The sequence below is a fragment of the Lacinutrix algicola genome, assembly GCF_001418085.1.
GTDB classification, from domain to species: domain Bacteria; phylum Bacteroidota; class Bacteroidia; order Flavobacteriales; family Flavobacteriaceae; genus Lacinutrix; species Lacinutrix algicola.
The window spans coordinates 57,672-115,342 of sequence record NZ_LIQH01000032.1 but is presented as its reverse complement, the minus strand read 5'-3'; the positions used below and the strand labels follow the sequence as shown (position 1 = coordinate 115,342).

40 protein-coding genes (2 of these 40 cut by a window edge) are annotated in these 57,671 nt (G+C 32.5%); 37 read left to right on the top strand and 3 right to left on the bottom strand.

Annotated features, from left to right (window positions below; all coding sequences use genetic code 11):
* From ASC41_RS07050 to tsaB, 29 genes are all read left to right on the top strand, one after another.
* Window positions 1-166: the final stretch of a c-type cytochrome gene (locus ASC41_RS07050; RefSeq protein WP_055435932.1), read on the top strand. Its footprint begins 392 nt before the window's first position; 166 of the gene's 558 nt are visible here — the last part of the coding sequence; its start codon lies beyond the left edge, outside the window; it ends in the stop codon at window positions 164-166.
* A 21-nt stretch (window positions 167-187) separates the two neighbouring features.
* The gene (locus ASC41_RS07045; RefSeq protein WP_055435931.1) at window positions 188-1,564 is read left to right on the top strand and encodes a hypothetical protein; all 1,377 of its coding nucleotides are present in this window, start codon (window positions 188-190) and stop codon (window positions 1,562-1,564) included.
* Between the two features lie 31 nt (window positions 1,565-1,595).
* On the top strand, window positions 1,596-2,672 hold the full coding sequence (locus ASC41_RS07040; protein WP_055435930.1) for a cytochrome c oxidase subunit II: 1,077 nt from the start codon (window positions 1,596-1,598) through the stop codon (window positions 2,670-2,672).
* A gap of 24 nt (window positions 2,673-2,696) precedes the next feature.
* Window positions 2,697-4,484: a cytochrome c oxidase subunit I gene (locus ASC41_RS07035; RefSeq protein WP_055435929.1), complete on the top strand. Its 1,788-nt coding sequence runs from the start codon at window positions 2,697-2,699 to the stop codon at window positions 4,482-4,484.
* A 193-nt stretch (window positions 4,485-4,677) separates the two neighbouring features.
* Window positions 4,678-5,700 (top strand): Holliday junction branch migration DNA helicase RuvB, encoded by a 1,023-nt coding sequence (gene ruvB / locus ASC41_RS07030; RefSeq protein WP_055435928.1) that lies wholly within the window; start codon window positions 4,678-4,680, stop codon window positions 5,698-5,700.
* 38 nt (window positions 5,701-5,738) lie between these two features.
* The gene (queG, locus tag ASC41_RS07025; RefSeq protein WP_055435927.1) at window positions 5,739-6,665 is read left to right on the top strand and encodes a tRNA epoxyqueuosine(34) reductase QueG; all 927 of its coding nucleotides are present in this window, start codon (window positions 5,739-5,741) and stop codon (window positions 6,663-6,665) included.
* A 70-nt stretch (window positions 6,666-6,735) separates the two neighbouring features.
* Window positions 6,736-7,638 (top strand): hypothetical protein, encoded by a 903-nt coding sequence (locus ASC41_RS07020; protein ID WP_055435926.1) that lies wholly within the window; start codon window positions 6,736-6,738, stop codon window positions 7,636-7,638.
* Window positions 7,639-7,878: 240 nt separating this feature from the next.
* Window positions 7,879-10,176, top strand: a complete 2,298-nt coding sequence (locus ASC41_RS07015; RefSeq protein ID WP_055435925.1) for an NADP-dependent malic enzyme — start codon at window positions 7,879-7,881, stop codon at window positions 10,174-10,176.
* 51 nt (window positions 10,177-10,227) lie between these two features.
* Complete coding sequence (gene ruvA / locus ASC41_RS07010) at window positions 10,228-10,809, top strand: Holliday junction branch migration protein RuvA (protein WP_055435924.1); 582 nt, start codon at window positions 10,228-10,230, stop codon at window positions 10,807-10,809.
* A gap of 6 nt (window positions 10,810-10,815) precedes the next feature.
* The gene (gene sov / locus ASC41_RS07005; RefSeq protein WP_055435923.1) at window positions 10,816-18,156 is read left to right on the top strand and encodes a T9SS outer membrane translocon Sov/SprA; all 7,341 of its coding nucleotides are present in this window, start codon (window positions 10,816-10,818) and stop codon (window positions 18,154-18,156) included.
* Between the two features lie 73 nt (window positions 18,157-18,229).
* The gene (gene gcvH / locus ASC41_RS07000) at window positions 18,230-18,610 is read left to right on the top strand and encodes a glycine cleavage system protein GcvH (RefSeq protein ID WP_055435922.1); all 381 of its coding nucleotides are present in this window, start codon (window positions 18,230-18,232) and stop codon (window positions 18,608-18,610) included.
* A gap of 16 nt (window positions 18,611-18,626) precedes the next feature.
* Window positions 18,627-18,995: a VanZ family protein gene (locus ASC41_RS06995; RefSeq protein ID WP_152971433.1), complete on the top strand. Its 369-nt coding sequence runs from the start codon at window positions 18,627-18,629 to the stop codon at window positions 18,993-18,995.
* 42 nt (window positions 18,996-19,037) lie between these two features.
* Window positions 19,038-19,763 (top strand): energy transducer TonB, encoded by a 726-nt coding sequence (locus ASC41_RS06990; RefSeq protein ID WP_055435920.1) that lies wholly within the window; start codon window positions 19,038-19,040, stop codon window positions 19,761-19,763.
* 117 nt (window positions 19,764-19,880) lie between these two features.
* On the top strand, window positions 19,881-20,678 hold the full coding sequence (locus tag ASC41_RS06985) for an energy transducer TonB (protein WP_055435919.1): 798 nt from the start codon (window positions 19,881-19,883) through the stop codon (window positions 20,676-20,678).
* Between the two features lie 176 nt (window positions 20,679-20,854).
* Entirely contained in the window at window positions 20,855-22,969 is a 2,115-nt protein-coding gene (locus tag ASC41_RS06980) for a hypothetical protein (protein ID WP_055435918.1), read from the top strand.
* A 72-nt stretch (window positions 22,970-23,041) separates the two neighbouring features.
* Entirely contained in the window at window positions 23,042-23,932 is an 891-nt protein-coding gene (gene cyoE / locus ASC41_RS06975; RefSeq protein ID WP_055436004.1) for a heme o synthase, read from the top strand.
* A gap of 2 nt (window positions 23,933-23,934) precedes the next feature.
* Window positions 23,935-24,516, top strand: a complete 582-nt coding sequence (locus ASC41_RS06970) for a cytochrome c oxidase subunit 3 (RefSeq protein ID WP_055435917.1) — start codon at window positions 23,935-23,937, stop codon at window positions 24,514-24,516.
* Between the two features lie 140 nt (window positions 24,517-24,656).
* Window positions 24,657-25,655, top strand: a complete 999-nt coding sequence (locus ASC41_RS06965; protein WP_055435916.1) for a cytochrome c oxidase subunit 3 — start codon at window positions 24,657-24,659, stop codon at window positions 25,653-25,655.
* 52 nt (window positions 25,656-25,707) lie between these two features.
* Window positions 25,708-26,088: a cytochrome C oxidase subunit IV family protein gene (locus tag ASC41_RS06960; RefSeq protein WP_055435915.1), complete on the top strand. Its 381-nt coding sequence runs from the start codon at window positions 25,708-25,710 to the stop codon at window positions 26,086-26,088.
* An 88-nt stretch (window positions 26,089-26,176) separates the two neighbouring features.
* Window positions 26,177-26,893 (top strand): hypothetical protein, encoded by a 717-nt coding sequence (locus tag ASC41_RS06955; protein ID WP_055435914.1) that lies wholly within the window; start codon window positions 26,177-26,179, stop codon window positions 26,891-26,893.
* 41 nt (window positions 26,894-26,934) lie between these two features.
* Window positions 26,935-27,678 (top strand): SCO family protein, encoded by a 744-nt coding sequence (locus tag ASC41_RS06950; protein ID WP_055435913.1) that lies wholly within the window; start codon window positions 26,935-26,937, stop codon window positions 27,676-27,678.
* 52 nt (window positions 27,679-27,730) lie between these two features.
* Window positions 27,731-28,279: a DUF420 domain-containing protein gene (locus ASC41_RS06945; protein ID WP_055435912.1), complete on the top strand. Its 549-nt coding sequence runs from the start codon at window positions 27,731-27,733 to the stop codon at window positions 28,277-28,279.
* A gap of 53 nt (window positions 28,280-28,332) precedes the next feature.
* Window positions 28,333-28,557 (top strand): hypothetical protein, encoded by a 225-nt coding sequence (locus ASC41_RS06940; protein ID WP_055435911.1) that lies wholly within the window; start codon window positions 28,333-28,335, stop codon window positions 28,555-28,557.
* Between the two features lie 145 nt (window positions 28,558-28,702).
* Window positions 28,703-29,404, top strand: coding sequence for an ABC transporter ATP-binding protein (locus ASC41_RS06935; RefSeq protein ID WP_055435910.1), 702 nt, complete (start codon window positions 28,703-28,705; stop codon window positions 29,402-29,404).
* Window positions 29,397-30,626 carry an ABC transporter permease gene (locus ASC41_RS06930; protein WP_055435909.1) on the top strand — a complete coding sequence of 410 codons (1,230 nt, stop codon included), beginning with the start codon at window positions 29,397-29,399 and terminating at the stop codon, window positions 30,624-30,626. The genes ASC41_RS06935 and ASC41_RS06930 overlap by 8 nt, the downstream gene beginning before the upstream one ends.
* 58 nt (window positions 30,627-30,684) lie before the next feature.
* The gene (locus tag ASC41_RS06925) at window positions 30,685-31,926 is read left to right on the top strand and encodes an ABC transporter permease (protein ID WP_055435908.1); all 1,242 of its coding nucleotides are present in this window, start codon (window positions 30,685-30,687) and stop codon (window positions 31,924-31,926) included.
* A 69-nt stretch (window positions 31,927-31,995) separates the two neighbouring features.
* Window positions 31,996-33,111 carry an efflux RND transporter periplasmic adaptor subunit gene (locus tag ASC41_RS06920; protein WP_055435907.1) on the top strand — a complete coding sequence of 372 codons (1,116 nt, stop codon included), beginning with the start codon at window positions 31,996-31,998 and terminating at the stop codon, window positions 33,109-33,111.
* Entirely contained in the window at window positions 33,098-34,435 is a 1,338-nt protein-coding gene (locus tag ASC41_RS06915; protein ID WP_160318797.1) for a TolC family protein, read from the top strand. The genes ASC41_RS06920 and ASC41_RS06915 overlap by 14 nt, the downstream gene beginning before the upstream one ends.
* Window positions 34,436-34,544: 109 nt before the next feature.
* Complete coding sequence (gene tsaB, locus ASC41_RS06910) at window positions 34,545-35,222, top strand: tRNA (adenosine(37)-N6)-threonylcarbamoyltransferase complex dimerization subunit type 1 TsaB (protein ID WP_152971432.1); 678 nt, start codon at window positions 34,545-34,547, stop codon at window positions 35,220-35,222.
* Here tsaB and ASC41_RS06905 read toward each other — a convergent pair whose 3' ends face one another.
* Window positions 35,223-36,035, bottom strand: a complete 813-nt coding sequence (locus ASC41_RS06905; RefSeq protein WP_055435904.1) for a mechanosensitive ion channel family protein — start codon at window positions 36,033-36,035, stop codon at window positions 35,223-35,225.
* Window positions 36,036-36,155: 120 nt separating this feature from the next.
* Window positions 36,156-36,530: a DUF1304 domain-containing protein gene (locus ASC41_RS06900; protein ID WP_055435903.1), complete on the bottom strand. Its 375-nt coding sequence runs from the start codon at window positions 36,528-36,530 to the stop codon at window positions 36,156-36,158.
* A gap of 276 nt (window positions 36,531-36,806) precedes the next feature.
* Between ASC41_RS06900 and ASC41_RS06895 the strand changes: the two genes are divergently transcribed.
* The 7 genes from ASC41_RS06895 to uvrB all read left to right on the top strand — a co-directional run bounded on the left by ASC41_RS06895 (window position 36,807) and on the right by uvrB (window position 56,798).
* On the top strand, window positions 36,807-44,195 hold the full coding sequence (locus tag ASC41_RS06895) for a choice-of-anchor L domain-containing protein (RefSeq protein WP_083477157.1): 7,389 nt from the start codon (window positions 36,807-36,809) through the stop codon (window positions 44,193-44,195).
* A 107-nt stretch (window positions 44,196-44,302) separates the two neighbouring features.
* Window positions 44,303-46,147, top strand: a complete 1,845-nt coding sequence (locus ASC41_RS06890) for a T9SS type B sorting domain-containing protein (RefSeq protein WP_055435901.1) — start codon at window positions 44,303-44,305, stop codon at window positions 46,145-46,147.
* Window positions 46,148-46,266: 119 nt separating this feature from the next.
* Entirely contained in the window at window positions 46,267-51,066 is a 4,800-nt protein-coding gene (locus ASC41_RS06885) for a T9SS type B sorting domain-containing protein (RefSeq protein WP_055435900.1), read from the top strand.
* A gap of 75 nt (window positions 51,067-51,141) precedes the next feature.
* Window positions 51,142-53,484: a T9SS type B sorting domain-containing protein gene (locus ASC41_RS06880; protein WP_055435899.1), complete on the top strand. Its 2,343-nt coding sequence runs from the start codon at window positions 51,142-51,144 to the stop codon at window positions 53,482-53,484.
* Between the two features lie 77 nt (window positions 53,485-53,561).
* A complete protein-coding gene (locus tag ASC41_RS06875) occupies window positions 53,562-54,311 on the top strand; it encodes a YoaK family protein (RefSeq protein ID WP_055435898.1) in 750 nt (249 codons plus the stop codon).
* A 99-nt stretch (window positions 54,312-54,410) separates the two neighbouring features.
* Window positions 54,411-54,710 carry a hypothetical protein gene (locus tag ASC41_RS06870; protein ID WP_055435897.1) on the top strand — a complete coding sequence of 100 codons (300 nt, stop codon included), beginning with the start codon at window positions 54,411-54,413 and terminating at the stop codon, window positions 54,708-54,710.
* Between the two features lie 84 nt (window positions 54,711-54,794).
* A complete protein-coding gene (gene uvrB, locus ASC41_RS06865) occupies window positions 54,795-56,798 on the top strand; it encodes an excinuclease ABC subunit UvrB (RefSeq protein WP_055435896.1) in 2,004 nt (667 codons plus the stop codon).
* Between the two features lie 22 nt (window positions 56,799-56,820).
* Here the strand turns inward: uvrB and ASC41_RS06860 are convergent, their stop codons facing one another.
* Window positions 56,821-57,222, bottom strand: a complete 402-nt coding sequence (locus tag ASC41_RS06860; protein ID WP_055435895.1) for a hypothetical protein — start codon at window positions 57,220-57,222, stop codon at window positions 56,821-56,823.
* A 190-nt stretch (window positions 57,223-57,412) separates the two neighbouring features.
* Here ASC41_RS06860 and ASC41_RS06855 point away from each other — a divergent pair, with 190 nt between their 5' ends.
* Window positions 57,413-57,671, top strand: partial view of a DUF1456 family protein gene (locus ASC41_RS06855; protein WP_055435894.1) — the 5' portion only. Its footprint extends 74 nt past the window's final position; only the first 259 of its 333 coding nucleotides appear in the window; it begins with the start codon at window positions 57,413-57,415; its stop codon lies off the right edge, out of view.

The following is a 57,671-nucleotide window of genomic DNA, read 5'->3' as shown; positions in this document are numbered from 1 at the left end:
ACCAAGATACGATGATGCTGGAAGAGCTATTACAGAAGGTAGTATTTATCATACTATTTACTATGGTAAAAATACTATGGGTTCTTACGCAAATCAATTAAATTACGAAGAGCGCTGGCAAGTAGTTTCATATGTTATGAAATTGAAGGCAGATTTAGAAAAATAAGATTTAGTTAAAGATTATATAATGGAATACAAAATTTCAAATAGACTAAGATTAACTGCAATCATTTTAATGGTCGTTGGACTGTTAGGTGTTGGCTATGGCTTTATAACTTCAAATAAATCATTTGCTGAAGTAGAGACTATGTTGGCAAATGAATCGCATCATGGAGATGGTCATGGTGAAACTGCAGCTCATGGAGAAGAAACACATCAAGTAGAAACTGTTGGTCATGATGCTCATGCATCAGACGTTTCTCATGATGAAGGTCATGAAGTAGTAGATGAACATACAAAACATGTAAACCATGTAATGCATGCAATGCATAATAGACCATGGTCTGCTTTTTATGTTGCAGCATTCTTTTTCATGATGATAGCATTAGGAGCATTAGCGTTTTACGCAATTCAATATGTATCTCAATCAGGATGGTCACCTCTTGTATTAAGAGTAATGGAAGGTATAACTGCTTATTTATTACCTGGAGCTCTAATAGTTTTAGCTATTGCAGTTGCATCAGGAACTATTGGACATTACAATATTTTTGTTTGGATGGATCCAGAAGTTGTGGCTCACGACAAACTTATACAAGGTAAAACTGGATGGTTAAACATTTGGGGATTCTTGATTAGAGGTTTAATCTTTATTGGCGGGTGGTCATTATACAGACACTTTTCTAGAAAATTCTCTATTGCTCAAGATAAAGCAAATGATAACAAAAATTTTAAGAAGACATTTCGTATTTCTGCAGCATTTTTAGTATTCTTTATTTATACAGAATCTATGATGTCTTGGGATTGGATTATGAGTGTAGATCCTCACTGGTTCTCTACATTATTTGGTTGGTACGTTTTCGCAGGTATGATGGTTTGCGGTATTACTGTAATCGCATTTATAACAATATACTTAAAAACTAAAGGCTTATTACCACAAGTTAACGACAGCCATATACATGATTTAGCAAAGTTTATGTTTGCTTTCAGTATTTTCTGGACATATTTATGGTTCTCTCAATTCATGTTAATCTGGTATTCAAATATTCCAGAAGAAGTAACATATTTTGTAACTCGAATAGAAGATTATAAATTACCATTCTTTGGCATGTTAGCCATGAACTTTATTTTTCCTTTATTACTATTAATGAACAGTGATTATAAGCGTGTTCCTTGGTTTGTTGTAATGGCAGGTATTGTGATATTAGCAGGTCATTATATTGATATTTTCAATATGATAATGCCAGCGACAGTTGGTGATCAATGGTATATTGGAATTCCTGAAATTGCATCTTTACTATTCTTTGCTGGATTATTTATCTTCATTGTATTTACTGCGCTTACAAAAGCACCATTAGCACAAACAAGAAATCCATTTATTAAAGAAAGTGAACATTTTCATTATTAATAACACAATTAAATAAAGAAGAACGACAACAATGACGGCTTTATTATCAATTTTAGTATTAGTATTTATTTTAGTTGCCATCTGGCAGATGGTCAAGATATTCGATTTAACCCAAAGCGATTCAGCCGATGGAAATAATCAAATAGCAAACGACAAAGACAATAAATTAAATGGTTATTTAATGATTGGTTTTTTAGCCTTCATTTATATCATTACAATTTGGAGTTTTGTTGAGCTTGGTGATTTACCATTAATGTCTAACTCAGCTTCTGAGCATGGACCAGGAGTAGATAGTTTAATGATTATCTCAATGATAGTTATTTTCATCGTGCAAACAATAACTCAGTTTTTATTACACTATTTTGCTTTTAAATATAGAGGAGAAAAAGGTAAAAAAGCTTTGTTCTACGCAGACAATAATAAGTTAGAAGCTATTTGGACAATTATTCCAGTAATAGTGTTAGCAGTATTGATTATCCAAGGTTTATTTACTTGGACAACAATCATGAATGTTAATGAAGACAATGATCCTTTAATTGTAGAGTTATATGCTCAACAATTTAATTGGAAAGCACGTTATGGTGGTGCAGACAATACTCTAGGTAAAGCTAATGTCAGATTAATTGATATTGATCGTGCAAATATTTTAGGTGTAGACGAGGCAGATCCTAATGCTCAAGATGATATTATTACTTCAGAGTTACATTTACCTGTAGGTCGTCCAGTATTATTCAAAATGCGTTCTCAAGATGTTTTACACTCTGCTTACATGCCTCACTTTAGAGCACAAATGAACTGTGTTCCTGGAATGATAACTCAATTTGGTTTTACACCTACAGTTACTACTGCTGATATGCGTGATACTCCAGAGATGAAGGATAAAGTTTCTAATATTAATGATATTAGAGTACAGAAGTCTAAAGAGTTAGTAGCAGAAGGCGAGGAAGCTTTAGAGCCTTATACATTCGATTATTTATTATTATGTAATAAAATTTGTGGTAAATCTCACTACAATATGCAAATGAAAATAATAGTTGAAACTCAAGAAGAGTACGATGCTTGGATTAAAACCCAAAAGTTATTCAAGAATTCTCTAGTAAATAATTAATAAAAGATTATAAAGATATAGATTATGTCAGCACACGCAGATACTCACGACGCTCACGACGATCACCATCATAAAGAAACTTTCATAACTAAATATATATTTAGTATTGATCACAAAATGATAGCCAAGCAGTACCTTATTACTGGTACTATAATGGGTGTTATAGGTGTAATAATGTCTTTAATGATGCGTATGCAAATTGCATGGCCAGAAGAGCCAAATGTGATTTTTGAAGCTTTATTAGGTAAATGGGCACCAGATGGTGTTATGGATGCTGATATTTATTTAGCATTAGTAACTATACATGGTACCATAATGGTATTCTTTGTACTTACTGCCGGTTTAAGTGGTACGTTTAGTAACCTACTTATTCCGTTGCAAATTGGTGCACGAGATATGGCCTCTGGATTTTTAAACATGGTTTCTTACTGGTTGTTTTTCATATCTAGTGTTATCATGGTATCTTCTTTCTTTGTCGAAGCTGGACCAGCTGCAGCAGGTTGGACAATTTATCCTCCATTAAGTGCTTTACCTATGGCACAAGGTGGTTCGGGAATGGGAATGACTTTATGGTTAGTAGCTATGGCTATATTTATTGCTTCTTCATTATTAGGGTCTTTAAACTATGTAGTAACTGTTATAAACTTAAGAACAAAAGGAATGTCTATGACTAGACTTCCATTAACAATTTGGGCTTTCTTTGTAACAGCAATAATTGGTATAGTTTCTTTCCCAGTATTATTATCTGCAGCATTATTATTAATAATGGATAGAAGTTTTGGTACATCGTTCTTCTTATCAGATATTTTTATACAAGGAGAAGTATTACATTATCAAGGTGGTTCACCTGTATTATTCGAACACTTATTCTGGTTCTTAGGACACCCAGAAGTATATATTGTAATTTTACCAGCAATGGGATTAGTGTCAGAAATTATGGCCACTAATTCACGTAAACCAATTTTTGGTTACCGTGCGATGATTACTTCAATTTTAGCTATTGCATTTTTATCAACAATAGTTTGGGGACACCATATGTTTATATCAGGAATGAACCCATTCTTAGGTTCAGTGTTTACATTCACAACGTTATTAATAGCAATACCATCAGCAGTAAAAGCATTTAATTGGATAACGACAATATGGAAAGGTAATATTCAAATGAATACTGCCATGTTATTCTCAATAGGTTTCGTATCTACATTCATCACAGGTGGTTTAACAGGAATTATTCTTGGAGATTCTGCTTTAGATATTAACGTTCATGATACTTATTTCGTAATTGCGCATTTCCACTTAGTAATGGGTATATCTGCACTTTATGGTATGTTTGCTGGTATCTACCATTGGTATCCTAAAATGTTTGGTAGAATGTTAAATAAGAAACTTGGTTATATCCACTTCTGGATTACAGCTGTCTGTGCTTATGGAGTATTTTTCCCAATGCACTTTATAGGTATGGCTGGATTACCAAGACGTTATTACACAAACTCTAATTTCCCATTATTCGATGATTTAGCAGATACAAACCAAATCATTACAATATTTGCTTTAGTAGGTGGAGTAGCACAACTAATATATTTATGGAATTTCTTTAGTAGTATATTCTACGGTAAGAAAGCAGTTCAAAACCCATGGAGATCTACAACACTGGAGTGGACAACACCAGTGAAGCATATTCACGGTAACTGGCCAGGAGAAATACCTCATGTATACAGATGGTCTTACGATTATAGTAAACCAGGACACGATGATGATTTTGTAATGCAAAACGTTCCTTTAAAAGAAGGAGAAGAAGAATTACAACATTAATAAATGACTTTGTAAATAAGATTTTTCAATAAAGAGAAATCAAAACATATTAAAAAGCCTTTCAGTCTAATAAAAACTGAAAGGCTTTTTCTTTATATTTGTTTAAGCTGAAGTTATTCGGTTTCCATTTAACTCATAGGAAAATGAGTTTTAAATATAATTAAATAAGAATACCGCTTTCGCGGAAAGTCCCATGAACGAAAACCTAGATCCTTCCAGCGATAATTTTTCTTCTGAAGAGTTTGACATTGAAAAAACATTAAGACCATTATCTTTTGAAGATTTTTCGGGTCAGGACCAAGTGTTGGAAAATTTAAAAATTTTCGTTGAAGCAGCTAACCAAAGAAATGAAGCTTTAGATCACACCTTATTTCATGGCCCTCCAGGTTTAGGTAAAACTACTTTAGCAAACATACTAGCTAACGAGTTAGATGTAGGTATTAAAGTTACTTCTGGACCCGTTTTAGACAAGCCAGGTGATTTAGCAGGCTTGTTAACTAACTTAGATGATAGAGATGTGCTTTTTATTGATGAAATACATCGATTAAGTCCAATTGTAGAGGAATACCTTTATTCTGCAATGGAGGACTTTAAAATAGATATCATGATTGAGTCTGGACCAAACGCAAGAACGGTTCAATTGAATTTAAATCCGTTTACCTTGGTTGGTGCAACTACTCGATCTGGTTTGCTTACTGCACCTATGCGTGCACGTTTTGGAATACAGAGTAGATTACAATATTATGATACTGAATTATTAAGCACAATCATACAACGTAGTGCTCAAATTTTAAATGTTCCAATAGCTATGGAAGCTGCAATAGAAATTGCAGGTAGAAGTAGAGGAACACCTAGAATAGCAAATGCTTTGTTACGTCGCGTACGTGATTTTGCACAAATAAAGGGTAATGGAAGTATAGATATCAAAATCGCAAAGTTTTCTCTTGAGGCACTTAATGTTGATGCTTACGGATTAGATGAGATGGATAATAAAATTTTGTCGACAATAATCGATAAATTTAAAGGAGGACCAGTAGGTGTTTCAACCATTGCTACAGCAGTAAGTGAAAGTCCAGAAACTATTGAAGAAGTTTACGAACCTTTTTTAATTCAACAAGGTTTTATTATGCGTACTCCAAGAGGTAGAGAAGTCACAGAGTTAGCGTACAAACATCTAGGAAGAGTAAAAGGTCCAACTCAAGGAGGATTATTTTAATATATTGCTATTGCCGTTAATGTAGGAATCTTCAATATATGATAAACAATAAAGCTAAATACACAAGTCTAATTAAAACCGAAGCTAAACGCCTCGGTTTTTTGTCTTGTGGTATTAGTAAAGCTGAATTTTTAGAAGTTGAAGCACCTCGTCTAGAAAACTGGCTTAATAAGAATATGAATGGAGAAATGAGTTACATGGAAAACCATTTCGATAAACGTTTAGACCCAACAAAATTAGTCGACGATTCTAAAAGTGTTATCTCTCTTTTACTTAATTATTATCCTTCAGAAATACAAAAAGATACCGAAGCACCAAAACTTTCTAAATATGCTTATGGTCACGATTATCATCACATTATTAAATCTAAATTAAAAGAGCTTACGCATTTTATTCAAGATGAAATTGGAGAAGTAAGTGGAAGAGCATTTGTAGATTCTGCTCCAGTTTTAGATAAAGCATGGGCAGCAAAATCAGGTTTGGGTTGGATAGGTAAACATAGTAATTTGTTAACGCAACGCGTAGGTTCTTTTTATTTCATAGCAGAACTAATAATAGATTTAGATTTAGAATACGATCATGCAACAACAGACCATTGTGGAACATGTACCGCTTGTATAGATGCTTGCCCAACAGAAGCAATTACAGAGCCATATGTTGTTGACGGAAGTAAATGTATTAGTTATTTTACAATAGAACTAAAAGACCAATTACCTAACACAATGAAAGGTAAGTTTGATAATTGGATGTTTGGCTGCGATGTTTGCCAAGATGTGTGCCCATGGAATAAATTCTCTAAGCCACATAACGAACCACTTTTTAATCCACATCCGGAGTTATTAGATATGACTAAGAAAGATTGGGAAGAGATTACAGAAGATGTGTTTAAAAAGATATTTCAAAAATCGGCAGTAAAACGAACCAAGTATTCAGGGCTGCAACGAAATATAAATTTCCTGAAATAATTCTTCGTGTATTGAAAGGAAAGATAATTTATCTCGACTATTAAATATTAATTAAAAAGATAATAATAAAATGAAAACATCAATTAAATTTCTAAGTCTATTTTTAGTATTAAGTATTATTGCTTGTAAGCAATCAACTAAAGAAGAAACAAATACTAAAGAAGATATAGAAAAAGCAGAAAATCAATATAATATTCCCGATTCTTGGATTCAAAAAAGAGTAGATGCTTCTAATAAAAAATTAAATGCGACTGATGCTGGTAAAGTTTTATGGAGTGCAATGGAAGCTCATGGTGGTTTAGGAAAATGGTATAGTAACGGTTATTTTTCTTTGCATTTTAATTATCAACCAGTAAATGGTAAAGGAATTAGAAACTCATACCAAACTATAGATACTTGGAGTAATAAAGCAAGACATAATAGTATTAAAGATCCAAGCTCTATTTTTGGATGGGATGGAAAAGAAGCTTGGATAAAAGCAAAGGATAGTACATCATTTGAATATGATACTAAATTTTGGGCTTTAACACCATTATACTTTTCTGGTCATCCTTTTGTTTTAGACGGAGAAGGAGTAAATCTAGAGTTATTACCAGAAGTAGAGTTTCAAGGAAAGACTCAAAAAGTAATTAAAGCAACATATAGTGCAGGTGTTGGTTCTGCACCAGACGATTATTATATTTTATATATTAATGCAAAAACTAATTTGGTAACTGCTTTTAAATATATTGTTTCTTATCCAGAGTATTTTCCAAACGGTGGTCATGCTCCAGAAAAAATAACAGTTACTCAAGGAACTACAACTGTTGACGATATTGTTTTTGCTACAGGTTTTAAAACGTATTGGTCTACAGATGATAAAGATGGTTTAGGAGAATATATTACTAAAATAGACGTGAGTGATATTAGTTTTTCTCCAACTGTACAAGAAGGGTTCTTTTCTAAACCAGAAGGAGCTATGATTTTAAAATAATATACTGTTCTAAATTAAAAAAAGGCTTAGCACTAATTAGTGTTAAGCCTTTTTTCTTTTAAAATAAAAAAGTAATTAAATACAATCCTATTGCGCAAAGCAGGTGTAAAACAAAACTTGTAAGAAATAGATAGAAAAACAGATAGCTTTATTAAAACGACAAGCAAGAAGATAAAATTTTTTCAGCATTTCTTTTCTTTCAAAAACATTACATTTGTAAGTCAGAGTAAAAGCTAAAATATGAGCAAACAAAGCAAAAGAAGAGAAGCCTTAGTATACCATGCTAAGCCAACTCCAGGAAAGATAAAAGTTGTACCAACAAAAAAATACGCAAGTCAAAGAGATCTGGCATTAGCCTATTCTCCAGGTGTAGCAGAGCCATGTTTAGAGATAGCAAAAGATGTTAATAATGTTTATAAATATACAGCAAAGGGAAATTTAGTTGCTGTTATCTCTAACGGAACGGCTGTTTTAGGTTTAGGTAATATAGGTCCTGAAGCCTCGAAACCTGTAATGGAAGGTAAAGGTTTACTGTTTAAAATATTTGCAGATATAGATGTTTTCGATATTGAAGTCGGTACAGAAGATATTGAAGAATTTATACAAACAGTAAAGATGATAGCACCAACTTTTGGTGGTATTAATCTTGAAGATATAAAAGCACCAGAAGCTTTCGAAATAGAAAGACGCTTAAAGGAAGAATTAGATATTCCTGTAATGCATGACGACCAGCATGGTACGGCAATAATTTCGGCAGCAGCCTTATTAAATGCATTAGAGCTTTCAGAAAAAAAGATTGAAGACGCTAAAATAGTAGTTAGTGGAGCTGGAGCAGCAGCCATTTCTTGTACACGACTATACTTAGCATTTGGAGCAAAACGTGAAAACGTTGTTATGCTAGATAGTAAAGGTGTAATTAGAGATGATAGAGATAATCTTACATCTCAAAAAGCAGAATTTGCAACACATAGAAAAATTGATACTTTAGATGAAGCCATGAAAGATGCCGATGTTTTTGTTGGTTTATCGACTTCAGATATTGTAACTCCAGCTATGTTATTGGTAATGGCTAAGAATCCTATTGTTTTTGCAATGGCAAATCCAGATCCAGAAATTCAATACCAATTAGCAATAGATACTAGAGATGATATTATTATGGCTACCGGGCGTAGCGATCATCCTAATCAAGTAAATAACGTACTTGGTTTTCCTTTTATTTTCCGTGGTGCATTAGATGTTCGTGCTACTAAAATTAACGAAGCCATGAAAATGGCAGCTGTTAAAGCCTTAGCTAAATTAGCAAAAGAGCCAGTACCAGAACAGGTAAATATTGCATACGACGAAACGAGATTAACTTTTGGAAAAGAATATATAATACCAAAACCTTTCGATCCAAGATTAATTGCCGAAGTACCTCCTGCAGTTGCAAAAGCAGCTATGGAAAGTGGTGTTGCTTTAGAACCAATAGAAGATTGGGAAAAATATAAAGACAGCTTGCTTGAGCGTTTAGGTAGCGATAACAAAATTGTTAGACTATTATTAAATAGAGCTAAAATAAGCCCAAGACGGGTTGTTTATGCAGAAGCAGACCATATAGATGTACTTAAAGCTGCGCAAATAGTTTATGATGAAGGTATCGCAGTTCCTATTTTATTAGGAAGAAAAGATGAAATTGAAAGATTAAAAGAAGAATTAGAATTTGATGCCGATCTTCAAATTATAGATCCTAAATCTGATGAGCAAGTAGAGCAAAAAAACAAATACGCAACAGTATACTGGAAGCAACGTAAGCGTAGAGGTGTAACCTTGTTAGAGGCTCAAAAATTAATGAGAGAGCGTAACTATTTTGCTGCTATGATGGTGAACGAAGGTGATGCTGATGCTTTAATTTCTGGATATTCTCGCAGTTACCCACAAGTTGTAAAACCAATGTTAGAATTAATTGGTTTAGCACCTGGTTCTACTAGAATTGCTACTACCAATGTAATGATGACGGAACGTGGACCAATGTTTTTAAGTGATACGTCTATAAACATTAATCCTTCGGCTAAAGATTTAATAAAAATTGCACAAATGACATCTGGAGTAGTTAAAATGTTCGGGCTTAAACCAGTAATGGCAATGACAAGTTATTCAAACTTTGGATCATCAAAAGACCAAACAGCTACTAAAGTTCGTGAAGCAGTTTCTTATTTACATAATAGACATCCAGATTTATTAGTAGATGGAGAGTTACAAACAGACTTTGCTTTAAACAGTAAAATGCTTCAGTCTATTTTTCCATTTTCAAAATTATGTGGACATAAGGTAAATACTCTTATTTTTCCAAATTTAGAATCTGCAAACATTACATACAAATTGCTAAAAGAATTAAATAAGGCAGAATCTATTGGTCCTATTATGATGGGATTACGTAAACCGGTTCATATTCTTCAGTTAGATGCGAGTGTGGATGAAATTGTAAATATGACTGCAATAGCAGTAATAGATGCACAACAGAAAGATAAAGAGGCGTTAACACGCCAAAAAAGCGAATAATTTTTAGTCCGAGAATTTTATTACATTTGAAATCTTAAGAAGAAACCGTAGATGATTACACATATTAAGGGAAAATTGGTTGAGAAAAATCCAACAGATGTTGTTATAGATTGTAACGGTGTTGGTTATATGTTAAATATATCTTTAAACACATTTTCTCAAATTCCTGAGGGAGAAAATATACAGTTATTCACACATCTTCAAGTAAAAGAAGATTCTCACAGTCTTTACGGTTTTGTTACTAAAGGAGAGCGTGAAGTGTTTAGGTTGCTTATTTCTGTTAGTGGTATTGGGACCAATACAGCACGAACAATGCTATCGTCTCTAACTCCAAAGCAAATTCGTGAAGGGATTGCTACAGAGGATGTTGCGCTTATTCAATCTATAAAAGGAATTGGAATAAAAACAGCACAACGTGTAATTATTGATTTAAAAGATAAAATCATTAAAATTTACGATATTGACGAAGTTTCTGTTAATAGAAGCAATACCAACAAAGATGAAGCGTTATCTGCATTAGAAGTGCTTGGTTTTGCTAAAAAACAAGCAGAGCGTGTGGTGGATAAAATTGTTGTATCCGAACCAGAGGCTAGCGTAGAAGCCATAATTAAACAAGCTTTAAAAAAATTATAGTAGATTTTGAATACAACTAACCTATACTTTTATAAATCGATTAAACAAAGTGTATTAACAGTTCTAACGTTCTTGTTGTCACTTAGTGCTTTCGCTCAAGATCCAGATCCAACAGTAGAAAGCGATTCTACAAAAACAGGGTTTAGTTTTGGTAATATTGAAATGGCGAACCCTAATAGTATTACTTCTAAGTATACTTATGATCCCCAAACAGATCGTTATGTTTACACAGAATCTATTGGCAATTTTAATATTAATTATCCAATTATATTAACACCAAAAGAGTATCAAGACTTGGTGTTTAAAGAGAACTTAAAAGGTTATTACCAAGATAAAATAGATGCTTTCGATGGAAAAAAAGAAAATTCTGAAGAAGCTAAAAAGAATTTATTACCAGAGTTTTATGTAAACTCTGGTTTTTTCGAATCTATATTTGGTGGAAACACCATAGAAGTTGTACCTCAAGGATCTTTAGAAATGGATTTAGGAGTTTTGTTTACAAAGCAGGATAATCCATCATTTTCACCTAGTAATAGAAGTAATTTTACTTTCGATTTCGACCAGAGAATTAGTTTAAGTTTATTAGGTAAAGTTGGAGAAAGGCTACAAGTTACTGCAAATTATGATACTGAGGCAAGTTTCGATTTTCAACAATTAGTAAAGTTAGAATACGATCCTACGTTTGGTGGAGGTGAAGATTCTATACTTCAAAAATTAGAAGTTGGTAATGTAAGTATGCCATTAAACAGTTCTCTTATTTCTGGAGCACAAAGTTTATTTGGTGTCAAAACAAAATTACAGTTTGGAAAAACAACGGTTACAGCTGTGTTTTCTGAACAAAAATCAGATACACGTTCTGTGGTTGCACAAGGTGGAGGGACATTAGACGAATTCGATTTCTTTATTCGTGATTACGATGAGAATCGTCACTTTTTCTTAGCACAGTATTTCCGTGAGAATTATGATAAGTCTTTAGAAAACTATCCTTTTATTAATACAAATGTTCAAATTACAAGAACAGAAGTATGGGTAACAAATAGAAGTAATAAAACCGAAAATGTAAGAAATATAGTTGCACTTCAAGATCTTGGAGAGTCCGCAGTTGTAGGAAACTCTGGTGTAGTAGTTACTGCTGGTCCAGGTGCTTTTCCAGACAATGCTAATAACCGTTTAGATCCTACAAATATTGGTGGACCAGGTTCTCAAATTACAGATGCAATTAGAGATATTGCAACCGTGCAATCTGGGATATTAGTTTCTGGTTTTAACGAAGGTTTTGATTATGCAAAACTAGAGAATACAAGAAAATTACAAGAAGGTCAAGAATATATTATTAACACACAATTGGGATATATATCGTTAAATCAACGTTTAAACAATGATGAAGTTTTAGCTGTAGCTTTCCAATACACAGTGGGAGGTCAGGTGTTTCAAGTTGGTGAATTTGCTAACGATGGTATTGGTGCAACTACCGTAGAAACAAATGGTGATAATGAAGTAACAAACGTAACAAACAATAACTTAATTCTTAAATTACTTAAAAGTAGTATAACATCTGTATCTCAACCAATTTGGGATTTAATGATGAAGAATATTTACGATACTGGAGCTTACCAATTAAGTCAAGAAGATTTTAAATTAAATATCTTTTATAACGAATCGACGCCTTTAAATTTTATTAGTCCAGAAGGTGGAACTTTTGGTGTAGATATTAATGGAAATCCTATTACAAGTAATACTCCTCTAGAGGATTATATTGAAAAGACTACATTACTACGTTTATTCAATTTAGATAGGTTAAATTATAACAACGATCCGCAAACCAATGGTGATGGTTTTTTCGATTTTGTTAGTGGTATTACTGTAATTCCGGAAAACGGAAAAATAGTATTTACAAAGGTCGAACCTTTTGGTCGTTATTTATTCGATGTTTTAGATAATGATGGTAACCCAGGAAACAATGCTTTTGATTATGAGTCTGATGTTTATACAACGAATCCAAATCAAGAAAAATACGTTTATGATTTACTTTACAAGGCTACTAAAACGGCTGCTTTAGACGAGGTCGAAAAAAATAAGTTTCAAATAAAAGGAAGTTATAAATCTCAAGGAGGAGATGGTATTGCTATTGGTGGTTTTAATGTACCTAGAGGTTCTGTAAAAGTAACTGCTGGTGGACGTGTACTTGTAGAAGGTGTAGATTATACTGTAAATTACCAATTAGGTCGTGTACAGATTTTAGACGAAGCTTTAAAAGCATCTAACACACCAATACAAGTAACAACAGAAAATAACTCAATATTTGGTCAGCAAACTAAGCGTTACACAGGTATAAATGTAGAACATCAGTTTAACGATAAGTTTTTAATTGGTGCTACTTATGTTAATTTAAACGAAAGACCAATTACCCAAAAAGCTAACTATAATAGTGAGCCAATTAATAATACAATATTGGGTTTTAATGGTAACTACTCTACCGAAGTTCCTTTTTTTACAAGGTTAGCGAACAAGTTACCAAATATAGATACAGATGCACCATCTAATTTATCTGTTAGTGGTGAGTTTGCTTATTTATTACCAGGAGCACCAAAAGGAACAGATTTAAACGGAGAAGCTACTGCATATATTGATGATTTTGAAGGAAGTCAAAATGGTATAGATTTAAAATCTACACAATCATGGAGACTATCAAGTAGACCTTTAGGATTAAATGGAACTACAGCTGCAGATGATTTTAATGGAATTAGAAATGGTTATGACAGAGCATTATTAAATTGGTACACTATCGACCCTATTTTTTATGGTGGTCAAAGACCAAGTGGAATTGATGATGATGATGTATCTAATATATATACTTCTCGCGTTTTTGTTCAAGAATTATTTCCAGAACAAGATATAGCACAAGGACAAACATCAGTTTTAAATACTTTAGATTTAACATACTATCCTACAGAAAGAGGACCATATAATTTTAGTGATACTAATTTAGAAGCAGACGGTTCTACGCTTATAACACCTACTAATGGTTGGGCAGGAATTACAAGACCATTAACATCCACAGATTTTGAACAATCTAATGTAGAATATATAGAGTTTTGGATGCAAGATCCTTTTCAAGATAATCCAACAAATCCAGGTGGAAAATTGGTGTTTAACTTAGGAAGCATTTCTGAAGATGTATTAAAGGATGGTAAAAAGCAATATGAGAATGGTTTACCAGCAGATGGAAATGTTAATTTATTGCAAAGCACAATAACACCTTGGGCCATTCCTCAAAATCAAGCATTAATCTATGCTTTTGATTCTACAGGAGATGAGCGTACAAATCAAGATGTTGGTTTCGATGGTTATGATGATTTAGAAGAAATGAGTATTACCGATCCTACTATTAATCCTGGGAGCCCAACACCAATACCATCTTCAATTGCATCTTTGCCAGATCCTTCTGCAGATAATTATCAATATTATTTAAGTGCAGATGGAGATGTTTTAGAACGTTATAAGCGTTATAATAATGTACAAGGAAACTCTCCAGATACATTTAGCGATACAAATAGAGGTTCTACAACACAACCAGATGTTGAAGATATAAACAGAGATAACACGATGAATACTATCGACAGTTATTTTGAATATGAATTACAACTAACACGTCAAAACTTACCATTAAATAGTCCAGATGAAGTTGTTCCAGGAAATCCAATTGGTGAGTTTATAAAAGATGTAAAATTGCGATCAAGAGAATTGCCTAACGGAGATACAGAACAAATACGTTGGTATCAATTTAGAGTACCAGTTCAAGGTGACCATGTAGTGGCTAAAAACGGAATTACAGATTTACGTTCTATTCGTTTTGCACGTATGTACTTAAGTGGTTTTTCAGAACAAACAACCTTCCGTTTTGGAACTTTAGATTTAGTACGTAGCGACTGGAGACGTTATCAATTAGCATTAAATGGAGGTCCAACATCACCAAGTTTTGATGACACAGAGTTTACAGTAGGTGTAATAAGTTCTCAAGAAAATGATGGTAGTTACGAGTCTCCTCCAGGTATTGAGGCAGAGCAATTAAATAATAATAACTCTATAATAGAACAAAACGAACAATCTCTTGTTGTTAATGTTTGCGATTTAGAACCAAAAGATTCTAGGGCTGTATATAAGAATATTAGTGTAGATATGAGGCAGTATAAGCGTCTTAGAATGTTTATGCACGCCGAAGATGGAGATGTACCAGGTTTAGCAGATAAAGAGTTAGTCGGTTTTATTAGAATGGGTAACGATTTAACCGAAAACTACTACCAGATTGAAGTACCATTACAGGTGTCAACAGGAACAACTAGTGCTGCTTTATGGCCTACAGTAAATGAAATAGATTTGCCTCTAGAGCTTTTAGAGCAAATAAAATCTTTAGGAATTTCGAATGGTACTTTAGCAAATGCAGATGCAACTTTTTACGATGTAGTAAATGGACAGCCAATTGAAATAGCTTCAACATCTCAATACGAAAATTATGTGCTTGGACAAACAAGACTAGCAATTAAAGGAAATCCAAACTTTGGAGCTGTAAGAACTTTAATGGTTGGCGTAAAAAACGGGTCGAACAACGCGCAATGTGGAGAGGTTTGGTTTAACGAACTTAGGTTATCGGATATGGATAATCAAGGTGGTTGGGCTGCAATAATGAATATAGATACTAATTTTGCAGACTTTGCAAATGTAAGTGCAACAGGTAGAATGAGTACTGCAGGTTTTGGTTCTGTAGATCAAGGACCACAAGAACGTAGTAGAGAAGATGTAAAACAATACGATTTTGTTACTAATGTAAACATAGGACAATTATTACCTAAAAAATGGGGAGTTCAATTACCATTTAATTATGGACAAGGTGTAGAATTAATTACGCCAGAATACGATGAGCAGTATAAAGATTTAAAACTTCAAAATAGAATTGATGCAGCAGAAACTGCAGAAGAAAAAGATAACATTAGAGAGCAATCCGAAGAATATACAAAAAGAAGAAGTATCAACTTTATTGGTGTTAAAAAAATAAGAACAGGTGAATCTAAGCCAAGTTTTTACGATGTAGAAAATTTAACGTTTAACCATTCTTATAACAAGGTAGAACACCGCGATTTCGAAATAGAACGTTCTATCGATAAGCAAGTAAGAACTGGAGCGAGTTATGCCTTCAACTTTCAGCCTAAAGTATTTGAACCTTTTAAAAAGAAAGACTCTCTTTTTACAAGTAAGTACTGGAAGCTATTAAAAGATTTTAATCTTAATTTATTACCTTCTAGTATTGCTATTAATTCAGATATTAAAAGACAATTTAATAGTCAGCGTTTTAGAGAGGTCGAATTAGGAGGGAATAATATTGGACTTGAAGAATTATATAAAAGAAACTATAATTTCGATTTTCAATCTACAGTAAACTGGAATTTAACAAAGTCATTATCTTTTAACTTTGCAGTAGCTAATAATAATATTGTAAGAAACTATTTTAAAGATAATATTGTTAATGGAGAACAAGACTCAAGTTTAGATGTTTGGGATGGTTATTTCGATGTTGGTGATGCTAACAGACGTTCACAAACTTTAGGAATAAATTACGAGATTCCTTTTAGTAAATTTCCAGCCTTAGATTTTGTAAAAGCAACCTATTCTTACCAAGGTTTATACCAATGGCAAAAAGGATCAGATTTATTTGGAGATTTAGTAGCAGACGATGGTGTAACTTACGATTTAGGAAATTCTATTTCTAACGGAAATACACATAATATCAACTCTACTTTAGACATGCGTAAATTCTATAAGTATATAGGTTTAAAGAAAAAACGTGTTGCTAAAAGTAATGGTAAAGTGAGTAGAAATGCAAAAGCTGGACCTCCAGGAGTACCTAAAAAAGAAAAAGGTAATAATAAACCTGAAGCCAAAAAGAAAAGTGGTATTGGTACAGGAATAGCTAATTTAGGAATTGGTATTTTAACTTCCGTAAAACGTATCCAAGCTAACTATTCTGAAAATAACGGAACATATCTTCCTGGTTTCACAGATACGCCAGGATTTATTAGTACATCTAAGCCTACTTTTGGTTACACATTAGGGAGTCAAAAAGATATTAGAGATGTAGCAGCTAGAAACGGATGGTTAACGGTATTCCCAGATTTTAATCAACAATACACAAAGAATCATACTAAGCAATTAGATCTTTCTGCAAACTTAGAGCCACTTAACGACTTAAAAATAGATTTAGTAGCAACAAGAACATATGCTGAAAACTATACCGAAAATTATAGAATAGAAAACGACGAGTATATCTCTTTAACGCCAAATGTATTTGGAAACTTTAATGTTTCTACATTTACATTACCAACAGCCTTTGGTAATAGTGACGAAATAAGTTCAGAAGCTTTTGATGCTTTTAGAGAAAATAGACTAACAATTGCAAGACGATTAGCTGCAGAAAAAGGAGTAGATTTAAGTAATCCAGATAATTTTGAAGGTGCAGATCTTAATGGGTATCCAAAAGGTTTTGGTAAAACAAGTCAAGCAGTATTGTTACCAGCATTTTTAAGTGCATATACAGGTCAAAACGCAGAGAAAACAAAATTAGGAGCTTTTAGAAATGTGCCAATTCCAAACTGGGATTTAAAGTACACAGGCTTAATGAAGTTTAAATGGTTTAAAAAACGCTTTAAACGTCTATCGCTTTCTCATGGTTACAGATCTAGTTATACTATTAATCAATTTAGAACAAATTTAGATTTTAATGGTATAGATTATACTGCACCTTACGATTTTCAACCATCCGATGATTTAGACCAAGCAGGTAATTATAAAAACTCAGAACTTTACAGTAATATTAATTTAACAGAGTTATTTAGTCCGTTAATAAAAGTTGATATGGAAATGAAAAATTCCATAATACTAGGAGCCGAAATTAGAAAAGATAGATTGTTGTCTTTAAGTTTCGATAATAATTTAATGACTGAGATTCAAGGTAAGGAATACGCAATTAAGTTAGGTTATAGATTTAAAGATGTACGTATAAAAACTAAATTAGCCGGTCCAAAAAAATCTATTGTTAGTGACTTGCTAATGGAAGCTAATCTTTCAGTTAGGGATAATAAAACTATTATTAGATATCTAGATTTGGAGAACAATCAAATAACAAATGGTCAAACTATATATGGTTTAAAGTATAATGCTAACTATGCCTTTAGTCAAAATCTAACTGGTATTTTCTACTTCGATTATACGTTCTCAGAATACGCAATATCTACAGCATTTCCACAAACAACAATACGCTCTGGATTTACTTTAAGATATAATTTTGGAAACTAAATAATCGTTAAGTTTTTCTATTTGAAAAGCCAAAGAATTAAATATATTTGTAAAAATTTAAAAAAATAACATAATGAATATTCCATCAGAATTAAAGTATACAAAAGATCACGAGTGGGTTAAAGTGGAAGGAGATGTAATTACTATTGGTATTACAGATTTTGCACAAAGCGAATTAGGTGATATTGTTTATGTAGAAGTAGAAACAGTTGATGAAACTTTAGATGCAGAAGAAGTATTTGGTACCGTTGAAGCAGTAAAAACAGTATCAGATTTATTTTTACCAGTTTCAGGAGAGATTATAGAATTTAATGAATCTCTTGAAGATGAACCAGAAAAAGTAAATTCAGATCCTTACGGAGAAGGTTGGATGGTTAAGGTAAAAGTGTCTGATGCTTCTCAATTAGATTCTTTGCTTTCAGCTGAAGCATATAAGGAGCTAGTTAGTGCTTAAAAAGTTTAGTCTCTTAGTGAGTATTCTCTATACTATAACTTTATCTGCTTTATTCTTATTTAAAATGGATAACGTTGTTGAAGAATTACCATCAGTAAACGACAAAGTAATGCACGCTTTAACTCATTTTATACTAGTTGTATTATGGTTTATAGTGTTTTATTATAGATATAGCTTTAAATATTATAAAGCTATAGGTATTGCGACATTGTTTTCTTTGGTATATGGGATCTTAATAGAGTTACTGCAAGGTTGGTTAACAATAAGCCGCCAATCAGACTTTAAAGACGTGTTAGCAAATGTATTAGGTATGATATTTGCATCAATACTTTTAATAAGTATTAAAAAACACGTGTTAAAAAATAATAATACCTTGCTTTTTTGATAAATAAATAGTTATTTTAGCAGAGCATAAATAAATAAATTAATGGAAACAAAGAAAAATCCTAAAGCAAACGTAGGCAGGAATAGCTCTCTCTATTTTGCGGTTGGTATGTTGTTAATGTTAGGTTTAACATATACAGCTATCAATTACAAAACATACGACGATCGTGTTGTAGAAGATAGATCTATTGATGTTGATGACGAAATGGACGAAGAAATTCCAATTACAAATCAAGCACCACCACCACCACCGCCACCACCGCCACCGCCACCACCAGCTCCAGAAGTTATTGATGTTGTTGAAGATGAAGCAGAAATAGAGGAAACGGTAATCGAATCTACAGAGACAACTCAAGAAGAAGAAATTGTTGAGGTTGAAGAAATTGAAGTAGAAGAGATAGAAGAAGATGTAGAAGTATCTTTTGCAGTTATTGAAAGTGTACCAGTATATCCTGGTTGCGAGAAAGGAAATAACGCTCAGAAGAAAAAGTGTATGTCTGATGCAATTAATAAAATTGTAAGAAAAAAATTCGATTTAGACTTAGGTCAAGAATTAGGTTTAAGTGGTAAACAACGTATTTATGCTCGTTTTACTATTGACAAAGCCGGAAACATTATAAATGTTAAAACACGTGGTCCACATCCTGGATTAGAAAAAGAAGCTAGAAGAGTTGTTGGTTTAATACCAAAAATGAAGCCTGGTAAGCAAAGAGGAAAGCCTGTAAAAGTAACTTTCGATTTGCCTATTACATTTAATGTGCAAGACTAATTCGTTAGTTTTAAATACTATAAATTAAAAACCCGATACAAATTTGTATCGGGTTTTTTCATTTTGGTATACTTATTGTTATTTCTTCATAATATTAACATGTAAACTTTAATAATTATGAACAATTCAAAGAAAAGTCACGATTTCGTTCGTCAAAACGAAATAAACGTGCAGAAATCGCAAAAGCATGATGCTAATTTACAAAAAAACTCAACGCTGTACTTTCAGGTTGGCTTAATTTTATGCTTATTAGCAAGTTATGGAGCATTAGAGATGTCTTTTGCTGAAACACAAGAATATGTCTATTCTACACCGGTAGAAGATGATAGCATTTATGAGATTGACATTGAAAATTTTGAAATCGAGAAGGAAGTCAAGCCCGAGCAGAAACAAGAAATAGCACAGGTAAAACCTAAAGATCCAGAAATTAAAATTGTTAGTAACGAAACTAAACTTAAGGAGACTTTAAAAGAAATTATAAAAGTTGTGGTTCCAGAAGGAAAAACACCTGTTCTTTCAACAGACGATCCTAGTTTAAAAATTGATGAGATAGAGCCAGAAATTACTATAATGACTGTTCAAAAGGTACCTGTTTTTCCAGGTTGTGAGAAGGAATCAACAAATAATGGGAGAAGAAAATGTATGTCTGAAAAATTATCAAAATTAGTACAAAGAAAATTTGATGTTGATATAGCTTCAGATTTAGGTATAACAGGAAAACAAAAAATTTATGTGTCTTTCAAAATAAATAAGCTTGGGGAAGTAGAAATTATTAAAACAAAGGCTAATCATTTAGCTTTAGAAAAAGAGGCTAATAGAGTTGTTGGTAAGATTCCTACTATGAAACCGGGAATGAATAATAACAAACCTGTGAATGTATCATACATGCTTCCAATTCAATTTAATATTCAATAAAGTATAAAAAAAATATTTAAAACCGTTATTATCTATGGTAGTAACGGTTTTTTGTTTTTTAAGAATGCGATAGCCTTTCCGTTTAAATAGGTATCTCATAAAAACGGAATTCTAAATGGTATCTCTTCATTGGAAAAAAATATTATCTTTCGACGAAATTAAATGTAATATAGACTATGAAGTTTTATACTTTTATTTTGATGCTATGCTTTCAGACTATAGCAGTGGCTCAAGTTGATAATGAGAAGCCACCTATTTTCGATTCTTGTAATGAAGAGTCGATTGATAACATGCAAAAATGTTTTGATACAAAAGTTTTTGATTTACTATTCAATAATTATAACGTACCAGAAAAAGTTACAAACGCAGACTATATAGGAGAGGTAGTTATTTTATTTGAAGTAGATAAAGAGGGTAGTTTTAAAATAATGTACGTAGACGCTTTATACCCTGAACTTAAAACGGAAGCTTCTAGAGTTTTTAAAAAATTTCCTAAAGTAACTCCTGCAACTTATAATGGTAATGCAACTTATAAACAATATTCAATTAGTTTAAAAATTCCTTTAGAGAATCAGACTGTAGTTACCGAAGATTTAGCATTAAGTAATGACAAAGAAAATAAAAGTCAAGAATTAAATGCTTTAGAAATTGCTGCTAAAAAAGAAATGGATAAGGTAAAAGCAGATTATAAACAATATGATAATAGTGAATATGCTAGTCAGTTAAATATTCCATTTTCTCATGAGAATTATTCTAAGTTCGATCGCGCTACTAATTTGGTAGGTACTAATAGTCATACAGCATCTAAACCATATATATATGAAGATGTTTCTGCTTATCACGATTTTAATAGCGAAAACGAAGCTTTAAAAAAGGAAAAACAAACTTGGTTAGGTAAAAAAGTTTGGAATGAGCATTTGGTACAATTGCAAGGAAAAGAGTATTGGTTTTCTGTTGATCCTATTTTCGATTTACAAGCAGGAAAAGATACAGACGCTAGTTTTGGTTCTACTTTCAATAATACAAGAGGTGTTTATATACAGGGAGGTTTAGGAAAGAAATTTAATTTTTCAGCATCTGTATTTGAGAATCAAGGACGTTTTGCCGAATATTTTAATCAATATGCTGAAAGTATAAGACCATCTGGTGGTGATCCAGCAATTATTCCAGGTAGAGGTATTGCAAAACAGTTTAAAGATGATGCTTACGATTATCCTGTGGCTGAAGCTTATTTATCTTACACGCCATCAAAATTTATTAATGTGCAATTTGGTCATGGTAAAAACTTTATTGGTGATGGATACCGTTCGTTATTTCAAAGTGATGCAGCTAGTCCGTATCCATATTTGAAATTGAATACTAAGTTTTGGAAAATAAAATACACCAATACTTATACATGGCTAAAGGATGTAAGAGCAGAGGTTACCGAAGATGGAGCTTTCTTTACAAAATACATTGCCAACCATTATTTAAGTTGGAATGTTAATAAGCGTTTAAACTTAGGCTTATTCGAATCTGTTATTTGGGCGAATACAAACGATAGAGGTTTTGATATAAACTACCTAAATCCAATAATTTTTTATCGTGCTATCGAGTTTGAAACCGGACAAGATGCAGGAAATGCTATTGTTGGAGCATCAGCAAAATATAAGATTAATGACAACTTTAATGTTTATTCTCAATTTGTATTAGATGAATTCTCTTTAAGCGATGCTAAAGGAGGTGAAGGGAGTTGGAAAAATAAGTTCGGTTTACAATTAGGAGCAAAGTATTATAATGCTTTTAAGGTAAAAGATTTAATGTTACAGGCCGAGTATAATGCTGTACGTCCTTATACCTATTCTCATAATACAGTAGTTTTAAATTATTCACATAACAACCAACCAATGGCACACCTTTGGGGAGCTAACTTTAGAGAATTGGTTTTAATAGGTCGATATAGATACAAGCGTTGGTTTGGTGAAGCAAAACTTATTGCCGGTATTCGTGGTTTCGATATTAATAATGGTATTGATAACTTTAATTACGGAGGCGATATTTTTAGAGATGAAATAGATAGACCTTTCGACACTGGAGTAGAAATTGGGCAAGGCATAAAAACAAATACAATTAATGCTAGCGTTCAAGGAGGATACTTAATAAATCCTGCTTCTAACTTAAAAGTCTTTGCGAATATTAGTTATAGAAATTTTAATCCTGAAGCAGAAACAATGTCGGTACTAAACAATAGTACGGTTTGGTTTAATTTTGGAATTAGAACAGACTTATTTAATTGGTATTTTGATTTGTAGAATAGACTTTACAACGTATCTTTGCTTCAAATTTTTATAGGTGAACAAAAGCCTTGTAAGCAAAGCAATACATTGAGTACTATAACTACAACAGTAAAACATTCTTTAATTTCAGATTTTAAAGAAATCACAAAAATGCGTTTAGCATTAAGTGTGGTATTTTCTTCGGTTGCGGGTTATTTACTTGGCGTCGACGAGGTTAATTATACAACAGTTTTTTTATTGGCATTAGGAGGTTATTTTATGGTTGGTGCATCTAACGCATACAATCAAATTATAGAAAAAGACTTAGATGCTTTAATGGACAGAACAAAAAATCGTCCTATCCCTGCTGGTCGTATGACTGTACGAACTGCATTTATTATTGCAACTATTTTCACCGTTTTAGGTATTAGTATTCTATATTATATTAATCCACAAACAGCAATGTTTGGTGCAATTTCTATCTTTTTATACACTTGTGCTTACACACCTTTAAAAACAAAAACGCCTATAGCCGTATTTGTTGGTGCTATTCCAGGAGCCATCCCTTTTATGTTAGGTTGGGTAGCTGCTACAAATGAGTTTGGTATTGAGCCAGGTACTTTATTTGCATTACAATTTTTCTGGCAGTTCCCACATTTTTGGGCAATTGGCTGGTTTTTATATAACGATTATAAAAAAGGAGGCTTCTTTATGTTGCCAACTGGAAAACAAGATAAAGGAACTGCTGTACAAACAATTATGTACACAGTTTGGACTATATTAATTTCAATTGTACCAGTTTTTGGAGTAACAGGAAAACTAGAGTTATCTTATGTTGCTGCAACAATTGTTTTTGCACTAGGTTTATTTATGCTGTATTATGCTATTCAGCTATTTAAAAAAATGACAGAAAAAGCAGCGAAACAACTTATGTTAGCTAGTGTTTTATATATCACATTAATACAAATTATTTACGTAGTAGATAAATTTATTAGATAATTATGGATTTAACCCAAGGAACCTCAAAAGAAAAGAACGAACGCGCAAAAAAAATGATGCTTTGGTTTGGCCTTATTGCATTATTTATGTCGTTTGCAGGTTTAACAAGTGCAGTAATAATTAGTAGAACGCGTCCAGATTGGTCTAAAGGATTAGAATTGCCTCAAGTGTTTCTAGTAAGTGTTTTTGTAATAATAGCAAGTAGTATTGCTTATGTTTTTGCACAACGCGCTTTAAAAAATAATAATAGACAGTTAACATCAATTTTATTATTGATCACTTTTGCATTAGGTTTAGTGTTTATCTTTCTTCAGTTTCAAGGTTTCAAAGCTCTTGTGGATTCTGGTTATTATTTCACCGGAGAAACTAGTGATCCTAAGGCATCTTTTATCTTTTTAATCGCATTTTTCCACCTACTACACGTTGCAGTAGGATTAATTTGCTTGTTGGTTGTAATTTATAATCATTTTAAACAAAAGTATACAGCAGATAATATGTTAGGTATGGAATTGGCAGGAACATTCTGGCATTTTATTGATATACTGTGGGTATTCTTGTATTTACTAATGTATTTTATAGGTTAGAATTAAACAATAAAGGAGTATACAACAAACAGAATTTACTAATCAATTAAAACAAGGCTCAAAAATTATAGTTTAACATTTCTTTAGTAGAAGAAAATGATTATTTTTGTCCAATATTTAAAATTAACGAACTCAACTATATGAATACTACAGTTGCAACTACTGGAACAGAAGGTAAAACTTGGGGAGGCGGAAATGATCCTCTAAAAGCCAGTTATGGTAAAATGATGATGTGGTTTTTTATCGTTTCCGATGCTTTAACATTTTCAGCATTTTTAGCTGCTTACGGTTTTTCAAGATTTAAATTTATTGATTCTTGGCCAATAGCAGACGAAGTTTTTACTCACGTACCTTTCTTTCATGGTAATTACCCAATGATTTATGTAGCGTTTATGACGTTTATATTAATTATGTCATCTGTAACTATGGTGTTAGCCGTAGATGCAGGTCATCACTTAAATAAGAAAAAAGTAACATGGTACATGTTCTTAACAGTTATTGGTGGTATTATATTTGTTGGTTCTCAAGCTTGGGAATGGAACACTTTTATTAAAGGAGAATATGGTGCTGTACAAACTAATGGAGGAAATATTCTTCAGTTTGGTGAATACAAAACTGTAGAAGGAGAACAAAAATTTGAGCGTGTCGCTATTGCAGACTTTGCAAAAGTAGCACACAGTGAGAGAACACAGCACGAAAGCAAGTCAGGTTTGTGGTTTGTTAGTGAAGGTACACTTCCAGAATATTCTATAGATGAAGTATATAAAGGTTTAGTTGCTAACGAGAATATATTGATTAGAAATCAAATTATTAACGAACACGGTCATAAAACAATTTTATCTCGTGAAGAGTCTTTAAAGCAATTAAAGTCTGATGGTAAGGCAGTAGTACATGGTGCTAACTTAAAAGTAAACGAATATGGTTCTCCATTATTTGCAGATTTCTTTTTCTTTATCACAGGATTTCACGGTTTCCACGTATTATCAGGAGTTGTTCTAAATGTTATTGTTTTCTTTAATGTTATTATTGGTACTTACGAAAGACGTAAGAGCTACGAAATGGTAGAGAAAGTAGGATTGTATTGGCACTTTGTAGATTTAGTTTGGGTATTTGTATTCACATTCTTCTACTTAGTTTAATTAAAAAATAGTATCATTCCCTATTAAAGGGATTTATATAAAGCATATTAAAATGGCACACGAGCATAAATTAGAAATATTTAGAGGGTTATGGAAATTTAAGTCTAACACTCAAAAAATTTGGGGTGTATTAGCATTCTTAACATTTGTAACTGCAGTAGAAGTAATTCTAGGTATCTACAAACCAGAAATGTTTATGGGGAAAGTTTTGGGCATGAAGGCTCTTAACTGGATCTTTATTATTCTTACAATAGTAAAAGCATATTATATTACTTGGGATTTTATGCACATGAGAGACGAAGTAAAAGCATTAAGACGTATGGTGATTTGGACAGGCGTATTTTTAATATGTTATTTAGTGTTCATCCTTTTACAAGAAGGAGGCTATATTGAAGGTGTTTATTCTAACGGATTTGTTAAAAAAGATTTTTAACAAAATTGATAAGTTAAAAGATAGTAAAAGGTGGTTTTTTTAAACCACCTTTTTTTATTTTTGTAATTCTAAAATATAGAAAACAATCATGAGTAAAAAAGCTATTAAAAAATATTCGATTTTAGTAATATTATTCTTCTTACCAGTTGTTTTCTTACTCATGTTATATCCAGCAACAAACAACTATAATGTGTTAGATGTTGTAAAAGAAGATGTACTTGATATCTCAAATTTATCTTCGGTAACTAATGCCGACGTTCTGTTAAAAGACCACATAACAGTTTTAGGCTTCTTAGGAAGTGATCCAGAATCTAGAATAGTAGAAGCTTCAAACCTTAAAGAACTTGTTTATAATAAGTTTAAAGGCTTTAAAAAGTTTCAAATAGTTATGATTGTAACTAAAGATTCTCAAGATAGAACAGATAGGTTAACTCAAGAGTTAACAAAGTATAGTGTCCATAAATATTGGCATTTTGTTTATGCAAGTGATAGCGATATCAATAAGTTATTTAATAGCTTAAGATCAAGTCTACAATTGGATGATAATTTGGCGACCAATAGCGTATTTGTTATAGATAAGGAGTTAAATCAGCGCGGTAGAATTGACGATAGAACTAAAATAGAGATTGAGAAAGAAACTCAAATCTATCCACTTACAGCTTACGATTGTTCTCAAGTAGCAATAATAAAGAACAAATTAGCAGCCGAAGATATGCGAGTGCTATTAGAAGAATATAGAAAGTCTGGAAGAAATAAAATAGATTCTTCAAACCGAAGAGCTAAAGATTTAAATCCAGATAAATAATAGTTACTCTTGTTTAGTCGAAGAGTTTTAATTCAATTAAAATGAAAAAGAACAATTATTCATACATAGGTATCGCTTTTATTATTTTATTATTTGGAATATTATTCGTTCCGAAAATTGTTGATAGAATAAAAAACAATGATATTACTAGAAACGACAGAATTAGTGTTGGACAAGACAATAATTTTGAAAATAAAGGAGAACTTGCCTTTATAGAAATAAATGGCAAACCTAAAAAAGTGCCTGCTTTTAGTTTTATTAATCAAGATGGTAAAACAATAACACAGGACGATTATATTGGTAAAGTATATATTGTAGAGTTCTTTTTTACAACATGTCCTACTATTTGCCCAAGAATGAATAGAAACCTAGTAGAGATTCAGGATACATACAAAATGGATAAGGATTTCGGTGTTGCTTCTTTTTCAATTACTCCAGAATTAGATACTCCAGAAATTTTAAAAGCTTATGCTACTAAGTATGGTATTACAAATCCTAATTGGAATTTAATGACAGGTGATGAGTCTGAAATATACAAATTAGCTAACGTTGGCTTTAATATATTTGTTGGTAAAGTTGAAGATGATGAAATTGGTTTCGAGCATTCTGGAGATTTTGCTTTAATAGATAAGAATGGATTTATACGTTCTAGATTAGATGACTTTGGTAACCCTAAAATCTTCTATAAAGGTGTTATTAGCGAGCAAGAGAAAATGGATGAAGATGGTAATGAACAAGAAATAACAATGCTTAAAGAGGATATTAAGAAGCTTTTAAATGAGTAAGTCTTAGATTATTATTTCTATTTACTTCAGGAATTAAAACAGTATAATACAAATGAATACGCCAGAAAACATACAAAACGAAAAGAAATATAATAAATGGATTGTTGCACTTTCTGTTATTATTCCAATTGCTGTAGCTATCTTATTTCGTGTTAAACTTAAAGATTTTGGATTTAATGTTGAGCCATTAACATTCTTGCCTCCAATTTATGCTACTATAAATGGAATAACTGCTATTGTATTGTTAGTAGCTGTCTCTGCGATAAAGAAAGGTAATCAGGTGCTTCATGAACGATTAATGAAATTTGCGATTTCTCTATCAGTAATATTCTTGTTATTATATATCGGATATCACATGACTAGCGATTCTACCAAATTTGGAGGTGAAGGCACTATTGCTTATGTGTATTACTTCATTTTAATAACACATATATTATTATCTATTGTAGTCATTCCTTTTGTATTGATTACTTACGTAAGAGCAATTTCTAATAATTTCGAAAGGCATAAAAAAATAGCACGCATTACATTTCCATTATGGTTATACGTTGCAGTAACTGGTGTTATTGTGTATTTAATGATATCTCCATATTACGTATAAATTACCAATAAAAACGTGCTGTCTTTCAAAGTGCAGCAAATAACCTCATAATTATGAAAGCTAAAGTTTTATTTGTTCTTTTCTCTTTTTTCTTTTTTATAAGAACAAATGCGCAATGTGCAATGTGTCGCGCAGTTTTAGAAAATGAAGAAGGTCAAGGAGTAGCAAAAGGTATAAACGATGGTATTATTTACTTAATGGCAATACCATATATTTTAATTTTTGGTGTTGGATTTGCTATTTATTGGAAGTATTTTAGAGTTAAAAAGGAGAAATAGAGCTTTTTTCCATTAAACATATTAGTCTGTTTAATACAAATCTTTATGTTTTAACATTTTATTAGCAAAATTCCTGTAACAAATAAAGTCCTTTGTAGTCTAATGGATATGATGTAGTTAACATCAATCAAAAAAACCAACCATTATGCTCAAAATAAATAAGCTACACAAGTCTTATCCAATTGGAGATTCTAGTTTACATGTATTAAAAGGAATAGACCTATCTGTAGAAGCAGGAGAAATGGTAGCTATTATGGGTTCTTCGGGATCAGGAAAATCTACTTTACTTAATATAATAGGAATGCTGGACGAAGCAGATGAAGGTGAATACATTTTAGATAATGTTCCTATTAAAAATCTTACCGAAAAAAAGGCAGCTATTTATAGAAATAAATTTTTAGGGTTTATTTTTCAGTCTTTCAACTTAATAAATTATAAAAACGCTTTAGATAACGTCGCTTTACCTTTATACTATCAAGGTTTAAAACGTAAAGAACGTATAGAAAAAGGGTTGTTTCACTTAGAGAAAGTAGGACTTAAAGATTGGGCACACCATTTGCCAAATGAGTTATCTGGTGGACAAAAACAGCGTGTAGCCATTGCAAGAGCATTAGCGGCAGATCCAAAGTTATTATTAGCCGATGAGCCAACAGGAGCATTGGATACCAAGACTTCTCACGAAATTATGGATTTTATCCAATCGCTTAACGATGAAGGTAAAACCATATTAATGGTAACACACGAAGAGGACATTGCAAGCATGTGTAAGCGAATAGTAAGACTTAAAGATGGTGTTATTATAGAAGATACGTTTGTAGAACAAGTAAGAGCATCACAATATGTTTGATAGAGACCTCTGGAGAGAAATTTTCCAAAGTATAAATATGAATAGAACCCGATCTTTATTATCTGGTTTTACGGTAGCATTTGCTATTTCTCTATTTGCAATATTATTTGGTATTGTAAATGGATTGGTAAATACATTTGATTCTGCATTTGCAGACGATGCTTCAAATTCAATATTTGTACAATCTGGTATGACATCTAAAGCTAGTAATGGCTTACAAGCAGGAAGACGCATTCAATTTAAAAATGAAGATCAAGCCTGGATAAAAGAAGAGTTTGGAGACAAAGTGCAATACATTACTTCAAGAGTGTACTTAAATGTTATCGCTACTTTTAGAAACGAAAAAAGTAATTATAGCATTCGTGCGGTTAATCCGGATCATCAATATTTAGAGAATACAAAAGTAACTTACGGGCGTTATGTAAATGAGTCTGATATTAAAAACAAAACCAAAGTAGTCGTTATTGGGCGTTTGGTAGAAGAAGATTTGTTTTTAAAAACAACAGCTATTGGAAAGTATATAAACCTAAACGGTATTCAATATAAGGTAGTAGGTGTGTTTAGTGACGATGGTGGAGATAATGAAGAGCGTTTAATCTACATGCCAATAAGTACTGCGCAACAAATTTATGGGAATAACGATTATGTCGATCAAATAAATTTAACCTATAATCCTGAAATGAATTTTGATGCAGCTATTGGTTTTAGTAACCTGCTAACAAAAAAGATGAAAGACAGGTTTATGGTTTCTCAAAACGACCAACGTGCCATTCGTGTTCGAAATCTAGCTAACGAATCTAAAGCAATTAACCAGTTTACATTTATTCTAGGCTTTCTAGTTTTAGTTATTGGTTTTGGAACCTTAATAGCAGGAATTGTTGGTATTAGTAATATGATGATTTTTATAGTAAAAGAACGTACTAAAGAAATAGGTATTCGTAAAGCCTTAGGTGCTTCTCCAAAATCTATTGTATCTATCATTTTATTAGAATCTATATTGGTAACTATTATTGCTGGTTTTGTAGGTTTAGTAATTGGTATGGGCGTTGTAGAATTTGCAGGTCCGTTTTTAGAGAAATATTTTATTAAAGATCCATCGGTAAGTTTAAGTATTGTAGTTGGTGCTGCCATTACACTTATTTTGGCAGGTGCGATTGCAGGATATTTACCAGCAAAAAAGGCTTCAAGAATTAAACCTATTGTAGCACTTAGAGACGATTAATTATGATTAACAAAGTAATTTTAATAGGTTTTCAGTTTGAATTAATAAAAATTAACGAATGAAATTTTTATTTGAAAGAGATACGTGGCAAGAAGTCTACGATAGTTTAACCAAAAATAAACTACGTACCGCATTAACTATGGTTGGTGTTTGGTGGGGAATTTTATTACTTATTGGTCTATTAGGTTCGGCACGTGGTATCGAAAACTCGTTTAATAGATTATTTGGAAGCTTTGCTACCAATAGTGTATTTGTATGGGCACAAAGTACAAGTAAGCCATTTAAAGGGTTTCAGGAAGGTAGACAAGTGCAACTTAAAATAAGTGATGCTAAAAAGATAGAGGAAAACGTAGAAGGTATAGAGTTTGTTGTGCCAAGAAACCAAAGTCAAGCTTTGGTAGTTCATAATTTCTTGTCTGGAAATTTTGGAGTAAATGGAGATTATCCTTTGTTAGATCAGGTTCAGAAAAAGAAAATGATTCAAGGACGTTTTATTAATCAGACAGATATTGATGAGAATAGAAAAGTAGTTGTTATTTCAGAAGAAATATATAAACAACTTTTCGAAAAAGATGCTGAAATGATAGGTGAATATATTCAGCTTAACGGCATGAATTTTAAAGTCGTTGGTATGTTTGAAACTGGAAATGCAAATATGGGTCCATCAAGCGATATTCATATTCCATTTACAACCTTTCAGCAAATATATAATATGGGTGAGAATATTGGTTGGATGATGATTACCGGAAAACCAGAATACGATATTTCGCAAATAGAAACCGATGCTAAACTTATTTTAAGAAACTTAAATAAAGTGCATCCTGAAGATAATCGTGCCTTTGGTAGTTTTAACTTAGGAAAGGAATTTGCAAAAATTACAGGTTTTTTAACTGGTATGCAGTTTTTAACTTGGTTTGTTGGTATTGCTACACTTATTGCAGGTGTATTTGCTATTGGTAATATTTTACTTATTACTGTAAAAGAAAGAACTAAAGAAATAGGAGTGCGCCGTGCACTTGGTGCAACACCATTCGAGATAAAAAGACAAGTGGTTTTAGAAGCCGTATTTATTACCTTAATCGCAGGATTATTAGGTATAATAAGTGGAGGGTCTTTACTTATGCTTTTAGATTCTTTGTATGGTCAAGGCGATGAGGCAATGTTGGTTAATGCATCTGTTTCTATTAGTATCGTTTTTGTTGCACTAATAATTTTAATAGTTTTAGGAACATTAATAGGATTAATACCTGCGTTTAAAGCAACTAGTATAAAGCCAATTGATGCTTTAAGAGAAGAATAATAAACCAATCAAAATAATAAAATAGAGCTTCTAGCTTTAAAATCAACCGAGAAATTAAATTAATAAATAATGAAAAAAGCATTAAAAATTATAGTAGGATTAGGATTGCTTATTGCACTCGTATTCGTGTTAAAGTACTTTAAAGATTCTAACTCTAAATCTGTAGAAGATTTTAAAACAGCAGAGCCTTTTTACGATTCAATTAATACTAAAATTGTAGCTACTGGTAAGTTAAATCCTGAAGAAGAGATTGAGTTAAAGCCACAAATTGCTGGAATTATAGATAAAATTCTAGTAGAGGAAGGTGATATAGTTAAAAAAGGAGATGTAATCGCTAAGATTAGAGTCGTACCAAACGAGCAAAGTTTAGTTGGCGCAAATGGTCAAATTTCATCTGCAAAATTGGCTTACAATAATTCTAAAACTATTTACGATAGAAATAAATCGTTATTCGATAAAGGAGTAATTTCAAGACAAGATTTCGAAAACAGTGAGTTGGCTTTAAACCAGTCTAACGAAACGTTACGTCAAGCTCAAAATAATTATCAAATTATTAAAAGAGGTTCTCTTTCGGGAGGTGGCTCTGCAAATACAAATATTGTTGCATTAATTCCTGGTACTATTTTAGAAATTCCTGTACGTGAAGGAGATCAAGTAATAGAAAGTAATAACTTTAATGCAGGTACTACAATTGCTACAATTGCAGATATGAGCAAAATGATTTTTGAAGGTAAAGTAGACGAAGCAGAAGTTGGTAAGCTTGAAGAAGGAAAAGATATTAAAGTTGTACTAGGTGCTATTGGGGAAAAAGAATTTCCTGCAAAACTTACTTTTGTTGCACCTAAAGGTAACGAAGAGAACGGAGCAGTACAGTTTACAATTAAAGCAGATGTAGAAGTAGAGTCTTCAACAAAAATTAGAGCTGGTTATAGTGCTAATGCAGAAATTGAAATGGAATCGAGAGATAGCATTATGGTTATTAAAGAGTCTTTACTTCAATTTAATAGAATTACAGAAAAGCCTTTTGTTGAAATAGAAAAAGGTGAAGGTAAATTTGAAAAAGTAAATGTTGAGTTGGGTCTTTCTGATGGTATTAATGTAGAAATTACAGATGGTGTTAAAGAAGGCGATAAAATCAAGGTGTGGAACAAAGCCTCTAAAGAAGATAACGATGATGAAGATTAATATAAAAAGTATTTTAACAAGTGCCTGTTTTGTATGTGTTGGCTTTTCGGCTTATGCTCAAGATAAAGTATGGACATTAGAAGAAAGTGTAAAACACGCTTTAGAAAACAACATCTCTATTGTACAAGCTCAAAATACGTTATTATTAAACGAACAAGATATTATTGCTTCTAAAGGTTCTTTTTTACCTTCTGTGAGTGGTAGTGCTGGGCATAGTATATCGGTAGGTAATACAGAGTTGTTTCCAGGTCAATTTGCAGATAGAACATCAAACAGTACTAGTTTTAGCGTGGGTGCAAACCAAACTATTTTTAATGGTTTTAGGTTAACTAATGTATACAAGCAATCTCAGTTAAATTTAGAAACTAATCAATTAGAGTTACAACGTATTAAAGATGATATTTCTCTTAATGTGGTAAATTCATATTTAAATATCTTATTCAATAAAGAGAATTTAGAGTCAGCAAAAGCGCAATACGAGTTTTCAAAAAAACAACTTAACCAAGTTCAAGAATTAGTGGACGCAGGTGTACAGCCAAAAGCTAATATTTATGATGCACAAGCAACATTAAGTAGAGACGTGCAAAGTGTTACAGTTGCAGAAAACAATTACGAACTATCATTATTGTCCTTATCTCAATTATTACAAGTAGATTTTGCTGGTTTCGATGTGGAAGTTATTGATGTGGTTGATCCGTCAGCAGAATTAATGTATGATAGTGTTACTCCTATATTAGATTATGCTATAGAGAATAGAAGTGAAATTAAAGTAGCTGAAAAAAATATTGAAAGTTCAAAATTAAGTACAGAAATATCTAAAAGCGGATTTTATCCAACAGTCTCTGCTGGATATAGTTTTGGATCTAATGTTTTCTTTACTAATTTAACAGATACCGAAGACAGGTTCCTTCAGCAGTTAAATGACCAAAAAGCACATAGTTTCAGGTTGAGTGTTAATGTTCCGATATTTTCTGGATACCAGAATAAAACGGCAGTTGCAAAATCACAAATTCAAGAACAGAATGCATTATTAGGTTTAGAACAAGCGAAGTTAACTTTAGAAGCAAATGTACAACGTGCTTTTACAGACGCGAAATCAGCATTAAGAGCTTATGAGGCGGCAAAAGTTTCTTTAGAATCTCAAGAGTTAGCCTTTAGCAATTCTGAAGAGCGTTATAACATAGGAGTTATGAATGCATTCGATTTAGAGCAATCAAGATTAAGACTTGTAAATGCTGAAGCATCATTAATTAATGCTAAATACGATTTTGTTTTCAAAACAAAAGTTTTAGATTTCTACCTTGGAAAACCAATAACACAGTAAAATATAAGATATATTAGCAAACTGTTTTATATAAATTATAAAGAGTAAATTAAAACCTAAAGAAAAATTACTATTTTACTTTAGGTTTTATGAATTCTAAAAAAATAAATTGATGTACATATTAAGTATAGAAACGTCAACAACAAATTGTTCAGTCTCACTATCTAAGAATGGTGAGACTTTGCTTTTAAAAGAAGATTATAGCAATAACTATTCTCACGGAGAAAGGTTACATGTTTTTATAGATGAAACGCTTCGTGAAGCAAAAATCGAGCGCTCTCAATTAGATGCCATAGCAGTTAGTAAAGGACCTGGGTCTTATACTGGGTTACGCATTGGTGTTTCGGCAGCAAAAGGCTTGTGTTATGCTTTAGATATTCCGTTAATTTCTATTTCTACTCTAGAAGCTTTAGCACATCAAGTTAAACCAGAAAGCGGTGTAATTGTGCCAATGTTAGATGCTAGACGTATGGAAGTGTATTCAGCTATTTTTTCTTCAGAATTTAAAGAAATAAGAAAGATTGAAGCCCAAATTTTAGACGAAACTTCTTTTGCAGGAGAGTTATCTCAAGGCAAAGTGTATTTTGTTGGAAATGGAGTAGAAAAAACAAAAGCACTTTTAAATAATGAAAACGCCATTTTTATAGAAGATAAGTTGCCATCTGCAGACCAAATGAGTGCTTTAGCTTTTTTAAAGCATAAAAAAAGCGACACCGAAGATGTCGCCTATTTTGAACCTTATTATCTTAAAGATTTTGTGGCTTTAAAGCCTAAACCTAAAAAGTAATTATCCTTGCTTTTGTATTTCTACTTGATGTGGATAAGGTATTTCTATTCCAGCAGTATCTAAAGCTTCTTTAGTTTGCTCTGTTACTTCAAAATAAACTGTCCAATAGTCTTCAGCTTTACACCAAGGTCTCACAGCAAAGTTTATAGAACTATCTGCTAATTCTAGAACATTTACTGTAGGCTCTGGATCTTTCAATACTTTTGGATGATTTGTTAATACACTAAGTAAAACTGCTTTTGCTTGCTTAATGTCAGAATCGTAACCCACACCAAAAACAAGATCTACTCTTCGTGTACCTTCAGTAGTGTAATTAATAATATTTCCATTAGATAAAGAGCCATTTGGTATAATAATTTCACGGTTAGATAAGCCTGTAAGTTTGGTTGTAAAGATTTCAATTTCTTTAACAACACCTACTTCTCCTTGTGCTTCAATTAAATCTCCTACTTTTATAGGTTTAAAAATCATAAGTAAAACACCACCAGCGAAATTACCTAAAGAGCCTTGTAATGCTAAGCCAACTGCTAAACCTGCTGCTGCTATTACTGCTGCAAATGATGCTGTTTGAATACCCAATGTACCCAAAATAATAATAATTAATGCAATTTTTAAAACCCAACCAATTAGATTAAGAAGGAATTTTTTAAGACTAACATCATAATTAGCCTTGTCCATAGTTTTGCTAATTCCTTTTCTTAGATATTTAATAATAAAAGCACCAACTATCCATATTATTATGGCTAGTACTATTTTAGGAGCGTATTCTAGTGTAAGCTCGTAACCTTTGTCAATCCACTTTTGTAATTCCATTCTCTATTTAATTTTTTAAAGTTTATTAATGCAAAATTAGAAACTTTCTAAAGAGATCTCGTTAAATCAGTGTTATTTTTCACTTAATCTGTTAACGTCTAATTTTATCGGTAAACCGAATTATATAGTGCCAAGTAATATTCTAATGAAGATTAAACATATAATTGCTGGCCCAGCTTGTACTACAAATAATTTTATCTTTTTTGTAGAGTAAGCGCCATAAATGCCTGCAATTATTACACATATCAAGAAAAACTGTGCAACAAATATGTTTTTTTCTATAAACGAGAAGAATAGTAATCCTGCTGCAAGAAATCCATTATATAAACCTTGATTAGCGGCCAAGACTTTTGTTTCTTCAGCAAAAGCTTCATCTTTAATGCCAAAGGCTTTTCTTGTTCTTGGACGTGTCCATAAAAACATTTCTAGTATTAAAAAATAAAAGTGTAGTATTATAACGATAATGGTGAAAGTGGTGATAATTATTGAAATCATTGGTTTCTTTGTTGTTGATTTTTAAAGATTTAGATGTGCTTTTTAAAATGCTAAATTACTGTCTTTTTTATTATTAATAATTATTTTGTTTTGGAGGAAGGTAGGAATAATTTAATAATGATTGTTATATGAATATAACAATCAAACCGTATTTAAGCACCTTATATAGATGAAAAGTGCAATTTCATAGTTGTTTGACTACTTAGATGCTGTATAAACTCAGTATTTATTAGTAATATTGTAGATAACCTTAATATAAAATAAAAACCACCCATAATGAAGTATTTTACGTTAATTTTAGTTTTGCTCTTTTCTTCCTCTGTACTATTCGCACAAGATGTGTTAATGCAAAACGGAACTATTAATCAATGTTCTGGAACATTGTATGATTCTGGAGGTGACTCTTCTAATTATGGAGATGATGAGAATCTTGTACTAACAATTTGTCCAGATGGAACAGATCAATTTATACAATTGGCATTTACTTTTTTTGGAACTCAAGCAGGCTTAGATATTCTTACAATTTATGATGGAGATGATACCACTGCTGCGATTATAGGAACATATTCTGGAGCTGGAGCAGCAAATAATCCAGGAATAATAGCTGCAGCTACAACAAGTGCTACTGGTTGCTTAACACTAGAGTTTACTAGTAATGATTCTGCTAATACTATTGGGTGGGCAGCAGACATAACTTGTTTACAATCTTGCCAAACAATAATACCAACAATAGATACTACAAATCCAGTTGCAAATGGAGGAGGAATAATTCAAATACCTGTAGGAGGTTCTGTAGATTTTAATGGTAGTGCAACATTCTCAGACGATGGAATAGGTGCAGTTTATACATGGAATTATGGAGATGGATCTGCTGCTGTTAATGGAGAGTCGGTTAGTCATCAATTTAATAATATAGGAACGTTTACAACAACATTTACAGTTACTGATGCAAATCCTACTGGATGTTCAGAATCTGTAACAATTACGGTTGAAGTTTTATCACCTTATATAGATGTAGATATAACAACTTATACAGCTCAAGAATTAGTCGAAGATGTTTTAATAGATAGTCCATGTGCGGCAGTATCAAATGTAGTTTCTAGTTCTGGGAATAATTTTGGTAGTGTAAACGGTATTGGTTCTTTTACGGCAATACCAGGTGCTTTTAGTTTCGAAGGAGGATTAATATTATCGTCAGGAAGTGCAATTGATGCTGAAGGCCCAGAAGATGGTAATCAAAGTGCAGGTGGTGGATCATGGCCTGGAGATGCAGATTTAGAAGCTCAGCTTGTCGGTGTAAACACTAATAACGCATCTTACCTTCAGTTCGATTTTGTGCCTACGGTAAATGAAATTAGTTTTGATTTTATTTTTGCTTCTGAAGAGTATGGTGGTTTTCAGTGTAGTTATACAGACGCCTTTGCATTTTTATTAACGGATCAAACAACAGGAATTACTACAAATTTAGCTTTAGTACCAGGTACAACAGATGTGGTAACAGTTTTTACAGTTAGAGATAATACTTGGAATACTGGTTGTGCATCGGCAAACCCTCAATTTTTTGATTCCTATTATGGAGCTGGAGGAGAACCGCCAGCTAATAATCCAACAAATTTTCTTGGTTATACAGTACCAATGACTGCGGTTTCTTCAGTAATACCAAACAATCCTTATACTATAAAATTAGTTGTTGCAGATGCTGGAGATACAGCATATGATGCTGCTGTATTTTTAGGAGCAGGTTCTTTTAATTTAGGTGGAGATTTAGGAGATGATTTAACTATTACTGCAGGTACTGCAGAGTGTCAAGGAACATCAGTTACATTAGATACAGGGTTGCCAACGGCAACTCATACTTGGTATTTAGATGGTACCGAAATTTCTGGAGAAACAGGTTCTACTATAGATGCAGTAGTAGATGGAACTTATTCTGTAGATATTGTTTTTTCTGCAACTTGTCAAACTTCAGATTCTATTTTTATAGAATTTATTCCTGGACCTACTATTGATGCAGTTAATGATATTACTGAATGTGATAGTGGAGGACCTGTTATTTTTGATTTAACCGAAAATGAAACTACTGCAATTGGTGCACAAGATCCTACAACTATTGTTGTTACTTTTCATAATTCTCAGGCAGATGCAGATGCAGATGTAAACCCAATTACTAACCCATCTACATACACAGGAACAGATGGAGAAACTATTTATATAAGAATAGATGATGTGCAGTCAGGTGCATGTTATGCAACTGAAGAGTTTCAATTATTATACCTAAATATAGTTTTAAATACTGCATCGGACATGGAGGTTTGTGATGATGTTACTAACGATGGATCAGAACCTTTTGACTTAACAAGTCAAGATGCAGCAATACTTGGAACTCAAGCAGCAGCAGATTTTAATGTAACTTATTATACAGATTTTGCTAATGCAGATGCTGGAACAAATGCTTTAACAAGTTCATATTTAAATACTGGAAGTCCAGAACCTATTTTTGTAAGAATTGAAAGTATAGAAGATCCGGCATGTTATATAGCTTCTGCAACAGCAGTGTTTAATTTAGTTGTTAATCCATTAGCAATTGCTACTCAACCTATAAATATTGAACTTTGTGATGATCCTACAAACGATGGTGTTGAGGTTTTTGATTTAACAGCCTTAGAAGCAGAGATTCTTGATGGTCAAGACCCAACTAATTATACAGTTAGTTTCTATGAAGTACAAACAGATGTAGCTACATCTACAAATCCTATAACTAATCCAGCAACTTATTCTAATACAGATACTCCTACGCAAACTATTTACGTTAGAGTAGATGATAACTTAAATCCAACTTGTTTTGGAGAAACTAGTTTTACTATTACCGTTAATGCTTTCGACGACTCTACTTTCACTATGCAGCCAACCTGTGATGGTGCAATAGTAGATACAGTAGTTCTTCCAGGAGGTAGCTATGTATTAAATCCAATGCCAACAGATGGAGCAACAATAGATGCTGCAACAGGAACAATTACTGGAGGAACTTCATTGGCAAGTTATACCGTCGATTATACAACAAATGGTACTTGTCCATCAACGAGCTCGTTTACAGTAACGGTTAATGAAACACTTGATGCGACTTTTACTATGGCATCAACTTGTGATGGTGGAACTGTTGTAACAGAAACAACTCCAGGAGGAACTTATGCTTTTAATCCAATACCAACAGATGGAACAAGTATAGATCCAGTATCGGGAACTGTAACTGGTGGAGCTTCTGCAACAATATACAATGTAGAATATTCCTTTGGAGGAGACTGTCCTTCATCAACAATAGTTGCTTTAACAGTAGACACAACAGATGATCCTCTATTCACTTATACACCAACTTGTGACGGAGCAATTATAAATACAGTTGAAACATCAGGTGGGACTTATAGTTTTAATACGGCACCAACAGATGCAGCTACTTTAGATTCTGCAACAGGTACTATTTCTGGTGGAACGCCAGGAGCGGACTACATAGTAGATTACCTTACAAATGGAATATGTCCAGCATCTAGTACTTTAGTTGTTACTGCATATCCACTACCAACCATAGTTGTACCAACACCACTAGAAGTTTGTGACGACGGTACACCAGATGGAATAACAGAAATAGATTTAACCCTAAAAAACAACGAAATTTCAGGTGGTAATCCAGCATATGCTGTAACGTATTATTTCACACAAGCTGATGCCGATGCACAAGCAAACCCATTAGTAAATCCATATACTAACGTTGTACCAAACATGCAAACTATTTATGTAGGCGTGCAAAATACAGACACAGGTTGTTACGATACCACTTCGCTAGATTTAGTAGTAGAACAAGCACCAGTGGCTTTCACACCATCAAATTTAGAATATTGCGATCCAGACAGTGATGGCTTTGGCGAGTTTATGCTATCGGATACCGAAGCAGAAATCACAGGAGGTGCACCAGGACTTACAGTAACTTACCATGAAACAGCATCTGATGCCGATAACAATGTCAATGCATTAGCAAGTCCGTATAACAATATTGTAGTCAATACACAAACTATTTATATTCGTGTAGAAAGTTCTACAATAGCAACCGACTGTGCCACATTTGTAGACTTGGTACTTATTGTAAACCCAACACCACAAATCACAACCGCAGCAGTATTAACACCGCTAGAAGTTTGTGATGATAATGCCGATGGTTTTGCAACGTTCGATTTACCAACCAAAGAGCCAGAAATTCTAAACCTATTAGATGCAGATGCCACTAACGATTTAGATCCTACATTATATACTATTACATATTATACATCAGAGGCTAATGCAGAAGCACCAACCAATGCTATTGCAACACCAAATGCTTATGTTAATACAACTGTAGATGCACAAACCATTTGGGTACGTGTAGAAGATAACGCTACAGCTTGTTACAAAACAGTAGCCTTAGATTTAATTGTCAATCCATTACCAGTATTAGTACAACCAACACCACTAAGTTTATGTGATGTTAATAATCCTGGCGACGAAATAGAAGCGTTCAACTTAGAAGATGCTAATGCAGAAATACTAGACGGACAAACAGGTATCACTTTAACTTACTTTAGCACACAAGCTGGAGCAGATACAAACGACGGAGCTGTAGAAATTTTCAGTCCATACTTAAATACAAGTAACGCACAAACAGTTTACGTAAGAGCAACAAACAATGTTACAGGTTGTGTAAGCACAATCACTTTAGACTTAAGAGTGAACCCATTACCATCACCAATCGCTTCACCAATGCCATTAATAGCTTGTGATGATGATAACGATGGTTTCTTCGACATGTTCGATTTAGAGAGTCAATCTACAATTATCGAAAATGGAGAGCCAAATGTAAGCACTCAATATTACGAAACACAAGCCGATGCTATGAGTGGTACTAACCCATTAGCAAGTCCGTATGCAAATATTGTAGAAGACCTACAAACGATCTATGCAGTAGTTACTAACGATTTAACAGGTTGTAGTACAACAGTAACTTTAGACTTAGAAGTATTACCATCACCAGTAGTACCAATAGCTATCGCCGATTATATTATTTGTGATGATGATAACGATGGTATTAATCAGTTTGATTTTGATGCAGTAATTACACCTCAAATTTTTACAGGAGGTCAAACAGCAGCAGATTTCACACTAAGCTACCACACTACACAAGCCTTAGCAGACTCAGGAAACAATCCAATAGTAAACACCAGTAATTATACCAATGTTTCTAATCCACAAACTATTTACATTCGTTTAGTAAGCGTTGCCAATGGTTGTGTAACAACAGGAAGCTTTGTTATTCGTGTAGAGTTTCCACCAGTAATCGATGCGAACTACGATAACATCTTAACACAATGTGATGATTTAGATGCCAATTATATGGAAGCTAACGATGGCTTTACCTTTTTCGATTTAACGGTTGAAGACATTGAAATCACAGGTGTAACCAATGTGAGTTGGGTTGTTACTTATTACGAAACATTTGCCGATGCACAAGCCGATACAAATGCTATACCAGATCCAACAGCGTATGAAAATACAATGACAGGCCCACAAACACTTTTTGTAAGAGTTACCGATAGTGACACAGGCTGCTTTAGTTTTACAACAGTAACTATTAGAGTGATACCAAACCCATCACCAAGTCCAGATCCAGTAGATTTAGAACTGTGTGACGATATCGCTATTGTAGGACCAAACGATTTATTAGAAACCTTCGATTTAACACAAAACGAAGCTTTCATTATCAATGGAGAAGTTGGCGTAACAGCAAGTTATTACATCACGCAAGACGATGCAATTATGGGTAACAATGCGATAGTAGATCCAACAATACATATTAACGAAGATCCTGCAACTCCAGGCGTAGCAGTAACACCACAAACTATTTTTGTACGTCTTACCAATGGTAACGATGCAACAGGATTAAACGGAACAGGATGTTATAGTTTAGTTAGCTTCGATGTTATTGTAAACCCATTACCAGTAGTTACACTGGTAAATGATTATGTTATTTGCGAACTGAATACAGACAATGTTGCAGACTTCGATTTAACAACAATGACAGCAGGAATATTAAACGGACAAGATCCAGCAATATTCACAGTAACTTATCATGAAACGCAAGCAGAAGCAGATGCTTCAATGAACGATTTAACAGTAAGTGGCGATTACACCAATACTAGTGATCCACAAACTATTTACGTAAACATTACAAACACAATAACAGGATGTGATACTACTGCATTAACCTTCAATTTAGTTGTAGACGAAGCAGCACAAGCAAATCCAGATGGTGTAGCAATTGTTTACGAAGTATGTGACGACACTATGGAATTTGATAATGATACCACAAACGATATGGTTGAGTTTGATTTATCAACACAAAATCCTTTAGTATTAGATGGTCAAGATCCATTAAATTACACGGTAACGTATTACGATAATCAAGTAGATGCAGATGCCGCTACAAACCCATTACCATTTATTTATACAAACACTGTAAACCCACAAGTGATTATAGTAAGAGTAGATAATGATATTCCAGGAACATTAAATTTAGATCTTACTACATTAACTGCCGGATTAGATGTTAATGGCGATGGTACAATAGATACTATCGACACAACAGTACCAGCAGATGGCATCTTTGATATTATCGATATCGATGGCGATGGTGTAGCAGAAGGATTTGATACCGATACAGATGGTCTTATCGATTACATCGATTTAGATGGCGATGGAAATGGAGACTTAGTAGATTTAAACAATGATGGAGAAGTTGATAATGATACTTCAGCATGTTATGAAACAGCAACACTTACATTACAAGTAAACCCAATGCCATCATTTACATTAGAAGCAGAATATTTATTATGTATCAACACTAATGGAAGTGAAGTTATTAACTCACCAGTAGTAAACACAGGATTAGATCCTGCATTATATACTTTTGAATGGAACTTAAACGGAACCGTTTTACCAGGAGAAACAGCAGAGTTTATAGAGCCAGCTGAAGGTGGTACTTATGGCGTTGTAGCAACAGATATTGCAACAGGATGCTCAAGTATTGAAGTGAATACTTTAGTAACAGTTAGCGAGCCACCAGTAGTAACATCGGAAATAACAACATTAGCTTTTGCCGATCAGCATGATGTAGTAATCACTGCCACAGGAACAACAGCTACTTCAATAGCAGTATACGAGTTTAGTATTGATGGCGGAAGCTGGGAACTAGGAACGTTAAATGCAGCAGGAGAGTATACATATACTTTTACAAATATTGAAGCAGGAGAACATATTGTAACGGTAAGAGATACGGTAGGTTGTGGAGAAACAACACATCCAGTAATGATTATGGACTACCCATTATACTTTACACCAAATGGAGATGGTTACCACGACACATGGAATGTTTACAATATTGGAACACAGCCAGACGCAGTAATTTACATCTTCGATCGTTACGGTAAACTGTTAAAACAATTAAGTCCAACAGGAGCTGGATGGGATGGTACTTACAACGGTAACCCAATGCCAACAAGTGACTATTGGTTTACTTTAGAATACAGAGAGCCAAGTACAGACGAAAAGAAATCGATACGTAAGCACTTTACTCTGAAAAGATAAAAAGAATACTAGTTATTAAATAGAAAAAGCCTGAACGAAAGTTCAGGCTTTTTGTTTACACATTATAAGCTAAAATATTCGTAAGTTTATGTCATTATAAAACTAAAATGTTAAATAGAAGTTTAATCTTATTATTTGTTGTGTTTTGTTTTCATATTGAATCAAAAGCACAAGATATCTCCATCTTTCAACAGTTTAATGGTCGTTATGATTATTTAGCAATAGGCAACACACTAAATCAAGCAGAAAATAACTTAGTACAAACTTTTTGTGAAACACTTCCTTCTTCTCAAGCAAATCTTAATGTAGACAATACCTCAACAATAATAGCTGCTTATTTATATTGGGCAGGTTCAGGATTAGGAGACACAGAAGTAACATTTAATAGTACACAAATTATTGCCGAAGACACTTATAATATTGTTTACGCAGATTCTGGATATGGAGATTTAAATTATTTTTCCTGCTATGCAGATGTAACAAATCAAATTCTAACTGAAGGCAATACAACATATACACTTTCAGATTTAGACATTTCTGAAACCTTAGCAAATAATCCCGGTTATTGCGGTAATCGAACTAATTTTGCAGGTTGGAGCTTATATGTTATATTCGAAAATAATGCACTCCCACTAAACCAAGTAAATCTATTTCAAGGCCTAGAGATTATCAATAGAAACATTACCGAAAAAACTATTTTACTTGAAAATGTAAACGTACTCGACAATGACAATGCAAAAATTGGTTTCTTAGCTTGGGAAGGCGATAACGCCCTAAATTTTGGAGAAAGCTTATCTATAAACGGAAATATTATTTCTAATCCTCCATTAAATTTTGGAGATAATGCCTTTAATGGTACAAATTCTTTCACTAATTCCACAACATTTTATAATGCAGATTTAGATGTTTATAGTATTGAAAACAATATTGATATTGGAGATACTCAAGTAGAAATTAAATTAACAACAGGAGCTATAAACCCAAGTACAGGAGTTTTTAATGCCGATTTAATAATAATAAACAACATTATAACTGTATTAAACAGCCAGTTACCAGATGCTACGATTACTATAGATTCCACAAGTATTAGTTGCGCCTCGAGAGTGGTTGCTCTAAATTATACCGTTTACAATACTAACAGTACAGATCCTCTACCTGTAAACACACCTATTGCCATCTATGCAGAAGGGCAACTAGTAACACAAACAGAAACAGAAAATAGTATTCCTATTAATGGTAGTGAAAATGGAATGATTACAATTGAAATTCCCATATCAATTCCAGATGATTTCTTATTAAATATTGTGGTTGATGATGATGGTAATGGAAATAGCACCGTTGTAGAAATTATAGAAACAAATAATATAGAAGAAACAGTAATTACGTTATTCCCAGAACCCGCAGTTTCTAACTTATCTCATTTAGAGTTATGCGATGTTGGCTTTAATACCGCAACCTTCAATTTATTTGATGCACTATTAGAAATTAATGACACAAATTATATAAATTTTAGCTTTTTTGAAACTCTTGCAGACCTGGAAGAGGATATAAGTAATATTATTAATCCTGAAAATTATCAATCGCTAATAACACCACAAGATATATATATACGAGCAGAAAAAAATAACTGTTACGATATCTTTACATTTCAATTGAACACAAAAAATTGTCCTCCATATATTCCTAAAGGTTTTTCACCAAATAATGATGGATATAATGATTATTTTAATATCCAGGGTCTCTATACCATTTTCGACAAGCACGAGCTGTTAATTTATAGCAGATATGGTAATCTTATTTTTATAGGCAACGACGAATTAAAATGGTATGGCATTTCTAACCAAGGTTTTAACAAAGGAAAATTAGTCCCAACCGGAACTTATTTTTACTTATTAAGAACAAATGATCCCAATCATGGTAATTATACCGGCTGGATTTACTTAAATCGTTAAAATACAATGTATTTCATCGATATTTTTTGCTTTTAAACTAATAAACGTTATTTTTGAACCGTTAAACCGATGCTTTGAATTAACGAGAGATTATAATTAAAAGCTAGAATGCCCCAAAGATGAAATACTACCTACCTACATTATTACTTTTTGTTTTTTTTGTGCAAATAACTCAAGCACAACAAATAACAATAGACGATAGCCAAACTCCAGAACAATTAATAAATACTTTAATTGATGGCTGTGTAGAAGTCTCCAACATATCAAGTGCTATTAATGGAAGTGATAACGGATTCGCTAGTTATGGTTTTTTTGAAAAAGGAAATTCTAATTTCCCATTCGAAAATGGAATTGTATTATCTACTGGTAACATAAACTCTGCAGGAAATACACAAAATACTAATGCACTTAACGAAGGTGATTCTTCATGGCAAACAGATCCAGATTTGGAAATTGCCTTAGGAATTAACAATACATTAAATGCGACTTCAATAGAATTCATTTTTATTTCTGCGACAAGCAGTATTAATTTTAATTACATTCTAGCATCCGAAGAATATTTTGCCGATTACCCATGTAACTATTCAGATGGTTTTGCTTTTTTAATCAAAGAAACAGGCACTCCACAACCCTATCAAAATTTAGCAATTATACCTGGAACAACAACTCCCGTGAATACAAGCACTATTCATCAAGAAATTGTTGGCTTTTGTGATGCTGAAAATGAAAGTTATTTTGAAGGTTATAATATGGGTGACACCAATTTTAATGGAAGAACTCAAATAATGTCTGCTTCTGCAAATATTACTCCTAACGTAGAATACACAATTAAGTTAATAATTGCAGATCAAACCGATAGAAACTTCGATTCTGCAGTATTTATAGAAGCCAATAGTTTTACAAATAGTGTAGATTTAGGTACAGACCTTACTACATGTAATGACTCAACAATATTAAATGCGGAAACTAACAATCCACAAGCAAGTTACGAGTGGTATTTAAATACAGCTATAATTCCTGGAGAAACTACTAGCTCTCTAACTGCTATAACATCTGGAACTTATTCTGTAATAATTACTGTACCATTAAATGGAACAAACTGCACCTTTGAAGATGAAATAGATGTTGTATTAAACTCGGTACAAACTTTTCCTCAGCTAGCAGATTTTGCACTATGTGATGATACTAGCAACGATGGTGTAGAAAATTTTGATTTAACAACATTAAACACTGAAGTTGAAACAAACATACTTGCTTCAAACTACACGATAACCTACCATAGTTCTAATCAAGAAGCAATAGATGGAACAAATAGTTTTAACGCTATCAATAATATTACAAACCCACACACTGTTTATGTTCGTGCTATAGATACTAATTCTGGTTGCGTACATGTTTCTTCTGTAGAATTAATTGTAAACCCATCACCAACAATAATAACTCCTAGCACTATAGAAGTTTGTGATAATGGAAGTGGAGATGCAATGCTAACAAATAGTGATTCAGAAATAACAAATAACAATGTAAATTATAGTGTAACCTACCACTATTCTCAAGTAGATGCAGATGGTGATACAAACGCTATTCCTTCACCTTACACACCAATCAATACAACAGAACAGTTATTTATTAGAGTTGAAGATATTACAACTGGATGTGTTACTTTTACAAATGTTACTATTGAAACATTGGACAGCCCAGATATTAATAATACACTTCAACAGTTAGATGCCTGCGAACAAGACGATGATGGCTTAGAAATATTCGATTTAACAAGTGTTATTGTAGATGTGCTTCAAGGTGCAACTAATGTTACTGTTAGTTACCATGTAACACAAGAAGATGCAAATAACGATATAAACCAAATTCCTAACCCTACACAATTTCAAAACACGACTCCAGATTTTCAACTTGTTTATATTCGAATTGAAAACGATAACAATTCGTGCTACGAAATAGTTCCGATAGAATTACATACAAATATTTTAGAAACGGGAACAAACATTAGAAATTTTGGTGCTTGTGACGAATCTCCAGATGATGGTGAAGCTACTTTCGATTTAACTGCAATTACAGATGTTATTTCTAATGGCTTGCCAGATATTATAATTACTTATTATGAAACCGAATTAGATTTAGACAATAACACCAATCCTATTGATGATAGTGTACTTTATGCTGTACAAAACAGTTTTCAACAATTATACCTTTTAATAGAAAACCCAGACTGTACAAATACTACAGAAATACAATTAAATGTAAACGACTCTGTAACTATTTTAAATAATGGTCCTGCGACTTATTGCGATACAGACGACGATAGTTTAACATCTGTAGAACTTTCTACTTTTAATTCTATTGTTACTGTTGGTATTGACAGTCCTATAGTTACTTATTTTGAAACTGAAATGGATGCCGAATCGAGTTCTAATATATTACCTCCTTTTTATAATAATACTGTAAATCCTTTTACTTTATATGTAAGAGTTGCAGATGGTACAACTGGATGTTACGATGTAAAGCCTTTTCAAATAGAAGTACTACCTGCGCCTTCTGTTAATCCTGCTTCAGGTTTTGTTATTTGTGATGATGATCAAGATGGTTTTTCTATAATAGATTTAACCTCTAGAAACAATCAAATTAATACAGATACAACTACAGTAATTTCATATTACTTAACGCAAGCAGATGCAAATAATTCTAGTAACGAAATTACAGACAGTACAAATTACAGTGCCGAAACTTCTACTGTTTATGCTAAAGTTGAAAATAATACTACTGGGTGTTACGGTTTAGTTCCTATTAATATTCTTGTAAATACATTACCAAATTTTCCAGTAATATCAAACTTTAGAAATTGTGAGACCGATGGTAACCAAATTTCGGATTTTATTCTTTCTGATAAAGATGTCGAAATTTTAAACGGTCAAACAGGAAAAGAAGTTTCTTATTTTGAAGATTCAGCATTAACTATTAGCATCGATAAAAATAGCATCTACAATAACACTTCACAATTACAAACCATTTACGTTCTTGTAGAAAACATAACAGACACTAGTTGTTTTGGTATTTCTTCATTTTTTTTAGAAGTTGGATCGGAACCTATTTACAATGCACCAAGCGATGTTAATGCATGTGATGATAATTCTAACGATGGTTTTGAGACCTTCAGTTTAAACGATAAAACACAAGAAATTATTGCTAATAGTACCGATGCTTTAACTGTTACATATTACCTAACTTTAGAAGATGCAGAAAACGAAACAAATGCAATAGTTGGAGACACCTTTACAAATACAGTAAATCCACAACAACTTTTTGCAAGTGTAGATAATGGCACTTTTTGTAAAGGCATTGCATCTTACGAATACAATGTTATACAAGTACCTATTATTGGAACTGCACCATTTTTAACAGATTGTGACACAGATTATGATGGCAATGTTGTTTTCGATTTAACCCAAGTTGAAATAGATGTACTTGCAATTAGACAGGACAACACAGTTGTTAATTACTATGCCAACCAAACAGATTTATTATCTGGTACAAACCAAATTTCTAATCCAGAAACTTATACTAATACCTCTAATCCGCAAACCGTTTATATTGAAGTTTACAATACTGTTTCTAATTGTGGAGCTTCAGTTTCTTTCGATCTTATTGTTAACTTACCACCAGAAATAGAACCAATTACAAACTATAATATTTGCGAAACAACAGATGCTACTTTTAATCTAACAGAAACAACCGAAACTTTAATTGGCACACAAGAAAATGTAATACTTACCTTCTACTCCAACTTAGTAAATGCGCAAACGTCTCAAAATGCATTAGATCCAAATTATAATTACACCTCTAACAACGATACTATTTTTGTTAGAGCAGAATTTAGCACTACAGGCTGCTTTTACACAAGTTCTTTTTCTTTAATAGTTAATACATTACCAACTTTAAACTTACAAGATTTAGAAGCTTGCGATGATGATTTCGATAATTTACTAGTATTTAATTTAGAGCAACAAACACCAATTATTCTTGGCAATCAAGACGCAAATAATTATACAATCAATTATTTTGAAACCGAAAACGATGCTTTAAATAATACTAATATAATTGATGATTTAAATTATAATGCAGAAAACGAGCAAGTACTATATGTACGCATAGAAAATAATGCTACAAATTGTTTTTCTACAGGATCTTTTAATGTTTATATAAATAGAAAACCACAAGTAGATATTACCAATCAAGTTGTTTGTATAGATAATTTGCCATTAGTGGTTACTGCAGAAACTAACGAATTTTCTGATGCTTACTTATGGTCTACTGGAGCGACAACCGCAATTATAGATATTACAACAATAGGAAACTATTGGGTTACAGTAACCACAGCTTTTGGATGCACAACAACCTCTAACTTTAGCGTTACGGCATCTCAACAAGCCTTAGTCGATTTCGATGTCTCACCTGCTTTTCAAGATCCGCATACTATAGTTGTTGAAACGGCAGGAATTGGAAATTACATTTATCAGTTAAATGATAATGAACCGCAAGCCTCTAACATCTTTAACAATGTACCAATTGGTGTACATTATATTACTGTAATAGATCTTAATGGTTGTGAACCAACACCTCCAAAAAAAGTATTTGTAATAGATGCACCACAATTTGTAACACCTAATGGTGATGGCTTTTTTGATACTTGGCACATTACAGGTGTTAGCCAATTAGAAGGTACAGTTGTTACTGTTTTCGATCGTTACGGAAAAATCTTAAAAGTATTAAAACATAACGATTATGGCTGGAATGGACGTTACAATGGAAACCTAATGCCAGCAAGCGATTATTGGTTTGTAGCAGATGTTGTTAATGGTAACGAGAAGTTTCAAGTTAAAGGGCACTTTGCTTTAGTTCTTTAATTATTAAGGAAACATCTTTAACATATATTTCTTATAAAATATTTAAGGACTTCTTTATCTTTGCATGCTGTAATTATGATAAAGAAAATCCTTATATTATTTATCCTACTTTGTGTAATGTCTGTAAACGCTCAGAACATTTCAGTAGATAGTCAAACCTATACTCCACAACAATTAATTGAAGATATACTAGTAGACAGTAACTGCATCTCTAATGTACAAGTTACTAGTACTGTTGGTGGTAATTTTGGAGGCACAGAACAAAGTTATGGTTATTTTGATGCTTCAGGTACAAGCTTTCCTTTTCAAAACGGAATTGTTTTAAGCACTGGAAGATTAGGTAATGTTCCTGGACCGAACACTAATTTGAGTGATGATGATGCTACAAATTGGAATGGTGACATAGATTTAGAAATGGCTTTACAAGAATCTAACACTACTAACGCCACAATAATCGAATTCGATTTTACTACACTAGCAAATCAAATTAGTTTCCGTTATATTTTTGCTTCAGAAGAATATCAAGATGGAGATCCTAACACTTGCCAATATTCAGATTTATTTGGTTTTTTAATAAAGCCAGTAGGCAGCACAAACTATACAAATATTGCATTAGTTCCAGACACACAAACACCTGTAAAAGTAACAACAGTGCATCCTGAGATCCCTGGTGGTTGTGCTGCAGAAAACGAAATCTATTTCGATTCTTTTAATGATACTATTGCTCCAATAAATTTTAATGGTCAAACTGCCGTTTTAACAGCAACAGCAACTACAACACCAAATGTTACTTATCATGTAAAATTAGTAATTGCAGATGAGCAAAATTACCGTTTCGATTCTGCTGTTTTTCTAGAAGCTGGAAGTTTTGAACTGGTTACAGATTTAGGTCCAAATAGACTTCTTGCAACTAATAATCCTGTTTGTGGTAATGAAACTATTACGTTAAATGCATTTCAATCAGGTGCTTCTTATATTTGGTCTATAGACGGTATTCCAACAACTACAGTAGCCTGTACTAATTGTAACACTTTTGATGTCACTCAAGCTGGAACCTATGGTGTAGAAGTTATTTTTTCCAATGGTTGTATTTCAAATGGAGAAATTGTTATAGAATATACTCCACTTCCAAATGTGTCTAACACCACGCTTTTCGAGTGCGATAGTAATCAAGATGGCTTAACAACTTACAATTTATATAGTGCTTCTGAGGTTATCACAAATAATGACACAAGTTTAGCAGTTGTGGATTTCTACACCACACTTGCTAATGCAGAAATGGAAACTAATCCTATTACTAATGCTAGTAGTTTTGAGAATACTGCTGTAATACAAACTGTTTACGCTGTGATTTTTAGTCAGGCAACTGGTTGTAAAACTATAGCTGAAGTGATTTTAGATATTTCTACAAACACATTAACTTTACAAGATGTTGATGCTTGCGACGATGAAATTGTAGATGGCTTTTCTACATTTAATTTAAATGATATTAGAACGACTTTACAAACTCAAGTACCAGCAAATGCATTAATAACATTTTACACTACTAGTGCAGATGCTTTTGCAGAAACAAATAGTGTAGATGGAAACTTTAATAATACAGTTGTAGATTCTCAAACCATTTTTGTAAAAATAGTTACAGATACAAACCAGTGTTATGCCATTTCGGAGTTAACACTTAATGTCTTGTTTACACCACAATTATTAGAGGACGAATCGTTTTTATATTGCTTAAATAGTTTTCCAGATACTATTACTTTAGCTGGAGGTGTTACTAATGATATCCCTAATAATCATTATTACCAATGGTTTTATAATGGAACAGATACAGGCATAACTACTCCATTCTTAGAAGCGAACCAAATTGGAACTTACACTGTAATTGTTACAGATCCAAATGGCTGCTCAAACACTAGAGATTTAACGCTTGTACCTTCTAACGAACCAACAATAGACAATTTAGAATTTACTGAATTAACAACAAATAACACAGCAACCATTACCGTTTCTGGAGATGGTGACTATGAATTTGCTATTGATAACGAATTTAGTTTCTATCAAAATTCAAATACTTTTTCTAACTTATCTCCTGGCTTTCACACTATTTATGTTCGCGATAAAAATGGTTGCGGAGACACTTTTGTTGAATTTTCAATTTTAGGTTTCCCTCAATATTTTACACCTAATGGAGATACAGTAAACGAGGTATGGAAACCTATTGGTACTTCTAGAGATTTCAATGCTAATCTAGAACTTCTAATTTTTAACCGTTACGGAAAATTATTAAACAAAACCACATCTCTTAAAGGTTGGGACGGTACAATAAATGGTTATAATTTACCAAGTGAAGATTATTGGTATGTTATTAATCATCCAAATGGAAAACAATATAAAGGGCATTTTGCTTTGGTGAGATAAACTGTGTTTTGTATTTTAGTATAAGCTTCGCTTACACAAAAAAAATTGTGTACTATAAGTAAATAAATTAAAATCGAGTGTTTAGACATCAAGGCAAAAGCAGGACTTTAAAACACAACATAAGTATAGCTGTTGTTTTATCTTTTGTAGCAGGTATAGTAAATGTAACTGGATTTTTAGCCTTCAAGCAATTAACAACAAATGTAACCGGCCATTTTGCATTATTTATTAATGATGTTGCCGATTTTGAATTCTGGAAAGGCACAATCTATTTTCTTTACATTTTTTCGTTTCTTTTTGGTTCATTTTCGTCTAGTTTTTTAATCGAAAAATATCGTAAAAGCAAACAACTTAATGTGTTCTTATTACCCACGATAATAGAATGTGTTATTTTTATAGTAATAGGTCTTTTAAGTAATTTTATTGATATTAAATTTCCTAACATAATCATTTGTCTTCTATTGTTTGCAATGGGACTTCAAAACTCTTTTGTAACTAAAATTTCTAATGCAATTGTTAGAACAACACACCTTACTGGACTTTTTACAGATTTAGGCATAGATATTTCTCAATTATTTTTTCTAAAAAATAGTCTAGAAAGAGAAAAAACAAAAGCGAATATTAAATTAAGGGCTTATATTATTTCATTCTTTTTTGCTGGTGGTTTAATTGGAGGGCTTTTTTATTCAAAATTTAATTTTAAATTAAACACCTTAATTCTTGGAGCACTTATTTTAATTATAAGTTTATTTTATGACGATTTAAGATATCAGTTAATAAAAACGAAAAGAAAATACAATCAGAGAATAAAAAAACAACCTCACTAAAAAATTTCACTCTATTTAGTACTACTTAAAAAACTGTAACATTATAGATCATTTTTGTTTTTGTTATCCTTAACTTTACTTAAATCTAATTTTTTTAAAATGACTCTAATAGATTTTTTTATAGGTGCATTATTAGCAAACGCAATGCCTCATCTTATTTTCGGACTAACTAAAACTCATTTCTTAGGTTTATTTGGTTTTAGTCCAAAAGGCAATATTGCTTATGCTGTGCTTCAGTTTATTATATGCATAATACTATTCGGTATATACTACGACTTTAAAAACATAATGGAAAATGGATACTTGGTTGGAGGAATTACTGTTGTTGTACTCTATTTTATTTTTGGGAAAATTTTAGTAAGATTTTATGGTAAACAAGAAAAGTCTACAAAAAACTAAAGCAAAAAGAAGTCTAATTCTCCACATAGAAACCTTAACGCTTCATTAAAATAAAGCTACCATTTTATTCCGTAATTTTGCTTTATGCGTTTCAAAATACAATCAGAATTTAGTCCTACAGGAGATCAACCTTCAGCAATAAAAAAATTGGTACATGGTTTAAACTCCAACGAGAGATACCAAACTTTACTTGGTGTTACTGGTTCTGGTAAAACATTTACAGTTGCTAATGTTATTGAAGAAACGCAAAGACCAACATTAGTTTTAGCACATAATAAAACTTTGGCCGCTCAATTATATAGTGAGTTTAAGCAGTTTTTCCCGGACAATGCTGTAGAGTATTTTGTGTCTTACTACGATTATTATCAACCAGAGGCTTACATACCTACATCTGGTGTTTACATAGAAAAAGATTTATCTATTAACGAGGAGATTGAGAAAATGCGTTTAAGCACAACCTCTTCTCTACTCTCTGGCCGTCGAGATGTCATTGTAATTGCATCGGTTTCATGCTTGTATGGTATTGGAAATCCTGTAGAATTTCAAAAAAATGTTATTTCTATAGAACGCGATCAACAGATTTCACGAACAAAATTATTACATCAACTTGTGCAAAGTTTGTATTCGCGTACAGAAGCAGATTTTAAACACGGTAACTTTAGAATAAAAGGAGACACCGTGGATATATTCCCGAGTTATGCAGATAATGCATTCAGGATTCACTTTTTTGGAGATGAAATTGAATTAATAGAACAGTTCGATATACAAACAAACGAAGTTATTGAGGAATACGAAAGACTAAACATCTATCCTGCAAACATGTTTGTTACCTCTCCAGATATTTTACAAGGTGCCATAAAAAGTATTCAAGACGATTTAGTAAAACAATACGATTACTTCAAAGAAATAGGAAAACATTTAGAAGCCAAAAGACTTAAAGAGCGTACAGAATTCGACCTCGAAATGATTAGAGAATTAGGCTATTGTTCTGGTATAGAAAACTATTCGCGTTATCTTGATGGTAGATTACCTGGTACAAGACCTTTCTGTTTACTAGATTATTTTCCAGACGATTATTTAATGGTTGTAGATGAAAGTCACGTAACCATTTCACAAGTACATGCTATGTATGGAGGAGATAGAAGTCGTAAAGAAAACTTAGTAGAATACGGTTTTAGATTACCTGCTGCAATGGACAACAGACCACTTAAGTTTGAAGAGTTCGAAGCGTTACAAAATCAAGTTTTATATGTAAGTGCAACTCCTGCAGATTACGAATTACAAAAAACCGATGGTGTTTACGTAGAGCAAGTTATTAGACCTACTGGTTTACTAGATCCAATTATAGAAGTACGACCTAGTTTAAACCAAATAGATGATTTAATTGAAGAAATACAACAACGTATAGAAAAAGACGAACGTACTTTAGTTACAACGCTAACCAAGCGTATGGCTGAAGAATTAACCAAATATTTAAGTCGAATTTCTATTCGCGTAAACTACATACATAGTGATGTAGACACCCTAGAACGCGTACAGATTATGCAAGATTTACGTAAAGGTATTTACGATGTTTTGGTTGGTGTAAACTTACTTCGTGAAGGTTTAGATTTACCAGAAGTTTCTTTAGTTGCTATTTTAGATGCAGATAAAGAGGGCTTTTTACGTTCGGCAAGATCTTTAACACAAACTGTTGGTCGTGCGGCAAGAAACCTAAACGGTAAAGCAATTATGTATGCAGATAAAATTACTAAAAGCATGCAAAAAACCATAGACGAAACCGAGTACAGAAGAGAAAAACAAATTGCATACAATACTAAAAATAACCTTGTGCCAAAAGCTTTAAATAAAAGTTTAGATAGTGCTTTAGGTAAAAACTCTGTAAGTACTTATAGTTACGAATTGGAAGCTGCTCGTGCTGCAGAACCAGAAAGCGAATACTTGACTAAAGACGAATTAGAAAAGAAAATACGCGAAAAACGAAAAACAATGGAGCAAGCTGCAAAGGCTTTAGACTTTATTATTGCTGCACAATTAAGAGATGAGATTAAGAGTTACCAAGGTAAGCTTGAAGCACTAAAAGCTTAAGTCTTTCTTTTTAGAATTTTACTTAGTTATACTGTACCTTAAAAATATCTATTAAAACTTCTGCAGGAACCATCATATTTGGAAAGCCATCCATTAAATATAAAACTCTACTTATAGACTCATGACTTAAACCCATTCTAAGTCCGTAGTTATGAATTTTAAAAATCTCCTCGTCAGTACGCTCTTTGTCCATATCCATTAAAAAAACCAAGCGATGAAATTGAACAATACGTTCGCTATGCGATTTTAAATTCACGTAATTTATAGGATGTTCTATTAAGTAATTGAAATCCGCTCTAGAGACCTCTAATTGTTTAGCTATACTTAAAAGAAAGTTGTATTCTATTCTCTTTAAATTTTTATCTGCTTTAGCAAATGCTATCATTTCAGATAATAAACTTAGTTTTTCTACTCTTTTAGGCATAATGAGGGATTGACAGATTGTTTTTCTTTTTATAAAATTACGGAATAATGATAATTTATAATCGTATAAATTACGTCGCTTATCGAAAAATGAGTAGTTTTACACCGAATTTAAACACTGTTTATCACTTTCTCGAAGTTTCACACTTCAAAAATAGAGCATAAACAACTTAATTACAACACATTAAACTATGACAAATAACGATATCTTTAAAAAACTAAGAGTAGCACATAAGCTACGTGACGATGATATTATTAAAATATTAATGCTTGTAGATTTAAGAGTTACTAAAAGTGAATTAAGTGCTTTTTTTAGAAAAGAAGATCACCCTAATTATGTAGAATGTGGCGATCAAATTTTAAGAAACTTTTTAAATGGATTAATTATTCATCTTCGAGGACCAATGCCTAAAAAAGGAGAAGAGCCTAAAAAAGAGGCTTCAAGAAAAG

Coding starts and splice junctions, on each gene's coding strand:
- ASC41_RS07045 (WP_055435931.1), top strand. CDS start 188: ATGGAATACAAAATTTCAAATAGACTAAGATTAACTGCAATCATTTTA.
- ASC41_RS07040 (WP_055435930.1), top strand. CDS start 1,596: ATGACGGCTTTATTATCAATTTTAGTATTAGTATTTATTTTAGTTGCC.
- ASC41_RS07035 (WP_055435929.1), top strand. CDS start 2,697: ATGTCAGCACACGCAGATACTCACGACGCTCACGACGATCACCATCAT.
- ruvB (WP_055435928.1), top strand. CDS start 4,678: ATGAACGAAAACCTAGATCCTTCCAGCGATAATTTTTCTTCTGAAGAG.
- queG (WP_055435927.1), top strand. CDS start 5,739: ATGATAAACAATAAAGCTAAATACACAAGTCTAATTAAAACCGAAGCT.
- ASC41_RS07020 (WP_055435926.1), top strand. CDS start 6,736: ATGAAAACATCAATTAAATTTCTAAGTCTATTTTTAGTATTAAGTATT.
- ASC41_RS07015 (WP_055435925.1), top strand. CDS start 7,879: ATGAGCAAACAAAGCAAAAGAAGAGAAGCCTTAGTATACCATGCTAAG.
- ruvA (WP_055435924.1), top strand. CDS start 10,228: ATGATTACACATATTAAGGGAAAATTGGTTGAGAAAAATCCAACAGAT.
- gcvH (WP_055435922.1), top strand. CDS start 18,230: ATGAATATTCCATCAGAATTAAAGTATACAAAAGATCACGAGTGGGTT.
- ASC41_RS06990 (WP_055435920.1), top strand. CDS start 19,038: ATGGAAACAAAGAAAAATCCTAAAGCAAACGTAGGCAGGAATAGCTCT.
- ASC41_RS06985 (WP_055435919.1), top strand. CDS start 19,881: ATGAACAATTCAAAGAAAAGTCACGATTTCGTTCGTCAAAACGAAATA.
- ASC41_RS06980 (WP_055435918.1), top strand. CDS start 20,855: ATGAAGTTTTATACTTTTATTTTGATGCTATGCTTTCAGACTATAGCA.
- ASC41_RS06970 (WP_055435917.1), top strand. CDS start 23,935: ATGGATTTAACCCAAGGAACCTCAAAAGAAAAGAACGAACGCGCAAAA.
- ASC41_RS06965 (WP_055435916.1), top strand. CDS start 24,657: ATGAATACTACAGTTGCAACTACTGGAACAGAAGGTAAAACTTGGGGA.
- ASC41_RS06960 (WP_055435915.1), top strand. CDS start 25,708: ATGGCACACGAGCATAAATTAGAAATATTTAGAGGGTTATGGAAATTT.
- ASC41_RS06955 (WP_055435914.1), top strand. CDS start 26,177: ATGAGTAAAAAAGCTATTAAAAAATATTCGATTTTAGTAATATTATTC.
- ASC41_RS06950 (WP_055435913.1), top strand. CDS start 26,935: ATGAAAAAGAACAATTATTCATACATAGGTATCGCTTTTATTATTTTA.
- ASC41_RS06945 (WP_055435912.1), top strand. CDS start 27,731: ATGAATACGCCAGAAAACATACAAAACGAAAAGAAATATAATAAATGG.
- ASC41_RS06940 (WP_055435911.1), top strand. CDS start 28,333: ATGAAAGCTAAAGTTTTATTTGTTCTTTTCTCTTTTTTCTTTTTTATA.
- ASC41_RS06935 (WP_055435910.1), top strand. CDS start 28,703: ATGCTCAAAATAAATAAGCTACACAAGTCTTATCCAATTGGAGATTCT.
- ASC41_RS06930 (WP_055435909.1), top strand. CDS start 29,397: ATGTTTGATAGAGACCTCTGGAGAGAAATTTTCCAAAGTATAAATATG.
- ASC41_RS06925 (WP_055435908.1), top strand. CDS start 30,685: ATGAAATTTTTATTTGAAAGAGATACGTGGCAAGAAGTCTACGATAGT.
- ASC41_RS06920 (WP_055435907.1), top strand. CDS start 31,996: ATGAAAAAAGCATTAAAAATTATAGTAGGATTAGGATTGCTTATTGCA.
- ASC41_RS06915 (WP_160318797.1), top strand. CDS start 33,098: ATGATGAAGATTAATATAAAAAGTATTTTAACAAGTGCCTGTTTTGTA.
- ASC41_RS06905 (WP_055435904.1), bottom strand. CDS start 36,035: ATGGAATTACAAAAGTGGATTGACAAAGGTTACGAGCTTACACTAGAA.
- ASC41_RS06900 (WP_055435903.1), bottom strand. CDS start 36,530: ATGATTTCAATAATTATCACCACTTTCACCATTATCGTTATAATACTA.
- ASC41_RS06895 (WP_083477157.1), top strand. CDS start 36,807: ATGAAGTATTTTACGTTAATTTTAGTTTTGCTCTTTTCTTCCTCTGTA.
- ASC41_RS06890 (WP_055435901.1), top strand. CDS start 44,303: ATGTTAAATAGAAGTTTAATCTTATTATTTGTTGTGTTTTGTTTTCAT.
- ASC41_RS06885 (WP_055435900.1), top strand. CDS start 46,267: ATGAAATACTACCTACCTACATTATTACTTTTTGTTTTTTTTGTGCAA.
- ASC41_RS06880 (WP_055435899.1), top strand. CDS start 51,142: ATGATAAAGAAAATCCTTATATTATTTATCCTACTTTGTGTAATGTCT.
- ASC41_RS06870 (WP_055435897.1), top strand. CDS start 54,411: ATGACTCTAATAGATTTTTTTATAGGTGCATTATTAGCAAACGCAATG.
- uvrB (WP_055435896.1), top strand. CDS start 54,795: ATGCGTTTCAAAATACAATCAGAATTTAGTCCTACAGGAGATCAACCT.
- ASC41_RS06860 (WP_055435895.1), bottom strand. CDS start 57,222: ATGCCTAAAAGAGTAGAAAAACTAAGTTTATTATCTGAAATGATAGCA.